Origin of the sequence: Ktedonobacter racemifer DSM 44963 (genome assembly GCF_000178855.1) — a bacterium.
GTDB lineage: Bacteria > Chloroflexota > Ktedonobacteria > Ktedonobacterales > Ktedonobacteraceae > Ktedonobacter > Ktedonobacter racemifer.
The window spans coordinates 1,036,456-1,094,126 of record NZ_ADVG01000005.1; the positions used below are offsets into that span (position 1 = coordinate 1,036,456).

At 54.8% G+C, this 57,671-nt stretch carries 42 protein-coding genes and 5 pseudogenes (2 of these 47 only partly in view); 22 read left to right on the plus strand and 25 right to left on the minus strand.

From position 1 onward, the window contains the following. From KRAC_RS64765 to KRAC_RS58580, 3 genes are all read right to left on the minus strand, one after another. Positions 1 to 175, minus strand: partial view of a HEAT repeat domain-containing protein gene (locus tag KRAC_RS64765; protein ID WP_007923176.1) — the start only. The gene continues 1,196 nt to the left of window position 1, outside the view; 175 of the gene's 1,371 nt are visible here — the first part of the coding sequence; the start codon lies at positions 173 to 175; the stop codon falls past the left edge of the window. Continuing rightward, the gene (locus tag KRAC_RS58575; RefSeq protein WP_007923177.1) at positions 172 to 756 is read right to left on the minus strand and encodes an RNA polymerase sigma factor; all 585 of its coding nucleotides are present in this window, start codon (positions 754 to 756) and stop codon (positions 172 to 174) included. The genes KRAC_RS64765 and KRAC_RS58575 overlap by 4 nt, the downstream gene beginning before the upstream one ends. Before the next feature lie 210 nt (positions 757 to 966). After that, a complete protein-coding gene (locus tag KRAC_RS58580) occupies positions 967 to 1,869 on the minus strand; it encodes an ABC transporter ATP-binding protein (protein WP_007923178.1) in 903 nt (300 codons plus the stop codon). A 703-nt stretch (positions 1,870 to 2,572) separates the two neighbouring features. On the opposite strand from KRAC_RS58580, the gene KRAC_RS58585 reads away from it, so the two are divergent. Continuing rightward, a complete protein-coding gene (locus tag KRAC_RS58585) occupies positions 2,573 to 2,884 on the plus strand; it encodes a hypothetical protein (protein WP_007904242.1) in 312 nt (103 codons plus the stop codon). Between the two features lie 20 nt (positions 2,885 to 2,904). Here KRAC_RS58585 and KRAC_RS58590 read toward each other — a convergent pair whose 3' ends face one another. Beyond that, positions 2,905 to 4,119, minus strand: a complete 1,215-nt coding sequence (locus KRAC_RS58590; protein ID WP_007923179.1) for an IS110 family RNA-guided transposase — start codon at positions 4,117 to 4,119, stop codon at positions 2,905 to 2,907. Positions 4,120 to 4,367: 248 nt separating this feature from the next. Here KRAC_RS58590 and iscB point away from each other — a divergent pair, with 248 nt between their 5' ends. Then, positions 4,368 to 5,657: an RNA-guided endonuclease IscB gene (iscB, locus tag KRAC_RS58595; RefSeq protein ID WP_007923180.1), complete on the plus strand. Its 1,290-nt coding sequence runs from the start codon at positions 4,368 to 4,370 to the stop codon at positions 5,655 to 5,657. Positions 5,658 to 5,780: 123 nt separating this feature from the next. Then, on the plus strand, positions 5,781 to 6,164 hold the full coding sequence (locus KRAC_RS58600) for a transposase family protein (protein WP_007923182.1): 384 nt from the start codon (positions 5,781 to 5,783) through the stop codon (positions 6,162 to 6,164). Between the two features lie 119 nt (positions 6,165 to 6,283). Here the strand turns inward: KRAC_RS58600 and wrbA are convergent, their stop codons facing one another. Continuing rightward, entirely contained in the window at positions 6,284 to 6,904 is a 621-nt protein-coding gene (gene wrbA / locus KRAC_RS58605; protein WP_040448610.1) for an NAD(P)H:quinone oxidoreductase, read from the minus strand. Here wrbA and KRAC_RS58610 point away from each other — a divergent pair. The 3 genes from KRAC_RS58610 (at position 6,896) to KRAC_RS58620 (ending at position 10,567) form a co-directional block, all read left to right on the plus strand. Continuing rightward, entirely contained in the window at positions 6,896 to 8,005 is a 1,110-nt protein-coding gene (locus tag KRAC_RS58610) for a site-specific integrase (protein WP_052569438.1), read from the plus strand. The genes wrbA and KRAC_RS58610 overlap by 9 nt on opposite strands. A gap of 260 nt (positions 8,006 to 8,265) precedes the next feature. Next, positions 8,266 to 9,417 carry an aminotransferase class V-fold PLP-dependent enzyme gene (locus tag KRAC_RS58615; protein ID WP_007923190.1) on the plus strand — a complete coding sequence of 384 codons (1,152 nt, stop codon included), beginning with the start codon at positions 8,266 to 8,268 and terminating at the stop codon, positions 9,415 to 9,417. A 100-nt stretch (positions 9,418 to 9,517) separates the two neighbouring features. Then, positions 9,518 to 10,567: a phosphotransferase gene (locus KRAC_RS58620; protein ID WP_007923192.1), complete on the plus strand. Its 1,050-nt coding sequence runs from the start codon at positions 9,518 to 9,520 to the stop codon at positions 10,565 to 10,567. A gap of 116 nt (positions 10,568 to 10,683) precedes the next feature. Here KRAC_RS58620 and smc read toward each other — a convergent pair whose 3' ends face one another. From smc to KRAC_RS79130, 6 genes and pseudogenes are all read right to left on the minus strand, one after another. Then, the gene (smc, locus tag KRAC_RS58625) at positions 10,684 to 14,460 is read right to left on the minus strand and encodes a chromosome segregation protein SMC (RefSeq protein ID WP_007923194.1); all 3,777 of its coding nucleotides are present in this window, start codon (positions 14,458 to 14,460) and stop codon (positions 10,684 to 10,686) included. A gap of 812 nt (positions 14,461 to 15,272) precedes the next feature. Continuing rightward, positions 15,273 to 15,401 (minus strand): hypothetical protein, encoded by a 129-nt coding sequence (locus KRAC_RS78960; RefSeq protein ID WP_007923196.1) that lies wholly within the window; start codon positions 15,399 to 15,401, stop codon positions 15,273 to 15,275. Between the two features lie 1,590 nt (positions 15,402 to 16,991). Beyond that, a pseudogene (locus KRAC_RS68720) lies at positions 16,992 to 18,379 on the minus strand (zinc ribbon domain-containing protein). Positions 18,380 to 18,578: 199 nt separating this feature from the next. Beyond that, positions 18,579 to 19,526 (minus strand): integrase core domain-containing protein, encoded by a 948-nt coding sequence (locus KRAC_RS64770; protein ID WP_007916970.1) that lies wholly within the window; start codon positions 19,524 to 19,526, stop codon positions 18,579 to 18,581. Beyond that, the gene (locus KRAC_RS70090) at positions 19,508 to 19,915 is read right to left on the minus strand and encodes a helix-turn-helix domain-containing protein (protein WP_040442046.1); all 408 of its coding nucleotides are present in this window, start codon (positions 19,913 to 19,915) and stop codon (positions 19,508 to 19,510) included. The genes KRAC_RS64770 and KRAC_RS70090 overlap by 19 nt, the downstream gene beginning before the upstream one ends. Before the next feature lie 324 nt (positions 19,916 to 20,239). After that, positions 20,240 to 20,437, minus strand: a pseudogene (locus tag KRAC_RS79130) (transposase); the annotation flags it as partial. Between the two features lie 401 nt (positions 20,438 to 20,838). Between KRAC_RS79130 and KRAC_RS58660 the strand changes: the two are divergent. Together KRAC_RS58660 and KRAC_RS58665 are read left to right on the plus strand one after the other, a co-directional pair. Beyond that, on the plus strand, positions 20,839 to 22,446 hold the full coding sequence (locus KRAC_RS58660) for an ArnT family glycosyltransferase (protein WP_007923198.1): 1,608 nt from the start codon (positions 20,839 to 20,841) through the stop codon (positions 22,444 to 22,446). 180 nt (positions 22,447 to 22,626) lie between these two features. Beyond that, the gene (locus KRAC_RS58665; RefSeq protein WP_007923199.1) at positions 22,627 to 23,355 is read left to right on the plus strand and encodes a GH25 family lysozyme; all 729 of its coding nucleotides are present in this window, start codon (positions 22,627 to 22,629) and stop codon (positions 23,353 to 23,355) included. Positions 23,356 to 23,364: 9 nt separating this feature from the next. Here KRAC_RS58665 and KRAC_RS58670 read toward each other — a convergent pair whose 3' ends face one another. Together KRAC_RS58670 and KRAC_RS64775 are read right to left on the minus strand one after the other, a co-directional pair. Then, a complete protein-coding gene (locus KRAC_RS58670; protein WP_007923200.1) occupies positions 23,365 to 24,381 on the minus strand; it encodes a tyrosine-type recombinase/integrase in 1,017 nt (338 codons plus the stop codon). A gap of 71 nt (positions 24,382 to 24,452) precedes the next feature. Next, positions 24,453 to 25,169 carry an MgtC/SapB family protein gene (locus KRAC_RS64775; protein ID WP_007923201.1) on the minus strand — a complete coding sequence of 239 codons (717 nt, stop codon included), beginning with the start codon at positions 25,167 to 25,169 and terminating at the stop codon, positions 24,453 to 24,455. A gap of 534 nt (positions 25,170 to 25,703) precedes the next feature. Here KRAC_RS64775 and KRAC_RS58680 point away from each other — a divergent pair. The 3 genes from KRAC_RS58680 to KRAC_RS58690 all read left to right on the plus strand — a co-directional run bounded on the left by KRAC_RS58680 (position 25,704) and on the right by KRAC_RS58690 (position 29,335). Further along, a complete protein-coding gene (locus KRAC_RS58680; protein ID WP_040448614.1) occupies positions 25,704 to 27,128 on the plus strand; it encodes a transposase in 1,425 nt (474 codons plus the stop codon). 297 nt (positions 27,129 to 27,425) lie between these two features. Continuing rightward, a complete protein-coding gene (locus KRAC_RS58685) occupies positions 27,426 to 28,481 on the plus strand; it encodes a Gfo/Idh/MocA family protein (RefSeq protein ID WP_007923203.1) in 1,056 nt (351 codons plus the stop codon). Further along, positions 28,478 to 29,335 (plus strand): sugar phosphate isomerase/epimerase family protein, encoded by an 858-nt coding sequence (locus KRAC_RS58690; protein ID WP_007923213.1) that lies wholly within the window; start codon positions 28,478 to 28,480, stop codon positions 29,333 to 29,335. Before KRAC_RS58685 ends, KRAC_RS58690 begins: the two co-directional genes overlap by 4 nt. A gap of 56 nt (positions 29,336 to 29,391) precedes the next feature. Here the strand turns inward: KRAC_RS58690 and KRAC_RS58695 are convergent, their stop codons facing one another. The 3 genes from KRAC_RS58695 to KRAC_RS58705 form a co-directional block, all read right to left on the minus strand. Further along, complete coding sequence (locus KRAC_RS58695; RefSeq protein WP_007923219.1) at positions 29,392 to 30,357, minus strand: TerC family protein; 966 nt, start codon at positions 30,355 to 30,357, stop codon at positions 29,392 to 29,394. A gap of 203 nt (positions 30,358 to 30,560) precedes the next feature. Then, a complete protein-coding gene (locus KRAC_RS64780) occupies positions 30,561 to 32,201 on the minus strand; it encodes a sensor histidine kinase (RefSeq protein ID WP_007923221.1) in 1,641 nt (546 codons plus the stop codon). Next, positions 32,185 to 32,859, minus strand: a complete 675-nt coding sequence (locus KRAC_RS58705; protein ID WP_007923223.1) for a response regulator transcription factor — start codon at positions 32,857 to 32,859, stop codon at positions 32,185 to 32,187. The genes KRAC_RS64780 and KRAC_RS58705 overlap by 17 nt, the downstream gene beginning before the upstream one ends. 258 nt (positions 32,860 to 33,117) lie before the next feature. Between KRAC_RS58705 and KRAC_RS58710 the strand changes: the two genes are divergently transcribed. From KRAC_RS58710 to KRAC_RS58720, 3 genes are all read left to right on the plus strand, one after another. Further along, positions 33,118 to 34,212 carry a Gfo/Idh/MocA family protein gene (locus tag KRAC_RS58710; RefSeq protein ID WP_007923225.1) on the plus strand — a complete coding sequence of 365 codons (1,095 nt, stop codon included), beginning with the start codon at positions 33,118 to 33,120 and terminating at the stop codon, positions 34,210 to 34,212. 165 nt (positions 34,213 to 34,377) lie between these two features. Next, positions 34,378 to 35,427: a sugar phosphate isomerase/epimerase family protein gene (locus KRAC_RS58715; protein ID WP_007923227.1), complete on the plus strand. Its 1,050-nt coding sequence runs from the start codon at positions 34,378 to 34,380 to the stop codon at positions 35,425 to 35,427. Between the two features lie 90 nt (positions 35,428 to 35,517). Next, entirely contained in the window at positions 35,518 to 36,663 is a 1,146-nt protein-coding gene (locus KRAC_RS58720; RefSeq protein ID WP_007923229.1) for a Gfo/Idh/MocA family protein, read from the plus strand. Positions 36,664 to 36,843: 180 nt separating this feature from the next. Here the strand turns inward: KRAC_RS58720 and KRAC_RS68725 are convergent. Further along, positions 36,844 to 37,633, minus strand: a pseudogene (locus tag KRAC_RS68725) (RNA-guided endonuclease InsQ/TnpB family protein); the annotation flags it as partial. Positions 37,634 to 38,943: 1,310 nt separating this feature from the next. Continuing rightward, positions 38,944 to 39,333 (minus strand): annotated as a pseudogene (locus KRAC_RS58730) (helix-turn-helix domain-containing protein); the annotation flags it as partial. A 511-nt stretch (positions 39,334 to 39,844) separates the two neighbouring features. On the opposite strand from KRAC_RS58730, the gene tnpB reads away from it, so the two are divergent. Further along, positions 39,845 to 41,023, plus strand: a complete 1,179-nt coding sequence (gene tnpB / locus KRAC_RS58735) for an IS200/IS605 family element RNA-guided endonuclease TnpB (protein ID WP_007923231.1) — start codon at positions 39,845 to 39,847, stop codon at positions 41,021 to 41,023. 37 nt (positions 41,024 to 41,060) lie between these two features. Here the strand turns inward: tnpB and KRAC_RS70095 are convergent, their stop codons facing one another. Next, positions 41,061 to 42,053 carry an NUDIX domain-containing protein gene (locus KRAC_RS70095; protein WP_083815288.1) on the minus strand — a complete coding sequence of 331 codons (993 nt, stop codon included), beginning with the start codon at positions 42,051 to 42,053 and terminating at the stop codon, positions 41,061 to 41,063. Between the two features lie 488 nt (positions 42,054 to 42,541). Between KRAC_RS70095 and KRAC_RS58745 the strand changes: the two genes are divergently transcribed. Further along, positions 42,542 to 44,260: an ISL3 family transposase gene (locus tag KRAC_RS58745; RefSeq protein ID WP_007923236.1), complete on the plus strand. Its 1,719-nt coding sequence runs from the start codon at positions 42,542 to 42,544 to the stop codon at positions 44,258 to 44,260. Between the two features lie 19 nt (positions 44,261 to 44,279). Here the strand turns inward: KRAC_RS58745 and kal are convergent, their stop codons facing one another. After that, positions 44,280 to 44,699: a 3-aminobutyryl-CoA ammonia lyase gene (kal, locus tag KRAC_RS58750; protein WP_007923238.1), complete on the minus strand. Its 420-nt coding sequence runs from the start codon at positions 44,697 to 44,699 to the stop codon at positions 44,280 to 44,282. Between the two features lie 270 nt (positions 44,700 to 44,969). Here kal and KRAC_RS58755 point away from each other — a divergent pair, with 270 nt between their 5' ends. After that, positions 44,970 to 45,941, plus strand: coding sequence for a threonine ammonia-lyase (locus tag KRAC_RS58755; RefSeq protein ID WP_007923240.1), 972 nt, complete (start codon positions 44,970 to 44,972; stop codon positions 45,939 to 45,941). A 457-nt stretch (positions 45,942 to 46,398) separates the two neighbouring features. Here KRAC_RS58755 and KRAC_RS64795 read toward each other — a convergent pair whose 3' ends face one another. Beyond that, a complete protein-coding gene (locus KRAC_RS64795) occupies positions 46,399 to 48,033 on the minus strand; it encodes a hypothetical protein (RefSeq protein WP_007923241.1) in 1,635 nt (544 codons plus the stop codon). A 310-nt stretch (positions 48,034 to 48,343) separates the two neighbouring features. On the opposite strand from KRAC_RS64795, the gene KRAC_RS58765 reads away from it, so the two are divergent. After that, positions 48,344 to 48,562, plus strand: a complete 219-nt coding sequence (locus KRAC_RS58765; protein WP_007923243.1) for a hypothetical protein — start codon at positions 48,344 to 48,346, stop codon at positions 48,560 to 48,562. Positions 48,563 to 48,697: 135 nt separating this feature from the next. Here KRAC_RS58765 and KRAC_RS58770 read toward each other — a convergent pair whose 3' ends face one another. Together KRAC_RS58770 and KRAC_RS58775 are read right to left on the minus strand one after the other, a co-directional pair. After that, positions 48,698 to 49,981 carry an ATP-grasp domain-containing protein gene (locus KRAC_RS58770; RefSeq protein ID WP_007923245.1) on the minus strand — a complete coding sequence of 428 codons (1,284 nt, stop codon included), beginning with the start codon at positions 49,979 to 49,981 and terminating at the stop codon, positions 48,698 to 48,700. A 5-nt stretch (positions 49,982 to 49,986) separates the two neighbouring features. Next, entirely contained in the window at positions 49,987 to 50,265 is a 279-nt protein-coding gene (locus KRAC_RS58775; protein WP_007923246.1) for a hypothetical protein, read from the minus strand. A 191-nt stretch (positions 50,266 to 50,456) separates the two neighbouring features. Here KRAC_RS58775 and KRAC_RS58780 point away from each other — a divergent pair, with 191 nt between their 5' ends. Continuing rightward, positions 50,457 to 51,125, plus strand: a complete 669-nt coding sequence (locus tag KRAC_RS58780; RefSeq protein WP_007923247.1) for an HAD family hydrolase — start codon at positions 50,457 to 50,459, stop codon at positions 51,123 to 51,125. Between the two features lie 129 nt (positions 51,126 to 51,254). Here the strand turns inward: KRAC_RS58780 and KRAC_RS58785 are convergent, their stop codons facing one another. After that, complete coding sequence (locus KRAC_RS58785) at positions 51,255 to 54,380, minus strand: alpha-mannosidase (RefSeq protein ID WP_007923248.1); 3,126 nt, start codon at positions 54,378 to 54,380, stop codon at positions 51,255 to 51,257. A gap of 292 nt (positions 54,381 to 54,672) precedes the next feature. Here KRAC_RS58785 and KRAC_RS64805 point away from each other — a divergent pair, with 292 nt between their 5' ends. Then, positions 54,673 to 55,143: a M67 family metallopeptidase gene (locus KRAC_RS64805; RefSeq protein WP_007923249.1), complete on the plus strand. Its 471-nt coding sequence runs from the start codon at positions 54,673 to 54,675 to the stop codon at positions 55,141 to 55,143. A gap of 10 nt (positions 55,144 to 55,153) precedes the next feature. On the opposite strand, the gene KRAC_RS58795 is transcribed toward KRAC_RS64805, so the two are convergent. After that, positions 55,154 to 56,128: an acetylxylan esterase gene (locus KRAC_RS58795; RefSeq protein WP_007923250.1), complete on the minus strand. Its 975-nt coding sequence runs from the start codon at positions 56,126 to 56,128 to the stop codon at positions 55,154 to 55,156. Between the two features lie 231 nt (positions 56,129 to 56,359). Between KRAC_RS58795 and KRAC_RS58800 the strand changes: the two genes are divergently transcribed. Both KRAC_RS58800 and KRAC_RS58805 read left to right on the plus strand, forming a co-directional pair. Then, complete coding sequence (locus KRAC_RS58800; protein WP_007923251.1) at positions 56,360 to 56,989, plus strand: IS607 family transposase; 630 nt, start codon at positions 56,360 to 56,362, stop codon at positions 56,987 to 56,989. Beyond that, a pseudogene (locus KRAC_RS58805) lies at positions 56,949 to 57,671 on the plus strand (RNA-guided endonuclease InsQ/TnpB family protein) (its annotated part continues 24 nt past the right edge of the window); the annotation flags it as partial. The gene KRAC_RS58800 and the pseudogene KRAC_RS58805, both read left to right, overlap by 41 nt.

The window sequence follows — 57,671 nt, forward strand, 5'->3', positions numbered from 1 at the left end:
GGCGTACACGCCAATCAGGACTCTTTAACGGCTGATCAATGTTCACGCCAGGATGCTCGAACAGCGAATCGTATTGATCTAATCCCAATTGTCGCAGAACATCACTTGCCAGCGTAGCAGGAACCACATGCTTTTCATCCCCTTGTCCAGAAGCAAATGGTGTAGACTCATTCATCTCGACCGCACCTCACCTTCCTGAGTGGTTAAAGCACGACGCAACAATTGCGTGCCACGATAAATACCAGATTTTACAGTACCCAATGGAATAGCAAGCAAATCTGCAATCTCCTGATGACTCAGCTCTTCAAAATAATAGAGATTGACGAGTGTACGAAATTGAAGTGGGAGACGAGCTATATGCCCTTCAAGGGTACGTATCCACTCCCGCTGCTCACTCATGATGTCTGGTTGGTCATACCAGGCGCTCTGCCAGGTTCGAGTGACGTCCTCAAGCAGGTCAAGAGAAATTTCCTGCACTTTTGCCTGACGCAAATGTCCATAAAAGGTGTGCAATGCCACTTTGTAGAGCCAGGCTTGAATCTTCAACGTGCGCCTCCGTTCGGCTGGGTAATTGCGCAACGTCGAGTACGCGCGTAAGAACGTCTCTTGCAGAATGTCTTCCGCGAGTTGGGCATGGCCTGTCTGGCGCAAGAGAAATACATATAATCCTTGCTGATAACTCGCGACAAGTTGAGCGAAGTGCGCGTCAAGATTCAATGCAAGTAACTCCGGCAACTCGATTTCCAGACTCTTCATGCGCCTGCTTTCTTCCCTTTCGCCAATCTTTTTTTGTTCTGTCTATACAGTAGAGTGCAAAAAGTTCTGCTTTGGTTCCCGTTTTCAAGAAATTCCAGAGGCTTTTTTGATAAACATGAATTACGCTGTGCTCTTGTAGTTCTCTTCAGCAGGTTTGAGGTCCCCCAGGCGCCACAGTGTTTTCACCATAGATACTTTCACATCCGGAGGTTATTCGTTGAGAGGGGAGCGTGGAGAGGCAAGAGCTTGACGTGTATTGCGCATAAACCATATATAACTATCTTCCAGGTTGGGTTCGATGGCGACAACATTGGGGTTGGACGGCTTTTCACCAACAACACGATAGTGCGTATTCAGACCCATATTGAGCGTTGACACAATCGTAAAATTCCCCTCCGGCTTTTGATCTGCTGTAATCTGCCAAACCTTGCCTTGCGCCTCCTTCAACATCTCAGAAACCGTTCCCTGAAAGAGCAGACGACCTTTCGCTATGCATGCAAGTTGCTGGCACGTTTGAGCGATGTCTTCAACGATATGTGTGGAGAGAAGCACAGTCCGTTTCCCCGCCAGGTCTGAAAGCAAGTTGCGGAAGAGGATACGCTCTTCGGGATCAAGGCCCGCTGTAGGTTCATCGACGATAAGCAGTTGAGGGTCGTTGAGGAGGGCCTGTGCAATGCCAATGCGGCGCTTCATGCCCCCAGAAAATGTTTTGAGCTTGCGGCGAGCAAGATGGCTCATTGCGACGATCTCTAGCGACTCATCAACACGTCGCTGCCTCTGTTTACGATCATCGAGACCCTTGAGAATACCCATGTAGTCCAGAAATTCATACGCTGAAAGGTCGGTATACACACCTAATTCTTGAGGCAGATAGCCAAGGATACGCTTGATCTGGGTTCGACCTCGCTCTGTAGTGCCATCATAGCTGCCGACACGAATTGAACCATTGGAAGGGGAAAGAACGCCCGCCAGAATGCGCATGAAGGTCGTTTTGCCTGCGCCGTTAGGACCAAGCAGGCCAAACATACCACCAGAGATAGTCAGACTCAGGTCCTCAAGAGCACGGATATCTCCTCTATAGACTTTGGTAAGGTGCCGAACTTCTATTCGCATGCGAAGAATTCTCCGATCAGATGAAATGATTGTTATCTATATAGCGTTGCTAGCAAACAGAGTGAAACCAGCTTTGGCGTTTACAGCCTATCATGAAAAAGGGGAAACGCCAAGGGAGAGCAAAGGAAGCTCTTACCGAGTGGGGTTCTTTTTTGGATTGTGCTGCAAGAAATTGCAAAGGGGAAACTGGGTGTGGTGGGGTTGCAGACCGACTCACATGATGCTGGCTCTTCCGCGAAGTTGATGAAAAACACCGGTAGTTTGCTAAAGCGCGAAGCATTTTAACAGGCCTTTTATGTAATTGGGAAGGTTCTTCTATTACACTTGCATCATCTCCCTAGTCAACGATCCCCACGCATGAATGCGGGGGCTTGTCCCTTGTGTTGATGCCGTCTTCGTTGTCCAGCCGAGGTACCAGAGCCCGCAGGCAAGGCGCTGATTGGTACCAGCGTTGCGCTCGTCACGACACCTCGTTGTGCTTCCTCAGCAGCGAGCGCTGTCGCTCAGCGTTAAAAGCACCCGTCGGGGTACGGGTCGGTGCGTTGAGCCGAACAAGCGAGAGCAACACCGGCGAGGGGAGCGTCCTGAGTCAGCCTGCTCAGGACCGTTACACAGCCCGGTAACGGGGCCCTCACACGAGGGAAACGAAAGACCCTCTATGTCAAGAGCCAAAACGAGAAAGGAAAAAGTAAGGTGAGCAGAAATGAAACTGCCTCCCGTGTGGGCTTACAAGTCTCCCACCTCGGTCAAGGCCAAGACGAGCGCGCCCACCCCCGACTCTTTCCCATCCTGCGCGGCCTTGACTCGGGGTGGTCTGCTGCGAGTAACCCACACCGGAAGTCGGGAACGCGGTGGTGGGCTGCGGCAGACGTTGGAGCGAAGGGCAGGGATGAAGGAATGGCTCACGCTCGGCAGAAAGAGCGTGGCGGGAACCGTTTGGGCGACTCCGTTGGAGCACACGGTCTCCGCACTGACAAAAGATGTTGCAGTGCTGAGTCTGCCCAACCAGCCATGACGCCAAGGGACAGCCTGGGTTTAGGCGACACGTTGACGAGGCGCGTGAGCCAGCTTCGCCGCTTCAAACGTTGCGGCCTGATAGACGTCCTTACTCACCCACATGCGATAGATGATGCGTACCCAGACATTTGCCAGGCAGCGGACGGCCATACTGTGGGTCTTGCCTTCCATCCGCTTGCGCTGATAATACTCTCGTGCCCAGCCATCTTGTCGCGTCGTCTGCCAGGCGAACTGATAGAGCACATTGCGCAGCGGCTTGAGGCAGGCAAAGCGTTTATGGGCTTTGGAAAAATTGCCGCTTTGGAACGGCACAGGAGCCGTACCCGCCAGTTCCTGCACGCTTTGGGCATCTCGGTAACGCGCTCGGTCATCCCCCCATTCGGCAAGCAGCCGCGGAGCCAGACGCTGAGCGGCCCGAGGCAGAGATTGCCACAGGTCATGGTCGGGATGCTTCAAAAAAAGGGAAGCAATCTCCTTATCGTAGCTTTTGATGTCCTCAAGCAGTAGCAGCAACTGTCTGACCAGCGAGAGCATCAGGCGCGATTTGGCACGCACGATAACCTCATTGGCCGTCAACTCTTGGTGATGCAGTTGCTCCACTATCTCAGTGGCTGCCCGCCTCGCATTGGGATACTTGCACCTTTTGAGCAGTGCCTCAATCTCTTCAAGGGAAGCGGCCGCCGCTGCGGCTGGAGTCGGATACGCCTGCAAAAACAGCAGTGTCGAGGGCTGATGCAGTTTTCCAAACAGCTTCAAGCCGACTGGGTAATACTCTTTGAGGCAGGCGGTGAGTTGGTTGACCAGTCGCGTTTGGCTTTGAATCAGGGCATCCTGATCGCGTGTGAGCGTCTTCAATTCAGCAATGATCGGGCTATCAGGAGAGAGGCGACGCAGATCGGCCAGGTCAAAACGTCCGGTTTTCGCCAGCAGATAGGCATCAATGCGGTCGGTCTTCGCGCCTGCTGTTTTACGCAGTTGATTCGCGGTCTTCGGGTTGACCGGATACACCGGAATGCCTGCTTCCAACAGGAAGGTAATGAGCAGGCCATGATTCGTTTCGACGATACAGGCCAGATCCTCCGGCCTAGAGGCTATGCTCAGCAAAAAGTCTTTCAAGTGGTGCAAACCTTGATGGCTGTGGGCAAAACGCTGCGTTCCCACCCGATGTCCGGCTTCATCGAGCACAACCACATCATGATGGGTATCGCTCCAATCCAATCCAACATACCACATCTTCGAAGTTCCTTTCGCCAAAACGTCCTGGGAGCGGTCGGGTCCTTATATAACGGGTGCTCGAAGCAACTACCCTCCAATCATCGATTGGCCCAGGAAAAACTGCTGGGAAAGAGCGATCTTTCGTTGCCGGTCAAGCCGTGTGGAGTCCTTAGCCTTTCCCCAGCAGGACGAATCGAGCAGGGAGCGACCCTGCTAGCCCTTGGTCGAGAGGGCTTGAAAACATATTAACATATAAGGAGTCACCCATGGTGTTTGTGCTCGACAGACACAAAAAGCCGCTCATGCCCTGTACCCCCAGACGTGCACGCCTCCTGCTCGCACGCAAGCGGGCGGTGGTCCACCGGCTCAGCCCCTTCACGATCCGTCTCAAGGACCGCAGCGTCCAGCAGAGCACGCTGCAACCGGTGGCGCTCAAGATCGATCCTGGCGCAAAAACCACGGGCCTGGCCCTGGCGCGGGTGGAGGAGACCAGCGAGGGAGAGGTGCACCACGCGCTGCACCTGGCCGAACTCTCCCACCGAGGAGAGGAGGTCCGCGACCAACTGCGCAAACGGGCCGGGTATCGACGCCGGAGGCGTTCGACCAACCTGCGCTATCGGCCGGCGCGCTTCCTCAACCGCCGTCGAGCGCCTGGCTGGCTCCCGCCGTCCCTGCGCTCACGCATCGACAATGTCCTGTCCTGGGGCAGGCGCTATCAGCGCTGGGTTCCGCTGGTGCGCATCGCGGTGGAGCGCGTGAAGTTCGACACGCAGCTCTTGCAGCAACCAGAGATCTCCGGGGTCGAGTACCAGCGCGGGGAACTGGCCGGTTGGGAAGTGCGCGCCTATCTCCTGGAGAAGTTCGGGCGCAGGTGCGTGTACTGCGGGCGCACGGACACGCCCTTCGAGTTGGACCATATCCAGCCGCGCAGTCGGGGTGGTTCCAACCGCGTGTCGAATCTGGCGCTCAGTTGCCACACGTGCAATGCCGCCAAGGGGGAGCGCACCGCCGCGGAGTTCGGCCATCCCGAAGTGGCCGCCCAGGCGAAGCAGCCGTTGCGGGACACGGCGGCGGTCAACGCCACCCGCTACGCGCTCTGTGACGAACTGCGCACGCTGGACCTGCCGCTCACCACCTGGAGCGGCGGACGCACGAGATGGAACCGGGCGCGCTTCTCGATCCCCAAGACGCACGCGCTGGATGCCCTGTGCGTGGGGGAGGTGGCGGGAGTCAAGGTGGGTGCGCACCAGGCCCTGGCCATCACAGCCACGGGTCGGGGTCGCTACAGCCGCACGAATGTCGACGAGTCGGGCTTTCCGGTTGGCTCCTTGATGCGCCGCAAGCAGGTCCTGGGAATCAAAACGGGGGACCGGGTGCGGGCCATGGTTCCGGAAGGGTTTGCGGCGCAGGGGACCCATACCGGGCGCATCGCCGTGCGCGCGAACAAGCACTTTCGCATGGGCAAGGTGCAGGGGATTCCTGCGCGATTTTGCCGGGTGCTCCAACTGGCCGACGGCTACGACTATGCTGTGGTGGCAACGACCTTGCAGGGATGACGGACCGAGGAGCCCCCTCCCCTGCCACCAGGAAAGGAACGCCTGCTTCCTCCCCATGGGTGAACCCAGGGGCATCCGCAGGCCGAATGAGGTGATACCGAACTTGATGGAAGGGCCTCTTCAATGGCTGATCAAGCACTTTTACCTGATCCTACGCACTTACACCTGCTTCACCTGGAGGCAGAGAGCAACATGATCACGGCCACGGTGAAAACAACAGTTGAAACGGCCCGATGTCCGCCCTGCAACTGCGGATCAGAAAAAGTCCATTCCCAGTATCGTCGAGTGCTGGCAGACCTGCCCTGGATGGGGTGTGCCGTCCAAATGGTTCTGCATATCCGGCGCTTTTTCTGTCTGAATCCAGACTGCCAACGGAAGATCTTCACGGAGCGTTTGCCTGGGGTAGTCGCCCCTTACGCTCACCGAACGCTTCGGTTACAAGACCTCTTCACACTGATCAGTTTCGCTCTTGGAAGGGAGGCACCCACGAGACGCGCAACGAGATAAGCGCAAGTAAAGAGCAAAGAAACAGTCCGCCGGTGATCCTGTATTGTCACGAAAACGGCTCTCTGGTGTCCAGGTCGGAGAGCCGTTTCTGTACGCTTGCCTTGCTGTTCTTCCTGTCCTTACGCTTGGAATTGCTTCGGACCAAGCCGAAGTGTCACTTCGGCCACTTGCTGTCCCAGGTAATGAGCCACGGCCAGATCATCCTCGGAGAGGGTACGACCCGCCGCTCCACCGGCAATCGCCATCACCCCATACGGCGAGCCTGCACGCTGGAGCAAAGGGGTGGCATAGCCACATGGCACCATGAGCATGCCCAGGTGCATCAGTTGCACCATCATCCCCAAAGCGGCCTGTTCAACGCCCCCATGCGGGGTTGAAGCCACAGCCATCACCCCGGCAGGACGACCAAGCAGGGCATTGCTCCTCCAGAGGGGACTCGCTTGTTCCAAAAAGGCTTTCATGGCTGCTGACATTCCTCCATAGCGTGTCCCTGAACCAAGAATCAGCCCATCAGCGTGTACCAAATCATCCATACGTGCCACGGGAAGCGGATGGATACGTTCTGCGTACACGCGCCCCGTCCAGGGATGGGCACGCAAGGCTTCCTCCGTCTCCAGGTCAGGAACTCGTTTCAACTGGGCAGTCATTCCTGGCACACTTTCCACGCCTCTCAGAGCCTGTTCGGCCAGCGTCAAACAGTTGCCACCCTGCGAATGGACGAGAACGAGAATATGCATCATGTCTCCTCTTTCTTGCTCTTGCTGCTAGATGCCACCAGTGCAACGGATCGCTTCCCCATTCACATGACCGTTGGCTGCCGAGCCAAGGAACACGATCAGGGCCGCAACATCCTCCGGCCTGGTCAGTCGGCCCCTGCCTGGACCGTCCAGGAGTACCTGGAATACTGGCTAAGCGCCCATGGGCCGACCATACGTGCTATTAGCCTTATGGGCTACAGACACGCCGTTAACCGCATTAATAAAATTGTGGGCAACGTTAAGTTAAAGGCCCTTAAGGCAGATAAAATACAACTAGCCTATGGTACGATGCTTAAGAACGGCTTTAAGCCCAGGACGATACAAACCACGCACACGATTTTTGCCATTGCTTTAAATGACGCGGTGGACTGGGAATACTTGCCCAGTAACCCCGCGTCAAAAGTCACGCCCCCAAAAGCAGGCAAGAGAGAATATACATTGCTGGATATGGACGAAGCTAAGCGCCTCATAGACGCGGCGGGCGATACGCCTATACGTGCTATAATTGCCCTCGCGGTCGGGACGGGTATGCGTAAGGCTGAAATAACCGCCTTAAAATGGTCCTCTATCGACCTGGACGCAAAAAAATTGTATGTCGCCGAGGGCGCGGTTTATGTGAAGTTAGATGAAACACCAGGCCAAATTGTGGAAAATGACCCTAAAACGTCCAGCGGGCGGCGGTCGCTTACCCTGCCCGACTTTGTCATTGACGAATTGCGCGCCCATAAGATACGGCAAAAAGAGCAACGGCTTAAGGCAGGGGCAGCCTGGGTGGATCACGGCCTAGTGTTTACCAATCGGCGCGGGGGCCACATATATGTGTCTATTAACGAAATGTTCAAACGTGTATTAGCTCAGGCCGGCTTACCGGATATGCGCTTGCATGACCTCAGGCACTCCCTCGCGTCTATCCTGCTAGCTATGGGCGTACATCCTAAGGTAGTGCAGGAGATACTGGGGCATAGTAGCATAACCATAACTATGAATATCTACAGCCACGTTATGCCGTCAATGCATAGTGCGGCGGTGGAGGGCCTGAACGCCAAATTTAAAGGCGGCGACCTGGGCGAAAACGCGATATAAAAGCGGGGCAAATTTGGGGCAAAAAGTACATTTTTAAGGCTATTGGGTGTCAAATTGGGTGCAAAGTGGGGCTTGTGGTCTAGTTTGACATAGACTCATCAGGCTTGCAGGGCGGATTAAAGGGGCTAGGTATTTTAAAACCCGTGACTATGCGATATACTAAAGTATCAATGCATGCAAATTAGTTGGTAGTGAGTAGCCGCAGGCGCGAGAAGTCATGCACAGTATATGTCGCATTATCTATCCAAGGAGCGAAAACGTTGGCAGACCTATCTCACATTCAGCGCATCCGCGAGCAGTTGCCCGCGACATCAAGCAATATTTATCTCAATACTGGCACCTTTGGTCCCCTGCCTACTCTGTGTATCCAGGCCGTTCAGGACCACTTTGAGCGCGAGTTGCGGGAGGGACGTATCGGGACCAAAAGCTTTGAAAATACGGGCAACACCTATAAGCAGGCGCGCCAGAATATCGCGCGCCTGCTCAAAGCCGATGAAGAAGAGATCGCTCTGACCGATAACACTGGTGAGGGCCTCAACATCGTCGCCAATGGCATCAACTGGAAGGCGGGCGACGAGGTCATCACTACCGATCACGAGCATATCAGCGCCCTGGCCCCGCTCTATCAGCTCCGCGACCGCTACGGCATTACCATTCGCTTCGCGGAATTGGGCCTGCGCGCCGACCGCCCGGTCGACGAGGCCATCGCGCCGCTTATCAACGAGCACACGCGCCTGATCCTCATCTCGCATGTGACCTGGACCACGGGTGCGGTGCTCGATGTACGCGCCGTCAATCGCCTGGGACACGAGCACAATATTCCTGTACTCATCGATGGTGCTCAGTCTGCCGGGGCCATTCCCCTGGATATGAAAGAACTTGAGGTCGATTTCTACGCCATCCCCATGCAGAAGTGGCTCTGCGGTCCCGAGGGCACGGGTGGCCTCTTCGCCAGCCGCGAGGCACTCAAGCATATCACCTCAACCTACGTCGGCTACTGGTCAGCCAAGAACTTCCACGGCGATTGGGCCTTGATCGAGAGTGCGCAGCGCTTCGAGTTGGGCGGCAGGCAGACGGCGGCCATCGCAGGCCAGAACGCCTCCCTGGAATGGTTTGAGCACGAAGTTGGGCACCAGTGGATGTTCGAGCGCATCAGTCAGCTCAACAGCTACGCCAGCCAGGCCCTACAAAGCGTCACCGGCCTAACTCTCCTCACTCCCACGCCCGGCGCCAGCGGACTCCTCTCCTTCACTATCGAAGGCAAGGCCGACGAGGAGATCGTCACCGCCCTGCGCGAGCGCAACATCCTGATCCGCAACATCCCCGAAACTCGGTCCCTGCGCATCTCCACCGGCTTCTACAACACCGAAGAAGAGATCGACACACTGGTTAAAGCATTGCAGGAGCTGTAGAAAAAAGGGCACTACTGACGTACGCACCCTATGCTGGGCGCTTGTACGCTGCCTGGGTGGCGTAGGCGTGTACGTCAGTAGCGCTGCATGAGGCATTTCAATGGAAGAAACTTCTTTTTTCCTGACAGCCATCACCGAGGCATATGGGCAATCGCCCCTTGCCCTCACTGCATTACGCAAGCATAATCCAGAGGGAAAGCAGCTATATCGCGTCGATTTTACGGTGGGACCTTCCTGGGTGATGCGCGCCTATCATGAGAGCCATAACCTGACCGACGCCTTTCGCTTTATAAGTGGCTCTCAATCCCTCCTTGAATGGCTACAAGGAACTGCTCATACGTTATCTTCTATGACGAACCAGGGCTATCCTGCCCCAACGATCATTCCCTCTCTTACAGGAGAGCTTGTTGGAACACATCAAAAGTGGCATATGCTCGTGACAACCTTTGTAGATGGTAACGCAAAAGATACAAGTCCAGAAAAGATGGCTGCACTGGGAGCTGCACTTAGCCAGTTGCACACACTTTACCTTCCTGAACAGTCTTCAACGGATAGTGAGTTTGCACTTTCCTGGTGGTCGCGTACTCGCCTACAAGAAGGGTCACACCGCCTGAGATCTGCCGCACCCTATGTTCCCCAGGAGATACAAGCCCTTTATGATGCATGCCAGCACACCTTTGATTATTTCCAGCATGACTCACTCCTTCCACAAACGCTTATCCATGGAGATTGCTGGGCCGAAAATGGTGTCCAGGCGCAAGAGGGACAGACAACTCTGATTGATTGGGAATGCGCAGGCCTGGGGCTACCGATTCTTGATTTCGGCTCACTGCTCCTGCACTGCCACTTTGATCAACGGGATAAACGCGAACACCAGGCTTACCCCCAGTACCAACCTGACCCCCAGCGCATCGCAGCCGTTGTGCAAGGCTATTCTCGTTGGCGACGGCTCTCAACTTATGAGAGCGAAGCCCTGTTAGAGGCTGTTCGTTTCAGCGTGACTTGGCGGCTTGCCTGGTTCTTTTCGCTCCTGGCAAAAGACACGACAAACGAATGGGTTCAGGGTGCCTTGAGACGCTGGCAGCGTTGGTATGCCATTAGCGAGGACATTGCACACCTGGCCCATGAAACCATTGGACAAGCTAACTAACTCGTATCTTTCGTAGTTGCCCACGCCCAGCAGGTGGGCCAGGTAGTGCTTCTAAAGGGCGCACCTACCTGGCCCACCTGCATGGGCAGTGGAACCATCACATATCATCCCATTATTTACCGTTCGTGGACGGCGACGGCCTCTTCGAGGCGGATGGAGAGCATGCGCGAGACGCTGTCACGCATGGAGACGCCGTAGATGACCTGGGCTGCGGTCATAGTGACGCGATTGTGCGTGATGACGATAAACTGGGTCTTCTGCGCCAGCTGTCTGAGGATGTCGCAGAAGCGGGCGACGTTGGATTCGTCGAGCGCGGCGTCGACCTCGTCGAGAAGGCAGAAGGGCGGAGGGTTGATCTCCAGGAGGGAGAAGAGCAGGGCGGCCGAGACCAGCGCGCGCTCACCACCCGAGAGTAGCGAGAGGTCCTGCACCTTCTTGCCTGGCGGTTGGACAATCACCTCGACACCAGCGGGCATACTCGTGGGCGAGGCCGCGCCCTCATCCTCGCCACCCTTGGCGCTGATCAACTCCAAGCGGGCGTTACCACCGTTGAAGAGGGTGGTAAAGTGCTCGCGGAAGCGGGCGTTGACGGCCTGGAAGGTGGCCTCAAACTGCCGGGCCATGGTGGCGTCTAGCTGATCAATGATGGTGCGGAGCTGGAGCGCGGCCTGGTCAAGGTCCGTGATCTGCGAGGTCAGGAATTCGTAGCGCGTCTTCGTCTCCTCGTAGAGCTGGGGAGCGTTCTCGTCACAGCCGCCCATGGCTTTGAGACGGCTGCGCAGGGCGTCTACGCGCCGCCGTAGCTTGCGCAGGTGCGCCTCCTCCTCTTCGGAGAGGCTCCCATCTGCCTGTAGTGCGGCGGGATGGCTTCCGTTGGTGCCTGGCGTGGACTCGCTATCGATGCTTTCGATACGCTCGGCCTGGCGCGCCAGTTCCTGGGGATCTTCGATGCCCATCTCGTCACGCAACTGTTCGAGCAGGGTCTCGATGGCGTCATGCGCCTTCTGGCTGTCGAGCAGGGCCTTACGATAGACGCCCTCTTGCTCACTCATCTCGTGCTGCATGCGGTTGCGCTGCTGCTCGATACTGGCGATCTGTTGCTCAACCTGGGCCAGTTGTCCCTCGACCTCGTGTAGCTGCGTCTGCTGCGCCTTGGCCTGGATACGTGCCTGCTCCAACTGCTGGCGCTGGCCCTCAATGCTCTCACGTAACTGCTGCTGGCGCTGCTCAAGCTCTTTGGCACGCGCCACCTGCTGACCAATCTGCGCCTTGAGATCCTGGGCCTGCGTGTTCTGCTGTGCGAGCTGCTGGCGCAGGGCCTTGGCCTCCTGGCGCTTGACTGCGAGGGCTGTACGCGCCCGACCTAGCTCATCCTGCTGACGACGATAGGAGGTAGCACGCTCCTCCATCTCGTACTGTAGCTCCTCCACCAGGCCGGACATCTCCCGCTGCTTCTTCTCATGCGCCTGGACACGTTCCTGGCCCGCCACGACCTCTTGCTCCAGGCCCGCGACCTCGGCGGCGAGCTGCTGCTCAATGGAGGCTGAGAGTCTGATTTCGGTCTGCGAGCGCTCCTGATCGCGCTGGATATTCGTCACAATCTTATTCTGCTCATTAGCGCGAGCGGAGAGCTTCTGGAGCTGCTTATCGAGGGCGTTCTGCTCGACGCGTCGCCCCTCCTGGGCACGCTGTACCTCGCTCAGTGAGGCATTAAGGCCATCGAGTTGCTCCTTCTGCTCATCGAGTTGCTGGGGAAGCTCACGCAATTCGCGCTCATAGGCCAGCAGGCCCTGCTGCGCTCCCCCCTTGCTCGCACCACCAGAAAGCCAGCCATCCACGTGCAGGACATCGCCCTTCAGCGTGACAATGGAGGTAAAAGGAAGGTCGCTGACGGAAGAGAGGCTCAAGGGCAGCGCCCAGTCCAGAAGTTCGCGCGCGGCATCGAGGTCCTGCGCGATGACGACGCCACGCAGCAAACGCGCGAAGAGGGGCTGGTAGCGTGCCTCACACTGGACGAGTTTCGCCGCGAAACCTTTAACGCGTGCTTGCAACTCGGGCTTCTGTTCAAGGAAGCGCTGCAAAACAGCCTCTTCGACCTGGTCCTGGATGCCGCTGACCTCCCTGCCTCCTTCATCTTCGTCCTCGCGCTCCAGCCAGACGATCATGGCCTTGCCACTATTCGAGCTTTGCAAGTACTGCTGGCAGCCCAGGGCATTATCTAATGTCTCGACCACAACGGCCTGCATGTAGGGTCCCAAAGCAGCCTCCAGGGCCTGCTCCATCCCCTCGGGGACAACGCCCAGTTGCGGCACTGGACCAAGCATGCCATTGAGCTTGCCAGCGGGGGCGCGCAGAAGAGCACGTACGCCGTCGCTATAGCCGCTCAGGCTCTGGCGCCAGTTCTTGAGCATGTTCAGGCGGTCGGAGATTGTGCGGCGCTTGCGTTCGGCGTCCGCGATCAGACCTTTGATCCGCTCCATCTCCTGCTGCCCTTCGGCGATGGATTTGGCGATGCCCTGCTTCTGCTGCTGGACCTGTTGCTCTTCGTCACGCACGGCCTGAAGGCGCGCCCGCTCCTCGACGAGCTTTCCTTCAAGAGTACGCAGCGTCTGCTGGGCCTCAGCGATGGTGTTGCGCCGGGCGGCCAGGGTCCGGTTGCGCTCACCTACTTGCTTCTGCAAGCGTCCTAGCTCGGTCTGACTGGAGCCCAGGCGTGCCTGGACCTGGACAAGATCGTTCTGTGCGGCCCGCAGGCGGCGCTCATCCAGCTCATACTCTTTCTGCGCACGCGAGACCTTCATCTCCAGGTCGGCCAGTTTCGCCGAACCCTCGTCAACCGCCTCGTCGGCCAGGTCGCACTGCTCCTCCAGGTCGATAAGCTGCTTTTGCAGGGCGATCAGGCGCTCACGCAGGCGGCGCTCTTCCTGCTGCATATCGCCGCGCTGGCGCTCCAGGCCTCCAATACGCTCCTCATTGACCGCCAGGTCTCGCTCACCACGCTGAACGACCTCGTTGGCCTCGTTCCAGGCCCGGCGCAGTTCCGCGATGCGGGCCTGGGTCTGCTGGCGCGTGGCACGATAGCCCATGCCCTGGTCAACAACGAACTGCAAGGCCTGCTCCAGCTCGCGTACCTTGCTCGCCTGCTCCTGTTCTAAGCGCTCGGTGCGCTCGCTATTGACGCGCAGGCGCCGCCACTGCAAGGTATACCAGGCCAGCAGCACCTCTTGCAGCTCGGCGCTAACCTGCTTATACTCGACGGCGCGCTTGGCCTGGATCTCCAGCGGACCCAGGCGCGGCTCAATCTCGCTAACGATGTCGCGCACCCGATCCAGGTTCATCTCCGTCTGCTTGAGACGGTTATCGGCCTCGGTGCGCTGCACCTGAAAGGGACGAATGCCTGCCGCGTTCTCAAAGAGTCCACGCCGCTCCTCGGCGCGCAGGCTCAGCGCGGCATCGATCAGACCCTGGCCGATAACGGTATAGGAGTCGTGTCCGATGCGGGCCTGGGCCAGCAGTAAGAGGACATCCTTGAGACGTACCTTCTGCTTATTAATTAAATACTCGTTCTCGCCCGAACGAAACGAACGGCGCGTGACCGTAATCTCGCTATAATCTGAGGGCACCCAGCCCGTGCTGTTATCAATGGTTAGTGATACCTCGGCCATACCTAGCGCCGCCTTCCCCTGTCCACCCACAAAAATAATGTCGTCGCTCTTCTTTCCACGCAGCTGGCGCATATTCTGCTCGCCAAGCACCCAGCGCATCGCGTCGGCGACGTTCGACTTGCCCGACCCATTGGGTCCCACCACCGCCGTAATCCCTGGACTAAACTCCAGAACCGTACGCGAGGCAAAACTCTTGAAGCCAAGCATTTCCAGGCGTTTTAAATACACAACGCGATCCCTTCCTCCAAGAAAAGACTCTGAGAATTCCCACCGATCATACCATAGCCATCCATTACAGCCAAGTGCTCAAAAAAATACCAGAAAGAGAGAAGAGGCGGGAGATCTTCTCTCTTTCTGGCATTCGCGGAAAGTGAGGCAAACAGTCACAATACATGAGTGATGGGCAGGTCATCTATTGCATACCCTTACATAGCAAGCATACCCCTCCAACTAAATCATTCATCTACCTCTATACATACTGCCTGTATACTCAGTAGCGACTCTATCAAACACAACATATTCCTGATCAGTGACACTCTGCATGGGCTAAAGCCCAGCAGCTTCTGACACGGCTCCGTAAGCGCCTCCGTGAGACATGTCCCGTAGGGACTACTCAAAATGGAGGCGTAGTGTGGTAGCCATATCTGAGAGGCGCGCACCCATCCGGCGCAATCCCCCCTGGGGTCGAGTAGGGAGCGGTTGTCCCTTGCGGGATCACCCGTCACCCTCTCGCCGAACCGGACGTACGAGTTTCCAGGTATCCGGCTCTCCCTTTACGTTTCGCTGAAGATGTTCTCTATCAGGGAGCGTACCAGCGTTCAGTCGTTTTCCCTGTTTTGAGATGGCCGTCAGTGCTTCCAATCTCCTAATGACTGTATCGGGTAGCATCAGCACACCCTCGCTTTCGGTTGATTGTAGGCTACGTAAGCTACTTCCCTTCCCCTCGATAGTGGAGGTTTCAGACGTATTACTACGCTTTATCCTTCTATCAGTATCGCATGAGCTTCTTTGCTCTGCGATCTGCGAGACCCATTACAGGCTCACATTGAGATGAAGTAGACCGCCAGCGAGGTACTGATGCTGTCCCGACCTGCCTGATGTTTCAGGTGGTTTCCTGGACTCAGCCCTTTTCCAACGGTCTCTTCCCGAACCCAGCGGGCCACTTTCATGGCACTGTAGCTCTCCAGAACCCTTTGCCTCGTTGCGCAAAGATCGTGTGGCCCATCCAGGCCAACCTCTGCCGCTGAGACGAGTTCCTGGGACCCTTCGCCCTGTCTGTGTCTTTCTCACAGGCCCCGGCGGGGCGTGACTTCCGCGACTACTTCGGTCCCTCTGTACCCATACACCTCGCGGTGGTTAGGGCAACCCCAAGTTGCCTCCAAGAATCTCAGTTCGTGCTCCAGGTGTCCTTTACGTCTTTTCCCGTTCCTTACGGGTAGGCTCCGACGGAAGCTTTGTCGGGAAGTAGTACCGTTCCCGGCAACGTCGAACACAGGCGCTAGTACCGTTTCCTGTGGGCTGCCCCGGTTCCGCCTTGACTGGGCTTCAGACAATCAGTCTTCACCATACACGACTTACCTGACGAGCCTCTGGCCCCTGGTACTGGGACTTCACTCGCCTTTGATACAACATGCTACGGTCCCCTCGACTCTTTCGAGCGAAAGTAAGTTGCTGGTTTATCCACACTGCTTCAGTGGACCCACCCCGACGGGTGAGAGAGATTCTTGTGCCACATGGGCGCACGTAGGGTAGGGTAAGAGGCCAAGTCCCGATTGCTCGGGAGCATCAACCCCTCCCCTCCGAACTCCACGTGCACCCTTTCGATGCATGAAGCTCTCCAGAGGCCAGTGTCTTTTCAACACCACTCCCACAGTGGTCTTCTGACACATCCGTGTCAACCACCATTTTTGAGTGTGGCCTCCTGCAACCCTTTGCTGGGTACATACCCAACTCGTATGGTCGCTCCGTCACCATGCCCCTTACGGGGTTTAGGCGATCCCTTAGTTCCATCAAATGTCTCAGTCTGTACGTAGGTGCCCATTTCGTCATTTCCCTCTCCGTGAGGGCTGGCTCCAACGAGAGCTTGTAGGGAAAGTAGTACCGTTCCCCTACACGTTGGACACAGGCGATAGTCCCTTCTCCTGTGGGCTGCTCCATTTCCGCCGTGACTTGAATTCAGCCAATCAAGACTTCACCCTATACAGCTTCACTGATGAGCCTCTGGCTCCTGGGACTGGAGCTTCACTCACCTTTGACACGACATGCTATTTTCCCCCCACGCCTTTCGGGTGAAGGTGTCCCCGCTCTCTATGAGAACGGGTAAGTCGCTGTGTTACTCACCTTGCTCTAGTGAGCTTACCCCGACGGGTAAGGGAGACATTTGTGGCACAAAGGCGCACTACTACGGAAGCTCCGTCACCATGCAGGTGTGACCCTGTTTAGGTGATCCCGTATTTACAGCAGAATGAGTTTTAGCATGCTCCAGGGCACCCGTTCGTCCAATGTGTACCTCTCGTAGTAAGAGAATGCCAGATTGGTTGGATAGAACGATAGCACCGCCTTATCGCGCTACAATCTGGTCTAGCGTTTCAGCCATCTTTCGCTAGCGTCGGCCTGGAGACCATTTGGACTAGGTTTCAAGAAATCCATCCTTACCCATACACGCTTTGCGCTGGCAGCTCAAGGCGTTGATGACTTGTCTTTACGCTGTCTTTTCCTCACATGCTCTACTCCCCTCCCCCTTTCGAGGTTCAAGCCTTTCAGCAAGGATAAGTGAGGTGCGCAGAAGGTCTTCCAACAACCTTCACAACTTCTGTTGCGCTCATATTCTGCCGCCGATACGGCGCACCGGTGCCAGGCCCGTTGGCGTGATCCCCTTGCCTTGCTTGAGCAAGAGATGGTTGCCCTTCGCGTTCGGCATCCTGAGAGATCCCAACACCTGGGTCTTTCGACCCCCTCATCGCACGTCGCGAACGAGCATGAGGCTTTTCCTTCAACGGTTCTTGGTCGCGCTTGATCAAGCGCTGCCCGATTCTCAGACTGGCATTGCGGTCGGCATGGTCGCGCATCTGGCATTGTGAGCACAGGCAAAGCGCCGCGCCGGGCGTGTATCCCTCAACCGGCTCGCCCTCGTTGTAGCGAATGACGGGCGCGTGACAGCGATGGCATTGCCGGCTCGTATTGCGCGGATTGACGCGGCACGTGATGAGACCACCTGCCTTCCACGCCTTGTACTTCGAATACTTGAAGATGCGCCCTGCGCATCCAGTAGGCGCGTTTCATGTTGCTGCGGCGCGCATACGTGCCTTTTTGCGGGCGCAGGTTGCCTAGATGCTCGAAGACCAGTATGCTTGCTTGCTGCTCGATGGCAAACTGGACAATGCGGGCGCTCACCTGGTGCGCGATGTGCTCATCGACGTGCTTGATCTTGCGCCACAGATCAGCATTGTCCTGTTCCCCTTGGGCAATGATGCCAGTCTGAGATCGCTTGTGTGCAATGCGTCCGAGCAGTCTCTTCCAAAAAGCCAGATACCGCTGTGCCATTTCCAATGAAGGACGTCGCCAGGATGGTGCCTTCGACTGCCTGGACGGTACACACAGCTATATGCTGGTCGAGGTTCAAATCGACCGCGCAGAGACGTGTCTCTCTGGATGCTATCTGTTCAACAACGTTGGCGGGGGCCTCCAACGTTTTCTCGATGGGAGTATGCAACCACCAGTGGTTGCCCTTGCGAACCAGTTGCGGGCTCCCTAGTGCGTACCCCTCGGGAATATCGCGAGAAAGCGCACCAATTTTGAGCCAGGACCGGTACGTGCCGGTCCGCACTCTGAGCATGATGGAGTGCTGAGAGCGTTCTTTCCACAAGCCCGCGTAGAAGGAGGCCGACTTGTTCCAGGTGCGCGGCGGGACCGGTGGTCGCTCCCTGAACGGCTGCTTCTTCTTGCCCTTTTTGCATGGTTGGGCCTCGTGCTTCTCTTTGCGTGCTCGCCACGTTTTGAGCGAGGAGAAAAATGCGCGAGCAGAGCCAAGGGCCGCATTGATGGCGGCGCGCCGGAACATCGCGGGGATATCCGGGGCGATGTCGGAGAGTGGCAGAATGGGATGGGGGCTCTTCTCTGTATTGTTTTCCGACTTCAGCTCTTGCAAGAGTACTTGAGATTACAAAAAACAAGCGCTCAAGCAAAAAGCAAACGAGTAAGCATGAGAACATGAGCGAGAAAAATGAGGAAAGAGTCGTCCAGGAAGGGAGAAAAGTAGGCGCGCAAGTGATGAAGAGCAAACGAGCAAGCAGAAAAGTGGACAGCAGTCTCCTCGACGAATCTACTCCCGCAAGCAAGCACAAAGATTATCGCGCCTGGAGGTGTCGCCGTCGCAGGTTCATCATGCGCTGTCGTTCCTCTGAACGAGCGCGCTCTTGCATCAAGGCAATGTAGTCATCGAGCGGCATCCGTTGGCCTTGCAGCCCTTTGATGGGAAGCTGCTTGATGATGCTCTCATGCTGCAGAACCTCGAAGCAGCGCTCAACTGCATTGACACACAAGGTGATGAGCTGTCCAGCCAGTGCTTGCTTGATGTAATAGTCAGCCCCATCAACGCTCACGCGACCGTCTGACTTGACGCGTCGTGCATAGGTCCGCCCGTGAACCGCTTGTAACCAGGCATCCGGGTCGACCACAGCTGGAAGCGCGGGTAAGGTGGGCAGAACAGGATGCGCCTGGCTGGGAGGACGATTGCGACAACTGCGCCCCTGATGAGGACGTTGTGTGTTGTAGAAGTGCTCAAAGGCCTCGGTAACGTTGCGCACCTCTTCGAGGGTCCCAGGACGATGTACGAACAGACATTCTTCTTTGTAGGTCCGATGATAGCGCTCCACATAGCAGTTAAGTTCCGGGTGGCGTGGTGGCAAGATATTGGGTTGCACGCCGACACACAAGAGAAATTGGCACAGGGCCGAGGGAAAATCGCGTGCTGTTGCACTTCCCACCCAGCGGGGATCGCGATCAAAAGTCAAGATGCTAGGACAGCCAGAGCGACGCAAGAAGGCGACCACCGCCTGGAAGGCCGTTTCCGCGTGAAAATCTTCATGAACCTGGGCATCGAGCAAGAGGGAGGTGCCCGCGTCGACAAAGTTGCACGCTTCGATCACATGCTGCCGCGCGGGCATCAGGATCATGCAGATCAGCAGGAACGGTGGAAATGTCTTTGAAGTCGAGTTGGACTTCTTCCAAAGGGGCTCTTGGCAGGCGCGGAGAGCGTTGACGAGGGGGATCGCGCTCAATGGCTCCTGCAGCATCCAGGATGCGCCAGATGGTGCGTGTCGAACGAGGCAAGCGGGCCTTTTTTGCCTGCAAGGCGCGCATCTCGCTGCAGATAATACAGGATCGCCAGTGGTCCAGGCGTGCGCTGCAACGGCTCTGGGGGAGCCTGACGGATCGAGAGCACCCGCTCTTTGACCTCAGTGTCAATGCGAGGAGGGTGATGGTGAGGGGCGCGAGAGCGAGAAAAGAAGATGGAAGCATCGAGCGCTCCCTGGGCTTGGGCTTCTCGAAACCGCTGACGCCAGGTACAAACCATGCTCACAGAGCAGCCGACCGCATCAGCATACTGCTGAAGTGTCCACTCAGGATGCTGCTGAAGCAGGTGGAAGAGGTGAGCACGCTTTCCAACATATTCAACTTCCATAACACTCCCTTTCTGAGAAGCGGAGAGCAGAGAAAACGATCACCTGTCATGGAGTTTACCTGATGAAAGGGAAGGGAGTCGAGCAAGCGGACAAGGGCTATTTCACAGTGAGAAGCAAGGAGTAAAAAGAGAGCCTGCTCGCTTCTCAAAATCAAGCGAGCAGGCTCTCTTTTTACTACTTGCTTGCTTATTTCAAGCAATCAAGGAAGCGCAAATTTACTGTTTGCTTGCTAAAACAAGCGAGCAAGTGCGATATTCATAGCTTGTTTGCTTTTTCGATCTCAAGTACTTTTGCGAGAGCCAAAGTCGGAAAACAATACACTTCTCCGTCGCATGGGTGAGTTTCTCCAGAGCGGTGAGGGCCTCCTTGTTCTTGAGAGAGAGGATGCCCTCATGGGCCTGGATGACCTCAAAGTAGAAGGCCACGACACGATTGTAGAGCGCCTGATGCTCCGCGAAGGAGTGGGCTGACTGTGGCAGATGCTGCAACGCTTGTCTGATTGTTTTCGTGGCTTTTGCCATTTTTAGTACTTTTCTCTCAAAATATATTGTACCTCTTTTAGAGAGTACTACAATACGTTGTAATTGTCAAATATATGTTCTCTATTGTGCTATGCAAGGGCTAAAGCCGGAACACGCCTCACTGCCGCCGTTGAAACGGCGCAGCTTGCGGCGGGCTAAAGCCCGTTGTGTCATCTTAGATTCTAAGCCTGTCGTCATAATCTGTTTCATATTACTCTGATGTTACGTGAGTTTGGCATATGTGGGGAAGGCTCTTTTCCAGCAGAAGCACATTGGTAAGGAAGGTGAAGAGAATGGTACAATTATGGGGAAAGACAGGCTGGGACGTGGTTGGAGGGGAGAGCTTGTGAGGTGGATTTACACAGTTGCTTGATGTCTTTTTCGCGAAAGGATCTTTTCTCATGGGACTCATCCGGAGAGACGTTTCTCAATCGGCACAAGTGGTTGCCATACGCGCCGCCTCATCACTGCATGCCAGCATCACCACCCTCCTTCGCCGCGCTGACCTCGCTCCCGCCGTGCTAATCATCGCTGGCATCTCGTTCCTGGCCCATGTCCTGGTCGGAGACAATTACGGGTATTTCCGGGATGAACTCTATGTTCTGGCAATGAGCCAGCATCCCTCCTTTGGCTATGTGGATGTCCCGCCGCTGGTTCCCTGGATCACGCTGATTCCCCGCTTGCTTACCGGCAATGCCCTCTGGGCCATCCATGTGATCGCGGCCCTGGTCTGTGCCGGGACAATCATCCTGACCGGACTGATGGCCCGGCTCCTCGGCGGCACGAGGTGGGTCCAGGGACTCGCTACCCTGGGATCGGCGACGGCCCCCGTCCTGATGGCAAACGGCTCAATCTACACTTATGATGTCTTCGATGCATTCTGGTGGGCGGCTTCTGCCACCATCCTCATTGTCCTGCTGCGCGATGAACGCCCCCGCGGCTTCCTCGCGTTCGGCCTGGTGGCTGGCCTGGGATTATTGACGAAGGAGACCATCCTCTTCTGGGGGTTCGCACTGATCCTTGGATTGCTGCTGACCCGACAACGCCGCCTGCTGTTTACTCGCTGGACGGCGTTTGGGGGCCTGATCGCCTTGGCTCTCGTCTTGCCATTCCTGATCTGGAATGCCACGAATGGTTGGGCGTCGGTGCAGTATTGGGCAGGCTATTCCAAAAATCATAGTGCAGGTGGGTCGCCCCTCGATTTCCTGGCCAACCAGATCCTCGGCATGAATCCTCTCTCGGTGCTCTTGTGGGGGGCAGGACTGTGGTACTTCTTCTCCGCACGCGGTGCGCGCTTTCGGGTCTTCGGGTGGGCGTATCTCATCCTCTTCGTTCTCTTCAGTGCGATTCAGGGGAAAACCTATTTTCTGGCACCGGCCTACCCGCCATTATATGCTGGTGGGGCGGTGCTGCTCGGTCAATGGCGGGTGCGCTGGCCAAGATGGGTCGCGGTCTATCCCGTGCTGCTGGTCGTGAGTGCCGTGCTGCTGGCCCCTGCGGTGATGCCGGTGTTGCCACCTGCCGTGTATGGACATATTTATGGCAAGGGTGGCAACGCAGGGTCGCAGCAGGATGCAGGCGATATCGACGGCTTGCCACAAGCCCTGGCGGATCGCTTTGGCTGGGAGGAACAGATCGCGTTGATTGCTCAGGTATATCACAGCCTGCCAATGGATGAGCAGCGGGTTGCCTGTATCTTTACCTCCAATTATGGCGAGGCTGGTGCGCTCGTGCAATTCGGTGGGCGCTATCATCTGCCCCCGCCGATCAGCGGACACAACGCCTTCTATCTCTGGGGGCCGCAAGGGTGTACCGGCCAGGTCGTCATCACGATCAATATTTCTCCCCAGGACGCTGCACAGGGGTTCAACTCGGTGACGCTGGCCGCCAGAACTGCCTGCGATGATTGTGTGGACTTTGAGAATCATGCTCCTATCCTGATCTTGCGGCAGCCGAAGGCGAAGGTACCATTCGCGGTGCTCTGGGCACAGGCTAAGCATTACGATTGAGGTCAGGCAGGGTTGGGAGCATGACAGTTTTTCCCCGCGCGCATCCAGGCTTCAGCGTGGTTGCTTTCCTGGTAATAAGCCGTGCGCGAGCACTATGGCTACCTGGCCCAGAAGATACTGTAGAGTATAGTGGTCGTATGGTATGATGCATATATAGGCAATTATTGGAGGTCGCGGTTAGTGAAGAACATCTTGAAGTACCGCCAACGCATCATCCTTCTTCTCTTCCTCCCATTTCTCTGCCTACTTTCGCTGGGCCTCTTGCTTTATACAGGTCTGCTCTGGCCAAACGCTCTCTTCGCGTCCAGTTACCAGGTGCGGGGCTTAGATGTCTCAAGCTATCAGCAAAAGATTGACTGGAAACTCGTGTCACAGACCGGCACCTATACGTTTGTGTTTATGAAGGCGACCGAGGGCAAATATTATAAAGACCCATTCTTTCAAGCTAACTGGCAAGGCGCCAGAACATACGGCATCCTTCGAGGTGCCTATCACTACTACACCGAGTATCGAACTGGTGCTGAGCAGGCTGACAACTATATCAGCGTGGTGCCTAAAGAGGCAGATATGCTTCCACCTGTACTGGACCTGGAGGTATCTGGTCCGGACCACGCGATTATGCTTCAGGAAATCAAGGTCTTCCTGGACCGTATAGAGGCCTACTACGGGGTCAAGCCCATTATCTATACCGATCACACTCGCTACGACGAGTATATCAAAGGCAACTTTACGAATTATGCCATCTGGATACACGATATCCTTATACCAGCCCAGTGGAGCCAGAGGAATGGCTGGACCTTCTGGCAGTATAGTAATCGCGGGCATATTCCCGGCGTCCCCGGCTTTGTTGATCTCAACGTCTTCTTTGGCGATAAGGCCAAACTGCAAGAACTCACCAGCAAAAAATGACAAAAGCTGCTAGGAGAGGCCAAAGAGCGAGGCAAGCGTGTCGGCATGCCTGTTGTCTGCCTGTTTGAGGGAGGCGAGATAGCGGCCCGTGGTGGCCAGCGATTCATGTCCCAGGCGGGCCTGGATCTCGCTGACCTTGGCGCCAGCATCCTCCATGGTGCGTGCCCAGGTGTGGCGTGTCACGTGGACCTTGGATGTTCCCAGGTGCTTCTCGCAGATATTGGCGACTGAGCGAATGGTGAGCGGGGTTGGGAGGGTGCCATCGCGTTCGGCCTGGCGCGTAAAGCTGATCCAGATGGGGGCCTCGGGATGCAGGCGGCGCAGATTTGCTCCATATGCGAGGACAAGCCATTCCAGCAGCGCGTTGGCGATCCCTGGCGTCAGGGTATCGCGCATGGCCTTGCCACCTTTACAGTTTTCAAAGACCAGGATAATCTTTGATCCCTGCACCTGCACATGGCGCCAGCGCAAGGCAATGACTTCGGATAGACGGCGCCCCGTCTGGAGAAAGATCGCCAGCATAGCATAGTCACGCGCACCCTGCTTGGTAGTGCGATCAATGGTCTGCATGCGTTGGGCAATCTCCTGGGCGTCGATGGGCTGCGCGTTCTTATACGCCTGCACTTTTGAGCGCTCGACCTTAGCAATGGGGTTCTCACATTGGAAGAAGCCACGCTTATTGGCGAAGGTATAAAAGCTGCTCAAATTGGCCAGGCGCTGGTTATAGGTCGCCTCTGAGATCAGGCGCTCGTGTACGGATTGCCCCGCGAAGCCCTGGGCGGTCAAGGCCAGCTCTGTCAGAGCCTGTTGTTTTTCCTGCTCGTTGGCGTCGGGAAGAAGATGGATGAAGGGGTCCAGGTCTCGGGCATGCTGACGCAAGAGGCTACGAAAGGCCCAGAGCGTCTCTTCATACGCCTTATGTGTTTTCGCGCTGCCTGAGCGTCGCCGTTTTGAGTCTAGCCAGGCCATGATAGCTAGGTCAATATGATTGCTGGTAACGAGTGTTGAAAGCGCCTGTTCTTCCATACTGCGTCCGTCTTCCTCCCTCTTCGTGATGCTCCTACCCAAAAAGTATAGCAGAGAACAGAGGTTCTTGTCTACGTGGGCGCATACTTCTCAGCTCGATCCAGAATCATGGTTACCTCCTGGACATGAGGAATAGCCCGCAATTGATCCAGCGCCATTGTCATATGCAGCGTCCCTGGTGCAGTGCATTCCAGGTGCACCTGTTGGCCTGCTTGCCGCTGCTGGAGATGGAACATCTTCAGCTCTATCTTCTGTTGAGCACAGATAGCATGAATAGCATTTGCCAGATTGGAGGTATCGGCCTGGGCGGAGAACGTCATATCGATGGTGTAGGTTAAAGGTGCCAGTCCCAGAAGATGTGTTCGCTCCAGGTAGCGCATCGCGATCAAGACAAGCAAGGCAATAACGGTTGCCGCAAAGGCTTCCCAGAGCATACCCACACCACAGGCCATTCCAATCGCGGCGACTACCCAGATTGCGGCGGCGGATGTCAGCCCTTTGACATGTTGATGATCCTTACTGATATAGATCGCGCCGCCACCCAGAAAACCGATGCCCGCGACCACGTAGGAAGCAATACGCGTCGGATCTAGCCGGATATGTTGCCTGTTGAGCAGATCATAAAAGCCATAGCCAGAAATAATGGTAAAGAAGGCACAACCCAGCCCAACCAGGGCATTCGTGCGCATCCCGGCAGCCTGACCTCGATTTTCGCGCTCCCAGCCGATAGTGGCTCCCAGGAGCAAGGCCATGCAGAGGCGTAAGATGATGAGAGGAAATGGAAGCATAGATTGTTTCCCTCCTTTTCTAGCAACCAACTACCATGCTATTCCATATGGATAGGTGCATTGCGCTCTTTACAGAGAACGGCCCAGAAAGCCCCGTTCTTTCTAAGACGGGGATGAATGGGCGTTCCTTATCTGGGGCAGGGGTGGAGGCAGGAACCTCTTCGTGTTCGCTTTGTTGTTGAATAGATCGTGCGATGATTCCACTGCTGACATTGCCTGCGGTCGAGAGGAAAGAAGGACGTCACAGCCACGTCGTCGAGTTACCGGAAGAAGACGGCACAGAAAGAAGAGCTTCGTAGCGTGTGAAAGTTGAGCCAGAACAAGGGACGGGACTGCTGCCCGTCCTTTTCTGAGGAGATGTAACGCATCGGAAGGGAGAGCACATCATGAAGCGAGCCCGCGACACCGACCTTTCTTCTCGAATTACCTCTCCAGGTCGATTGGAGCCAGGAACGCCAGGTACGCGCACACCTGGAAGCGGCCCGGTGTCTGTATAATGCTCTCCTTGATGAGGCCATGAAGCGGCTGAGAGGTATGCGCAATGACCCAGCGTGGGCACAAGCTTGCGCTATCCCTCGCTCCAAGAAACAGGAACGGGCACAGGCGTTTTCTACTCTGCGCAAAAAATACCGCTTCTCAGAATACGAGATGCATGAGTATACCAAACAAGCCCGTGTCTCGTGGATCGCTGATCATATCGATAGTACGATGGCCCAAACGCTTGCCACCCGCGCCTATCAAGCCGCCAATCGCGTCTGTGTCGGAAAAGCCAAACGGGTGCGTTTCCGCAGCAAAGGACGAGGCATCGATAGCGTAGAGGGCAAGCGCAATGATACCGGCATGCACTTTGTGCTGGACCCCAATGCAGGCGATGGTGGCTTTCTCATCTGGAATGCAGAGGTCATCCCAGCCATCATCGATTGGCTTGACCCGGTGGTGCAGCATGGCATGCGCCACCGCATGAAATATGTGCGTCTGGTCCGCCGCAAAGCATCGTCACCGCAAGCGCAGGGAACCGACAAAGACGGCAACCGCTATTACGTGCAACTGGTGTTAGAAGGCCGCGCGTTCGTCAAGCCCAGGCATGAGGAAGTGGGCAAAGACATCATCGGCCTGGATATTGGCCCATCCACACTGGCAATGGTGCCACGAGAAGGCAAAGCCGATCTGGTCACGTTCTGCGAGGAAGTAGCACCTGATACCAGAAAAAAGCGCCGATTGCAGCGCAAGATGGATCGACAGCGCCGTGCCAATAATCCTGAAAATTATGACGAAAAGGGACGTGTGAAAAAAGGTCGCTTGCGCTGGAAAGAGAGTAAGCGGTATAAGGCGACCAGGCGACAGCATGCCAACACCGAGCGCAAATTAGCCGCGCACCGCAAGAGTCTGCATGGCAATCTCGCTCATCGCATTGCACAGATAGGCACCACGATCACTCTAGAAAAGACTTCATTCAAAGCCTGGCAAAAACAGTATGGTCGGAGCATCGGACTTCGGGCACCGGGGGTGTTTATAGCGCATTTGACTCGCATAGTTGCAAAAACTGGCGGCACCCTGTACGAAGTTCCTACATCATCGACCAAACTGTCTCAATATTGCCATCAGTGTCGGCAGTATCACAAGAAGCCGCTTTCACAGCGCTGGCACAAATGCCCCTGCAGCTTCGGGCCAGTGCAGCGTGATCTCTATTCGGCCTTCTTGCTAGCCTACCTGGAACCGGAGCAAACCATTCCCTCCGTCAACCAGCACGTCTGGGAAGGTGCGGAGCCGCGCCTGAGAGCCGTGATGGAGGATCTACAACAACGTGCGAATGAGGGGCAGCACTTGCCCCGAAGCATGGGCGTAGTGGCTCGGCGCAAGAGCGGAGCTGCCCGTGCCAGAGCGCGTCGGCTCGAAAGTCCTGCCTATCCCCGCCAAGAGCTGGTTTCTCCTTCGGGGGAGATCGGAAACGGTGGGTGAGGAACAGGAACCTCCGTGCCTTTAGGCCGGAGAGGTCTCAGTATAGAGCAATTCTCAGATAATGCAAACTGCACAATTTCCGTTTCACCCCGAGCGCATTGCCACACCCTTTCTTGTATATATACACGATTGAGTGCGAGCGAACGATGAAGTCCGGACGACAATTGTGATATGCTACCCGTAACGGACAGGTGGCGACGCGGAATGAGAAGAAGGTCGCCAGTTATCAAGCCTGAAAGTTCCCTCATTGGGGAATGAGGGTCGTTATTGTGTTTTTGGAAGAGGAGATGAGAACTCATGGAACGTTTGCGGTTCGGCATTATTGGCTGCGGTGTGATTGGACAGATGCATGCAGAAGCCATTGCTTCCTTGCCCGACGCGCAGTTAGTAGCGGTCGCGGACACCATTGTCGCGAGTGCGGAGAAGCTCGGAGCAAAATATGGGGCGACCCCCTATGCCGAGTACCAGCAGATGCTGGCAGAGGCACCCATCGACGCGGTGTGTATTTGTACACCTAGTGGGCAACATGGACAGCCAGCCTGCGAGGCCATGCGGGCTGGAAAACATGTGGTAGTAGAGAAGCCCATGGAGATACGGCTTGAGCGTATTCAGGAGATGCTAGCGGTCCAGCGCGAGACCGAGCGCAAGCTGACGGTTATTAGCCAGCATCGCTTTGATGCCGCGTCTCAGCAGGTGCATCAACTGGTCGAGGAGGGCGCGTTTGGACGTCTAGTGCTTGGCAATGCGGCGATTCCCTGGTGGCGCTCGCAAGCCTATTATGATAGTGGCGCCTGGCGCGGCACCTGGGAGTTAGATGGGGGTGGGGTCTTAATGAATCAGTCTATTCACTCTATTGATCTCCTTCAATGGTTTATGGGACCGGTCAAGAGTTTGCAGGCCTATACCGATACGCTGGCCCATACGATGGAGACCGAGGATGTAGCCGTGGCTATTTTGCGCTTCGCCAATGGCGCGCTAGGTACTATTAACGCGACCACAGGGGCCTATCCCGGTGTGACCACGCGTATCGAAGTGTTTGGCGACCGGGGTTCGGCCGTCATTGAGAATGATAAGCTGCGCTTCCTGCGCCTGGCTCGCGACGAAAAGGAAGAGGTTGGTGCCTATGGGAGCGCTGGCTCAAGTGATCCAGAGCCAGAGGATGATGGCGCCGGGGCCTCCGATCCCACCAATATCCAGACCTCAACCCATGCTGCGCAGATCGCGGACTTTATCAACGCCATCCGCGAAGATCGGACCCCCGCTATTGATGGGTATGCCGCGCGCCATCCCGTGGAAATTATTCTGGGTATCTATGAATCGGCACGTACCAAAAAGGAGGTCTCCTTCTCATGATTCATCTCTCAGCCTTTGCCGATGAAATCTCGCCCGACCTGGGAGAGCAGATCGCGGTTCTCCAGGAAGAGCAGATCCACTTCATTGATTTGCGCGGAGCCTGGAATAGCAATGTGCTCGATCTGAGTGATCAGCAGCTTCAGGAGGTCAAGCAGGCGCTTGAAACAGCTGGTATTGGGGTCGCGGCGATTGGCTCGCCGATTGGGAAAGTTTCGATTACCAGCGATTTTGCGGAGCACATGCAGCGCTTTGAGCGCGCGCTATATGTAGCAGAGTACCTGGGCTCGCCCTATGTACGTATCTTTTCCTTTTATCCGCCTACTCTGGGCGAGGCCCTCCACCAGGATCAACAAGACGAGCCTGGGATCGATGCCTATAGAGCAGATGTGCTCCAACGGCTGGCAGCGCTCACCGAGAAAGCAGCCAAAGCCGGTATCACACTGGTGCATGAGAATGAGAAGATGATCTATGGAGATACGATTGCGCGCAATGTTGATCTCCTGCAAAGCGTCAATCATTCACGCCTGCGCGCGGTCTTTGATCCCGCGAACTACCTTGAGTGTCAGCAGGAGCCATATCCCCAGGCCTATGAAGCGGTGAAGCCCTGGCTGGAGTATGTGCATGTGAAGGATGTGAACGCGCAGGGAACGCTCGTGGTCGCTGGTGAGGGAGAGGCCCGCTGGCCAGACATCCTGCAGCGGTTGCGTAGCGATGGGTACGATGGCTTTCTCTCGCTTGAGCCACACCTGGCGGCCGCTGGCCAGTTCCAGGGGTTCAGCGGGGCAGATCGTTTTCGCCAGGCCTCCCAGGCGCTTCAGCGCCTGCTGCGCGAGATCAACTGGGAATACGCATAAGTAGAAACAAACAAAAAGGTGCTCAGAGGGAAGACCCGAGCACCTTTTTGTTTTGCTTACCGAGAAGCAGCGTGTTCTTTTTGCTTGTTTCCAGTCTCTCCTCCTCTCTTGCGCGCACGAAGCACCGAGGCCACAATGGCCAGGGCCAGAACGATGGCGATAACTAAAAGCGAGAGTGCGGTTGGAATATGGAAGATGTCCGCCAGCAGCATCTTCACGCCGACATAGGTCAAAATGACGGCCAGCCCTGCTTTCAGGTAATAAAACTTATGAATCACATTGGCAAAAACGAAGTAGAGCGAACGCAGGCCCAGAATAGCAAAGACGTTTGAGGTATAGACAATAAATGGGTCATTGGTGACTGCGAAAATGGCGGGGATGGAATCAACCGCGAAAACGAGGTCAGTTGTCTCTACCACAATAAGCACAAGCAGCAATGGCGTCGCGAGAAGCCGTCCATTGTGGCGGGTAAAGAAGCGGCCTTCATCATAGTCCTGTGAGACGGGGAGAATGCGTCGCAGAAGCTTAAGCACGGGATTACGCTCCGGATGCACCGCCTCATCTTTCTGTAAGCCCATACGAATACCCGTAAAGATCAGGAAGGCACCAAAGAGGTAGATGATCCAGTGGAATGTCTCTAACAACACTGTGCCAACGCCGATCAGCAGGCCGCGCATTATGAGTGCGCCTAACACACCCCAGAAGAGAATACGATGTTGATGCCTGGGAGCAACGGCAAAGTAGGTAAACAGTAGGACGAAGACGAATATGTTATCGACGCTCAACGACTTCTCGATGAGATAGCCAGTCAAAAATTGCAAGGCGAGGTCTGGCCCCTGAAAGATGTAGAGACCCAGGTTGAAGGCCAGAGCCAGGCCAATCCAGACCGCGCTCCAGATCAATGCCTCTCTGGTTGAGACCGTGTGTGAGCGACGATGAAAGACGCCTAGATCTAATGCCAAAAGCACCAGAACAAAGGCGTTAAACAACACCCATGGCCAGATTCCCTGTGTAAAGAACATACTTCTCTCTCCCTATAATTAACCCATATGCAGCTTTGTGCGTGACTTCTCGCGCCTGCGGCGCTCGCCTGGGTAGTGAGTGTGGTGGATGCTGGCTGCCTGTGGCGGCCAGCATCCACCACACTCACTACCCAAAAACAACGTAACATATGGGCCTAAGGCAGGGCTGTGAGGAGGCTGAATCGCAGGTAAGAAGCCTGGATCTACACAGCGAGTGGGAGCCAGACATAGAATGTGCTGCCTTCTCCGGGCTGGCTCTCAGCGGTAATGCGCCCATTCAGCTGCTCTACCAGGGTGTATGCTATCGCCAGGCCTAAGCCAGTGCCCTCCCGAGAGCGGGCGCGATCCGCGCGATAGAAGCGCTCGAAGATATGGGGAAGATCGCCAGGTTCAATACCGATTCCGTTATCTCTCACCTGGAGGAGGGCTTCCTGGCCTTTTCGCTCTAACGAGACGGTAATGATACCGCCATGCCCATTTTCCTTGGCAGGTGCATATTTGAGCGCGTTATCAAGCAGGATCAGCATGATCCGGCGGAGATTTTCTTCATTGCCATAGACGCGCACAGGCTCGATGTGGCTCACTTTGAGCTGGAAACTCGACTGATCCATAGCCAGTCGTCCACGCAGTTGACGAACCAGCTGCAAGAGGGAGTGATCTAGCTCGACTGGTTGCTCACGGAGGCTTCCACGTGGCGCTGCCACTGTAGATTTCTGTTCGTGCTCGACAGGGGGAGACGTGGTTATGGTATCGGCGCTTACGTCCGCGCGCGCCAGTAGGAGCAGTTCGTCGACAAGGCGCGCGAGGCGCAGGGTTTCGCTATGGGCATCCAGGAGCATTGTTTTGCGCTCCTCGGCGGGCAGCTCATCGCTATGCCGCTGGAGAAAGGCCAGGTTTCCCTGGATGGTCGTTAGTGGGGCACGCAACTCGTGTGAAGCGTCTGCAATAAAGCGATATTGGGCCGTGGCAGCCTTCTCCAGGGCGGCCAGCATCTCATTAAAGGTATCTACGACCTCGACCATTTCATCATGCCCCTTCGGACGTTGGACCCGCTGGTGCAAATTGCCCACATGCACGCCACGGGACTCATTCGCGATATCACGCGCGGTCTTGACCATATCGGAGAGCGGGTGCAAGACATTGGTCGTAATCCCCCAGCCGATGCCCAGCGCTGTGATAAGCACCAGCGCTCCCGTGGTACAGAGGAGAAAGAGCAATTGGGTTTTGGTAGCCTCCTCTGGACTGAGCGATCTGGCCACCAGAAGCATGCCAATCACGGGACCCGGCTGGCCCCCTGGGGCGACCTGGGGTTTATGAATTGGTTCAACCAGAATGCGCAGAGATTCCTTATTCTGGCCAGATACCGTATATGGTTGGGGATCGCCTGCATTTTGCAGGGCGTGTTGATACATCACTGCTGTAGGCGTGATACTGAGAGGCTCGTTCTTCGAGGCATATTGTAAGTGATGCGCCTGGTCGAAGACCTTGACGGTAATCCCTAGCGTATCTTTAGAGAGGCTATGAGTATCGATCACACTCAACGAGAGGGGAGTGGGCCAATCGCTCTCTGCATGCAAACGTTGATGGCGCAGGAGTTCTGCACGAATGTTGGCCTGAGCAGCTCCTGCCTCGGCACGCAGTGATGCATCAACGCTATTGGAGAGCGACTGTGAGGTTAACAGGAAAACGAGCACACCAAAAAAGAGGAGTGAAACCGCGACCAGTCCTCCATACCAGGTAATCAAGCGCAGCCGTAACAATCGGGGGCGCCTGGTAGGCAAGGACGAAGCGAGGTGTTCAGCCTGCTGCTGGCGTAGCGATGTGTTATTATTCTCTAAAGACATAGCCAATACCACGAATGGTGTGAATCAGGCGCGCCTCGCCATCTGCTTCGAGCATGTTTCGCAGGTAGCCGATGTATACCTCAAGCACATTGGATGACCCCTCGAAGTCCAGTCCCCAGACACGATCCATGATGACATCCCTTGTCAATACCTGGCGTGGACGACGCAAGAAAAGTGCCAGAAGCTCATATTCCGTAGGTGAGAGCTCTATTTCACGGGGTCCACGGTGAGCGACACGTGTTCCTGTATCAAGTTGCACATCGGCATAGTGCAAGATCTCGTGTCGCTCAACCTGATTTCTTCTCAGCAAGGCCTTGATACGCGCCACCAGTTCCTCGGGGGCAAACGGTTTGACGACATAATCATCAGCGCCAATCTCAAACCCCTTCACACGGTCCGCGACGGTATCGCGTGCCGTAAGCAGTAAGATAGGTACATTATCTCCTGCTACGCGTAAACGCTGTACGACCTCCAGACCATTGAGTCCTGGAAGCATGACATCTAAGACGATAAGATCCGGCGCGCGCTCTAATGTTCTCTTGAGCGCATCATCACCACTGGTAGCGACGGCAACACTGTATCCTTCATAGGCCAGAATTCGTCGCAATAAGTCGGTAATGCGTGGATCATCATCAACAACCAGTAAATGTGCTTTCATCGTTGTCTTCTCTTCTCCAGTTTGCAAAGGGGTATCGCCACAGTAGTATATCACTGCACACTGATACCTGACTAAGAGAAGTCTGAGACCAGACTGAGAAGTTTTCCCCCTTCCATCAAGCAAGGCTATGTTGTAGACTTAAAAGGCAAAGGGGGTAAGAGTTCTCATATGCCATGAGGCATCAAGAGCCCACCTTGTTGACTCGTATCAAGCCGAAGATACGCGTATGACTGTAACATACATGACGGAGGTCCGTTCTTGGGAAAAGTAAACATAGGCATTATTGGTTGTGGCGCGATTAGTTCTATCTATCTTGAGGCGCCAGAGAAATTTGATATTTTAAACATCACTGCATGCGCAGATATCGATCTTGAACGTGCTCAGGCCCAGGCCGCGAAATATCATGTGCCCAAGGTCTATACGGTCGAGGAATTACTGGCAGATCCAGAGATCGATATTGTACTCAACCTGACGATTCCCAAAGTCCATGCGGAGATTGCACGGGCGGCCATCGCGGCAGGGAAATCGACCTATAGCGAAAAGCCGTTGGGCATCAACCGCACAGAGGCGTCGGCGCTGTTAGAAGAGGCGCGCGAGAAGAAGTTGCTTGTGGGGTGCGCTCCAGATACCTTCCTGGGTGGGGGGCTTCAAACATGTATTAAACTGATTGATGATGGAGCTATCGGTGCGCCTATCGCATCCACTGCCTTTATGCTGGGCCATGGTCCGGAGAACTGGCATCCCAATCCAGATTTTTATTATCAATTGGGTGGTGGTCCCATGTTTGATATGGGTCCATACTATCTGACCGCGCTCATTGCCATGATGGGACCCGTGCGCCGCGTCACTGGCTCCACTCGCATCACCTTCCCAGAGCGCAAGATTACCAGCCAGCCATTCTATGGACAGACGATCACTGTTAATACGCCTACCCATGTGACGGGAACGCTGGACTTTGCCAGCGGCGCGATTGGCACGATTATTACCAGCTTTGATGTCTGGTCACATCGCCTGCCCCTTATTGAAATCTATGGGACAGAGGGAACACTGAGCGTTCCTGATCCAAATACATTCGGTGGCCCCGTTCGCGTACGTCGCTTTGACGATAAGGAGTGGAGAGACGTCGAGCTAACGCATGGCAATACCGTCAACTCTCGAGGAATCGGTATCGCGGATATGGCGCATGCGCTCCAGTCTGGCAGCTTCCCGCATCGCGCAAGTGGCGAACTGGCCTATCATGTGCTTGACATCATGCAAGCCATTCACGATTCCTCTAATGAGGGGAAACACATTGAGCTTAGCAGCCAGTGTGAGCGTCCTCTGCCCTTGCCAGTTGGACCCAAGCTCTGGTAAAAAAAGGCCATCCACGCTATCCATCACTATATAGTTCTTATTCCGAAACCCAACGTCACTCTCGTGACGAGCGCTCCCCCCATTTGGGGACCACCTGAAGGTGGCACGGCAAGCGCGCTCAGGATTTCGGATAAGAAGATAGTAACCAAAGGAGGGAAACGATCAATGTCACAGATCAAAGGACCTGCGATATTTCTTGCCCAGTTTGCCCAGGATACGGCGCCTTATAATACCCTGGCAAACATCAGCCAGTGGGCAAAGGGCCTGGGCTACGCAGGCGTCCAGATTCCAGCCTGGGATGCGCATTTTATTGACCTGGACAAAGCCGCCGAGTCAAAGCAATATTGTGAGGATCTCAAGGGTCAGACCAATGGCCTGGCGATTACCGAGCTTGCGACGCACTTAATTGGGCAACTGGTCGCAGTTCACCCTGCTTTCGATATCATGTTTGATGCCTTTGCCCCTGCCGAGCTGCATAACAATCCAAAGGAGCGTCAGAAGTGGGCAACTGGGCAGATGATCAAAGCCATCAAGGCCTCGCGCAACCTGGGCCTGGATGTTCTGCCAACCTTCTCCGGCGCGCTGCTCTGGCATACTATGTATCCCTGGCCACAGCGTCCCCAGGGCCTGGTGGAGCTGGGCTTTAAAGAGCTGGCGAAGCTTTGGGAGCCTATTCTCAATGTCGCCGATGAGTATGGCATCGATCTCGCTTATGAAATCCATCCCGGCGAAGATCTCCATGACGGCGTTACCTTCGAGCGCTTCCTGGCCGCGACGGGGAATCATTCCCGCGTGCATATCCTGTATGATCCCTCGCACTTCGTGCTCCAGCAGCTCGATTACGTCGGCTACATTGACTACTACAAGGATCATATCAAGGCCTTCCATGTCAAAGACGCCGAGTTTAATTCCTCGCCCCGCTCGGGTGTCTATGGTGGTTACCAGGACTGGCAGGATCGCCCTGGTCGCTTCCGCAGCCTGGGAGATGGCCAGGTTGACTTCAAGCGCGTCTTCTCCCAGCTCACGCAGATCGGCTACTCCAGTTGGGCTGTGCTTGAATGGGAGTGCTGCATTAAGGACTCTGAGCAGGGCGCACGCGAGGGCGCAGAGTTCATCAAGAGCATGCTGATCGATACTCCCACCAGAGCCTTCGACGACTTCGCTGGTGGCGCGGCCGATGACGCGACCAATCGTCGCATCCTGGGTCTTGACTAGGTTCTTATTCCGAAATCCAACGTCACTCTCATGACGAGCGTTCCGCGCTCAGGATTTCGGATAAGTAGTAGGTAGAAGGAGAGAGAAACGATGGCTAGAGAGGTTGCCAATCGCAGGCTACGAGCCGGTATCGTTGGCGGGGGCCAGGGGTCCTTCATCGGCGCGGTCCATCGTATCGCCGCCGAGCTTGACGGACAGGCCGAGGTCATCGCGGGCGCGATGTCGACTAATCCTGAGCGTGCACGTGCCTCTGCGGCAAGTTGGTACCTGCAACGCTCATACGATAGTTATGAAGAGATGGCACGCACAGAGGCGCAGCGCACCGACGGCATTGATTTCGCGATTGTTGCCACGCCGAACCATATGCACTTTCCCGTAGTGAAAGCCTTCCTTGAGCAAGGCATTCACGTCGTCTGTGATAAGCCTATGACCTTCAGCCTGGAGGAGGCGCAGCAGCTCGTATCCCTGGTGGAGGAGAAGCAGCTGGTCTTCGCCCTCACCCATAACTATACCGGGTATCCCACCGTACGTCACGCGCGTGACCTGGTACGCCAGGGGGCGCTAGGTGAAGTGCGCAAGGTACTCGTGGAGTATGTCCAGGACTGGCTCCTTGACGCACTCGAAAAAGAGGGGAACAAGCAGGCTTCCTGGCGCACGGATCCAACGAAATCGGGTATTGCGGGTAGCGTTGGTGATATTGGAACGCATGCCGAGAACCTGCTGGAGTTCATCACCGGGTTAAAGATCACCTCGCTCTGTGCCGACCTGACCACCTTTGTGGAGGGACGTGCCCTCGACGATGATGCCAACATGCTCCTGCGCCTGGAGAATGGTGGCAAGGGCTTCCTGACCTGCTCGCAGATCGCGGCTGGCGAGGAAAACAACCTGACGCTTCGTGTTTATGGCACAAAAGCGGGCCTGGAATGGCACCAGCAGGAGCCAAATACGCTCATCTTCAAACCCCATGGTCAACCGCAGCAGATCCTGCGTACGAACCAGGGGTATATGAGTGATGAATCCAAAGCACTCTCGCGCCTTCCTGGCGGGCATCCCGAGGGCTTCTACGAGGCCTTTGCCAACATCTATCGCCTGGCGATCGCCGATATCCGCAGGGTCGAGTCAGGTGAGCAGACGCAGGGTGGCTATCCCACCGTCTATGATGGCCTGCGTGGCCTGAACTTCATCGTGAAAGCGGTGGAGAGCTCACAGAAGGGTGCTGTCTGGGTTGAACTGTAGAGTAAATACTCGACAGACACTATAGCCTTAGATATTCGAAGGGTCTGGATGAAATGTTTTATCCAGGCCCTTTCTGCTCCGATTAATGTAGGAAAACGTATGCGAGCATAGCTCTCTCACATCGTTCGCTGTTGCTGCTTCATCCGTAGGTGCCTCAATGTGATCAGCACATTTTTGGTCTTACCCCGCGTCCACAGCCAAGTTTGCGTCTTCGTCCGAGCCAGTACCGGAGACGGCTTGATCAATGAGCCCGATCAAGCGGAGGGCTTCCGCCAGGATATTCAGAGAGGCGTTATAATCTCTATCCTGCTCGAATTGAGCATACGCGCAGTGCGGGTTCTGACAGAGAAACACCCGATCTGAGAGCTGCATGTCTTCCCACTTCCAGCCGCAACCGTGACAGGTTTTACTGGAAGCAAAGAAACGGTTTACCTTGATGACTTGCCCACCCCGTTGCTCCACCTTCGCCTTCAGCATGTTCAAGAGTTTGCCTAATGCCGCATCCGAGAACGAACGAGCGAGCTTACGATTCTTCAGCAACCCGCTTCCGGTTGAGGTCTTCAATGCCAATGATCCCATAGCAGTTCGCGAGCCGGGTGGTCAGCTTGTGGAGCACATCATCTCTCATGCAGGTGATTCGGTAGTGCAGGCGTGCAACCTGCCTGCGTGCTTTCTCCCGGTTTTTCGAGCCGAGTGTGCGGCGATGGAGCTGCTTGTTCGTCTGACGTAGCTTTTTGAGCGCTGTTTTGAGGAAGGCTTGGTTTTCGACTCCCTCTCCCGTACTCAAGGTTGCCAGTCGGTTCAGTCCGACATCGATGCCACAAGCAGCCTGTTTCTTCACCGGGATCACATCTGGGAGCTCGACCTGAATCGACACAAACCACCAGTCTGCCGTTTTGGTAATGCGTGCACCTGTCACCTTGCCCACAAAGCGCAACTTCTCTGCCATATTCACCCAGCCAAGTTTGGGGTTGGGTAGGCCGCGGGCGAGGTATTGCCTTGTGGCAGCCCTTTTCCCTCGGCCCCCCACCGAACCGGACATGCCCGTTTCCGTAGCATCCGGCTCTCCAGCTTCTGGGAGTTTTCAGGTTTGGCTCTTCGCATTTCGCGTCCCTTGCCTTTCCGCTCCCATATAACCTGTTGCCCTTCCCCATGTCTCGGACATTACTCCAAGCCTTTGAGGTAGGGTAAGAGGCCAAGTCCCGATTACTCGGGAGCATCAACCCCTCCCCTCCGAACTCCACGTGCACCCTTTCGATGCATTAAGCTCTCCAGAGGCCCGTGTCTTTTCAACACCACTCCCACAGTGGTCTTCTGACACATCCGTGTCAACCACCATTTTTGAGTGTGGCCTCCTGCACCCCTTTGCTGGGTACATACCCAACTCGTATGGTCGCTCCGTCACCATGCCCCTTACGGGGTTTAGGCGATCCCTTAGTTCCATCAAATGTCTCAGTCTGTACGTAGGTGCCCATTTCGTCATTTCCCTCTCCGTGAGGGCTGGCTCCAACGAGAGCTTGTAGGGAAAGTAGTACCGTTCCCCTACACGTTGGACACAGGCGATAGTCCCTTCTCCTGTGGGCTGCTCCATTTCCGCCGTGACTTGAATTCAGCCAATCAAGACTTCACCCTATACAGCTTCACTGATGAGCCTCTGGCTCCTGGGACTGGAGCTTCACTCACCTTTGACACGACATGCTATTTCCCCCCCACGCCTTTCGGGTGAAGGTGTCCCCGCTCTCTATGAGAACGGGTAAGTCGCTGTGTTACTCACCTTGCTCTAGTGAGCTTACCCCGACGGGTAAGGGAGACATTTGTGGCACAAAGGCGCACTACTATGGCAACTCCGTCGCCATGAGACTCGCGTCTTTTAGGCGATCCCGCTTTTGCGCAAAGAGAACGTTGAGTGTGTTTAGGTGCCCGTTTGTTTCCTATCGGGTTCATTACCCGCTACTCACTGGAGAGAGTGTTTCCATCATCTGGATCCCCTATGATGTATTCTCAGTGTCATCCCTTTGGGCATGGTGGGATGGATGCGCATTTCATCGCACGGAAACGTAGGTTCAACAATTGGCCAGTTTCACCTCTCCCCCTAGCGGGGCTTCATGCACACAGGACTTGCGAGACTCTATTATACATGCCTTCTGATATTTCTCGCTTTATGAGCATGCTACAGTCGCCTTTGGGTTTCCCCTCCGGGTTAGCTCTTTTCCTAGAGGTTTTCACTCTCGACCTCTCCTGTCTGTGACAGGTATTACTCTCTGCACCGACACGGCGCACGATCCACATGCGATGGTCCCCAAGCTCGAATTGATCATTGGCCAGATAAAAACTCAGTTTGCTTTTCTTCTTGCTCTTGAATGTGGGCTGACCTGTCTTTTTTCCCTTTTTCAAACCTTCAAAATAAGCGGTCCAGGCGTTTGCCAGGTCGAGGAATGGCTGATCAGAGGCATTCTTGGTGACCTCCCATGTCCAGGGGTACTCTTGCCGTCGGATCTGGTTGAATTGTTTCTTCAGTTGTAAGGCCGTTGGTTTCTCGCCCGCTTGATACTGCCGGTTCCATTCTGCAAGTGCCCAGTTCCAGGTAAAGCGAGAAACACCTGCAGCTCTGACAAAATAGCGTTTCTGCTCTTCATTTGGATGGAGGCGTATCTTATGCGCGCGAATCATTGCCCACCGCTCCTGATAGACGTCAAAACCCCTTATTTCTTCTAGTATAGAACGTTTTTTCGCATCTGTCTATGAGAATGTCCTTTCTGGGCATATTGCCACGCTTTGCCTCCATTCTCCTCTCTTTTTGAGAACCGTTGAAAACTCTTTTTAGGAAGCGAGGTTAGCCACTATCTGTTCGATGAATGACTCTTTACTTAAATGCTGGAAGGGTAGGAGTGCTGAAGCGAGTATATAATCCCCGCTCTGATGTATAATTTATGTGTTCAGGCTTGATGCTTGTGCGTACCTAATAGGCGCTTGAGGCAAAGATAATGGCGTGGCATACATTCCACAACTGGGTAATCAATCCCTTCCCTCTCATGTACGTTCGAAGCCGGTCCTTAAGTGAGGCTTCTCCAGATTCTATCTCTAATTAGGCGTCAGAGGACCCCTTGCTTCTAGCTATGGGGATGAATGACGCCGTTCCTTTCTTTTGACTTTCTACATGCTATATGCTAAAATGTAGAATGTGAAACAGAAACGCGCCTACAAGTACAGGTTTTATCCCTCTGACGAGCAGAAACAGATTTTTGCTCGTACTTTTGGTTGTGTTCGTTTCGTCTATAATTGGGCGTTGCGTAAGAAGACGGATGCCTTCTACAATGACAACCAACGCCTCTACTACAAAGATCTTTCTGCTCTGCTCCCTGACTTGAAAAAGCAGAAAGAGTATTCATGGCTTTCTGCAGTTGCATCCGTTCCTTTGCAGCAATCCTTGCGTAACCTCGATAGAGCCTTCATCAATTTCTTTGAAGGTCGCGCAGAGTATCCTACCTTCAAGAAGAAAAGCAACCGTCAATCTGCTACCTATGCTGGCACGGCCTTCACCTGGCGCAATGGGGCTCTTACACTCGCTAAGATGAGTGAGCCACTTGATATTCGCTGGTCGCGTCCTCTTCCTGATGATATAACTCCTTCGAGTGTGACCATCACCAAAGACTGTGCTGATCGCTACTTTATCAGCATTCTAGCTGAAGATGAGATTGAACATTTACCCTCTAATGAGAATGCTCTTGGTGCTGATCTTGGCTTGAAGTCCTTTGTGGTTCTCTCGACTGGTGAGATCGTGGGCAATCCCAAATTCTTTCACAAAGATGAGAAGAAGCTTGCCAAAGCACAACGTCGTCATGCCAGGAAGAAAAAGGGCTCAAAGAATCGAGACGAGGCACGTCTCAAGGTAGCGCGTCTTCATGCCCGTATCGCTGATCGGCGCCGTGACTTCCTGCACAAGCTCTCGACACGATTGATCCGTGAAAACCAAACGATCTGTGTTGAGTCGCTGGTAGTCAAAAACATGGTCAAGAACGAGAAGCTCTCCAAAGCGATAAGCGATGTCGGATGGTCTGAGTTTGTGTCCCAATTGGAATACAAAGCCGACTGGTATGGTCGAACCCTGGTCAAGATTGATCGGTGGTACCCTTCCAGTAAGCGCTGTTTCAAGTGCGGTCATCTTCTCGACGCTCTCACGCTTGATGTGCGTGAATGGACCTGCCCTGAATGTGGTGTCCATCACGACCGTGACATCAATGCAGCAAACAATATCCTTGCCGTGGGACTCACGGTCCATGCCTGTGGAGAGAGCATAAGACCTGGTGCGGTGAAAACCAAACCAGGCAGTTCTCGACGAAGCAGGAAAGCCTCGAAGTGATTCGAGGAATCCCCCGGCTTTAGCCGTGGGGAGGATGTCAATCTCTTACGAGGAACGCCAGAGAGAGCAAGTAGAGAGCACTTGGTGCCAAATCAAGCCGAAATACTTGACTGAGTGGGAAGAAGATCATGGCGTCTCCTTCACCAACAGACACATCACTTTGACGAGCTTGTGTCTGCGCAAGAAAAACAAACCACTCATTGTAGGCTGCTAGTTGGGAAACAGAAGGCAATAAGCCATGCCAAAGCTGGGCGAGGGGCTCTTGCAGATGTAATCCTGTTTCTTCTCTCACTTCACGCAAAGCGGCCTCCTCTGCCGTTTCTCCTGGCTCAATTCCTCCTCCAATGAGGCTCCATTGATGTGGAGACGTAGGTGCATCAGGCCCTCGATACTGCAATAAGAGTTGCTTGGTTTCATTGACAAGCACCACTGCCGCCAGTTGCCTTTTGAGAAGGAAACTACACATCTGCATTCTCATCTGAGCGCCTTCACTGTTGACTTGTTCCTCTTCCTGGTACAGGTAAGCATATGCCGAGGCCAAGCAGTCTTCCAATGGAAAACTCGTATCTAAGACCAGAGTCTCTGTTGGAAGGTGAGTAAACATCTCTCGTTCCTCTTCATCACTGAGTCCTGCGTCTTCTCTCCATTGAGAAGGTCGAGTCTCACGCGATATGAGACGCAGATTGCGTAACTTCCGAGGAGCCTCACATCGGATGATTTTCAAACGCGCCTCAGCCCGCTCTGTCATTTCTTTTACCTGTTCAAGCACAAAGGGAAAGCGCCCTGGACTATCGAGAATAACCGAAAGATGTTGCTTTACCAGCAGATCTCGAGCTATCTCTAGCATCAGCGTGTAGGAAGCTGGCCCAGCGAGTTCTGCACCTACGCCACCAGTTAAAAGAGGTGATTTGAGGCTATCCTTGTCAATGACCGGCCAGCCCCAGCTTTGGCCGAGTGCTAGTGCCAGGGTCGTTTTGCCTGTACCAGGCATACCTGCCATGAGAACCAGTGTCAAATCTTGTTTCATCATGCTTCCTCCTCATTTCCCTCAAAAGAGCCATGTGACGCACAAATGCTCTATGTGGGTAGGATCGGCCACAAATATCAGAGATAAATATTGCTTAGCGCTAAGGGGGCAGGTGTTTTTATGCGCAGCGCTATAGTGAATAGTAGAATTTTATTGGCTTTAAGAATCATCGCTTCTCCTGGTGTAAATCGCGGTTTTGGTTTCGGCATAATTGCAGTTTATCGGGCTGCATGGATTTGGCACAACGACGCCATTGTCCATGCTGGCTAGGCGCGCTCTGCTGGCTCATTGAGCATGGGCTAGCAGAGCGCGCCTAGCCAGAACCGGAATTCGTGCTGAATCGGCGGGCTCATACGCATTTTTGCTGAGACAAACGTTCCACTTTTCCTCGTGCTGATTTGTTTATGCACTTTTAATAGCCTTTTACAGGAGGGAGCGATATACTGGCTTGCTGATTGAATTGTGGAATGGATAAAAGGAGTCCCACCTCAATGGCAAGCGTTTTGTTGCTCCCTGATCCTACCGTCCTCGCTCTGCTCGACGTTGAAGTGAATGAAGAGGCGAAGATAATCACTGCTACCGCAAAAACGACTTCAAAAGAGGCTCATTGCCCAGTGTGTGGGCATGCTGCGGATCGGGTTCACTCGCGCTATGTGCGTACTCTCGCCGATCTCCCATGCTCTGGGCAGCGGGTCCGCTGGCTCGTTCAGGTCCGCCGCTTCTGGTGTGAGAATACAGCGTGCTCTCGCACGATTTTTACCGAACGACTCCCCGTCTGTGCGCCTGCCCATGCTCGTCGAACGGTTCAGCAGGCTGCAGTGCTGTGTGAGGTGGCCTTTGCGCTGGGAGGCAAGGCTGGATCCCGGATCGCGAGACTGCTCAACATGGAAACCAGTCATGATACGTTGCTCCGACTCATGCAACGCAGCGAACCGCCTGTGGTGACCGCTCCTCGCATTTTAGGGTTGGACGATTTTGCGTGGAAGAAGGGCCACCGATGGGGGACGCTACTCATTGACCAAGAAACGCATAAGGTCGTTGATGTTTTGCCTGACAGGGAGGCGGAGACAGTGACCAGGTGGTTGGTGGATCACCCTGGTGTAGAAGTTATTAGCCGCGATCGAGCGGGAGCATATGCTGATGGGGCAAGAAAAGGAGCCCCACAGGCTCAACAAATCGCCGATCGCTTCCATCTCCTGGTGAACCTGCACAGTGCGATGGTTCGCTTGTTTGAGCGCAAACATGAGATCCTCAAACAGGTAGTGACCAAAGAACAGGCTCAGAACAAGGGGACAGCTTCCCATTGCAGCGAGCCTGACGCGCAGGGAAAAGACGAACCAAAACCCTTGACGCCCACCGAAGCGCAACGACAAGCACGGCATGCCAGACGCAAGAATCGCTATGAGGAGGTGATCAAGCTGCATGAACAAGGCATGAGTCAGGCTGCGATTGCCACCTTGGTTGGGCTCAATCGGAACACAGTTCATAGCTACATCCAGGCTCCGGAGTTTCTTGAACAAGCTCGATCCAGCAGGCATAAGAGCAAGCTTGATCCCTACAAAGACTATCTTCATCAGCGGTTTGCAGAAGGGCAACAGAATGTGACCCATCTGATTGCAGAAATTCGAGAACAAGGATTTCGAGGGAGCAATACGATCGTGTTTGACTATCTCAGATCGCGTCGTGGAGAGCCTGCCTGGAGAGATGTCTATCAGCAGCGCAAACAGCAGATTGCCTGCGGGGTTTCCAAAAAGCCGCTTTCTGCCCACCAAGCGGCTTGGCTCTTTGTCTGTAATCCGCGCAAACTCAAATGGCGGCAAATCTGGTGGCAACTAGAGCCACTCCGAGTCGAAGATGAAGAGCTGGGAAGAGCGTATCATCTAGCACAGGATTTTCGTGCCATGATCACACAGCGACAAGTTGCTGTCCTACCACGCTGGCTCAAAGAGGCTGAGACATGTGGCATTCCCGAATTGCGCAGCCTGGCCGTAGGCGTCTATCGCGATTACCATGCGGTGTATGGTGCGCTTGAAACCTCGTACAGCAATGGACAAACCGAAGCTCAGGTCCATCGCCTGAAACTGATCAAAAGGCAGGCGTATGGCAGGGCGAGCTTTGAGCAGCTTCGTCTGCGGGTACTGCATGGATCGGGAGTGACGCATCAAGAGAATTTGAGAATGGAACGTTTGTCTCAGCAAAAATGCGTATGAGCCAATCGGCGACCGCAATTTACACCTGGGCAATATGATGAGATATCCTCTGCTTCTCTGTTTTGACGACGGTTGTGCCTACCGCCCGCCCTACCAGGAGTGGTTCTATGAGCACATCTGCCGCTGAGGCGCCGATGTCGGGGCGAGCCACGATTACTTTATACGCCTCAAATTCCAGGCGCCGAGATGTCTTGCCGATATGCGATACACGTCCTTTCACCTCCACAAAATCTCCTGCATAGAGCGGCGCGAGAAATTCCACATGCTCATAACTTACCAGCAGCCCCTCGTCCCCATCGCAGAGGATGGCCAGTTCCGTCGCGGCATCGCCAAACAAAGATAGCATGTGCGCCCCATTTACCAGTTGTCCCCCGTAATGGGCATCATGGGCGCTTAAACGCACACGCAACAGCGACGTATACTCAGACGTGACAACCATGGATGGCTCCCTTCACAATATCCCTAACAAACGTTTGTTAGTATCTAGGTCTAATATACCTCAGCAAGAAAAAGTATTTTTGCGTGGCTAATGTCCATTATGTACAAAATTTGCTTAAAAAGCAAGGGTTTGTAAGATACTCCTTTTGTTTCTTTGCACCTGCGGTGCTTAGCATACCCTACTTATTATTGATACTGCAACCTTTCAAGACTATAAGAAATGCGGATGTGATATAATACAGAGGAATACTTTTATTTGGGAGTTATGCTTATGCTAACCTATACTCATGCGCCACAGCTTACGGGCGCCTATCTTGGCGAGGTCTGGGAACGCCTCCCTCCTGCTCTACGCCCCACCTTCTTTGTAGCCGATCCTACGCTCTCGCAACAGGTTCGCTGCGAAGTGACAATTGTGAGCGAAACCTTCCAGTACACGGGCAGCTTTAAGTTTCGTGCAGCCTATAACCTGCTCGCCAGCATCCCTCATCAGCATGTGATTACGGCCTCTTCAGGCAATTTTGGCCAGGCGGTCGCCTATGCAAGCAAGTTACTTGGAAAAACCTGTACCGTTGTTATGCCGACAACTTCAGCTCAGGTGAAGATTGAGGCTGTACGCGCCTATGGCGGAACCGTTGATCTTGTGGACGTGCGCCAGGTCAGCCGGGCCAAGCGTGTGGCTCAGTTAATGCAACAACATCCAGAGGCCTTCCAGGCCCCCGCCTACGATGACTTCCGCGTTGTCGCGGGCAACTCGACGCTCGGGATGGAGATCTTTGCGGCACTTGATCCCGATGTTATCCTGGTACCCGTTGGCGGCGGCGGACTGAGTTCTGGCCTGGTGATTGCCCGGGACTATTTGCAGAAAGAAACGGAGATTCTGGGGGCTGAACCCTTATTAGGCAATGATGCCGCGCGCTCACTACATCAGGGTACGCTTATAAGCAATACAGATGAACCCACGACGGTGGCCGATGGAGCACGCACGCTTAGCCTGGGCCAACTTAACTGGGAAATCTTGCGCCAGGGCATGAGTGACATCCTTGAGGTGCCAGATACAGCGATCCTGGCAGGACTCCGCCATAGCTTCCGTTACCTAAATCTGAAGGTGGAACCCACGGGCGCACTCTCCCTGGGGGCACTCTTAAACGAGTCAGGACGCTTTGAGGGGAAACGCGTCTGCTGCGTCGTGAGTGGTGGCAATGTTGATCCGCGACTCTATGCTCAGTATCTCAATGCGGAATAAAGAAGAGGGGCGCGAAAGAATCGCGCCCCTCTTCTTTATATAGGCGTGGCGAGAAAACCACGAGGTCTTCAGCCTCGTGGATGAATCGCCGGACCGCCTCTTGTTCTTTTGAGCAAGAGACGATCCATTGACTCAAAAAACTCTGCCCGAAGGCAGGTGGTGCGTATCCCTTCGCTATGACCACGAAGGGAATCCGGCTTCATCTCGACAAGGTTCAAAAGGCTTTTTACACCGAGAGCACCAGCCCTTTCCTCAAGCCTACTTAACTCTCAGCGACAGAGCAGCGGTCTGATGCGTCAACCGCAGGTGTCATGACCTATCGAACGTAGCGCCCATTTCTGGGGCTGAGTCTGGTGAACTCAGACTTCCGAGGAAGCTACTGAACCAAATCTTCAGTGACTTCCGAAGAAGCCGCTGCGTCTTTAGCTCAGCGGTAGTTCACTCCGCGTCTCGCCTCCTATTGAGGAGGAAAGATTGCTAGATTCGTAAATTGTGCCTCAGCCCCTGGTTTTGTTTTGGGCAGGTTCGAGACAAAGAACGCAACAGAACCACTTAAGTAGCTGTTATCAGAGATCGTTTTAATGGTCTGTCCATTCACAATGAAAGTCATCGTGGACCCTTTGGCCTTCACCACAATTTGATTAGTCTTACCCATTGGTTGAATAGCCGGGCTCGCGGCATTAGGCACGAGCGTTTGAGCCTCAAGCACTGTCGTCTTAGCTGGATCAGACATGCCCTTGAAAATGGTATAGGTGCCATCGCCATACAATTCAAGGCGATAGAAGGTCGCCAATGAGCCATTTTGCGCCGCAGCGGCGCGAATAACCACACCATAGCCACCACCACCTGACTGTGGATTCGGGTCGCCTTTGCTAAGCGTCGCATTCACAAACAACTGGAAGTCACCATATGACTTACTATCGGGTAGTGTCTCGGTGAAGAGCTTATTATCGTTGTCTTTCAGGGTAAGCGCGCCGTTGCTCAGAGACGCCGCGAACGCGCCTTTCGCATCCTTTTCCAGGTGCCAGCCATTGTTGTTATTTGCGAACGTATCGGCAAACAATGGCTTACCGGTCGGGGTGGATAATGGCTTGAGCGTATTGACTGTCGCGGTACTCTTGTTCGCATCAGTATTGTTTCCATGAGAGAAAATGAGCGAGCCACCAACACCTGCGATAATCACTACCAATACCAGCACAACTGCGCCAATAATCATGCCCCAGCGAGGACGTTTCTGCTGCTCCGAGAGGGCAAAGGGATCAGGGGCAGGCGAGAATGGGATCGAATTCCCGGTAGTCCGCTCATTGCCTTGATTGCCAGCGAAAGGAGAACCGCTCTCCATGCCATTCTGTCCCCACTGCATACCCGAACCGTTAGGCGCCTGGGGCTGGTTCCACTGCCCAGAACCCATTGGTGTCTGGGGCTGGTTCCACTGCCCTGAGCCCATTGACGTTTGAGGCTGATTCCACTGTGTCGCTGAATCAGTGGCCCCCTGGGGCTGCCCCCACTGCCCAGAACCCATTGGTGTCTGGGGCTGGTTCCATTGTCCAGAACCTGTTTGGGGCTGCGCCTGGTTCCATTGTCCAGAACCTGTTTGGGGCTGCGCCTGGTTCCATTGTCCAGAACCTGTTTGGGGCTGCGCCTGGTTCCATTGTCCAGAACCTGTTTGGGGCTGCGCCTGGTTCCATTGTCCAGAACCTGTTTGGGGCTGCGCCTGGTTCCATTGTGTGCCTGAACCGGGCGCAGCGTTAGCAGGTGCTCCCCATGGCGCATTTGCATTCGCTGGTTCCTGCGCCGGGGCTGATTGTCCCCATTGAGGAGCCGCAAATTGCCCCCACTGAGAACGATTATCTGGCGCTGAATCGGGTGCATTTGTCGGTTGATTCCAACCCGGGCCACCTCCCTGGTTGAGTCCAGGCATTGAAGGAGGAAAATTACTGCCAAATGGCGACCCACTGTTCCCTTGATTTCCCATCGCAGGTCCCGATTCAAAGAGCAATCCGCAATTTCGACAACGCCCCTCATTCATAGGCGATGCCGCGCCGCAGCGTGGACATTGACGTCCTTGTATATTAAATACCGACGAGGACATGGAAACCTCCAATAACAACCGACATGCTTAACGCTGAGTATCGCATAGATCCACAAGAAAGTCCAACACACTCCTGAAAGATGGTATCTTTAGGTCGATTGGCGAATTCTACACATCTTTTTTTGCATTGATCTGCTGTATCTACTCCGGACTTCTCGCCACTCCGTGGCTCGCACCGCACCCTCTAACCCCTGCTCAGCGTCTCAGACGCTGAGAACACCTCGCAAAGAGAGGAACTGAGTAGTTACAACCTGCTTTATAAAGGACTTCTATACATAGAGAAACACGCGAGAAAGTCAAAGAAGTGTGTATGCTTACCAGAGATAAGCGCGCAACAAGCGTAGGTTATACTTATAGCAATGCGGTCGATACTACAAAAATCGTACAAAAATATCCCTTTAACGCAGGAAATACAACAATCTTCCGTAAAACATTCTTCCCACTAGAAATATATCGCAAAGGCAGCCAGATATATCACAAATCTAGGAAAAAAGGCACGGTGGCTGGACACACAATAACCAATCAGTAAAAATTTTGCTTGGGCTTATAGTATCATAAAGTCAGCAATAAGTGGTATCTTTTCGCAAAAAAAGTGGGGTGAGGTAGGCAGGAGCGATGCTGGCGTTAGCAGCATCGCTCCTGCCTACCTCACCCCACTTGTGTCCTAGCGCATACTGAGCACTGGTATCTCTCGGCGGATCTCAAAGTGGAGACAGCGATGCGCCTGCCGCAGCGCCTCCTCCACCTGGACTGGAGTTTCACCACGCGCGAAGATAAAACCCAAGTAACTGGCCCCCTCTGGCAATGGCACCAGGGGATGATGCACCTTCGCCGTGATCTCGACGCCTGTAATCAAGGGAACAGCCGCCGCCTCTTCCACGCCTGTCACCCCTTTGAGTATGCCTGCGGAGGGAATAGGAATCATCATCACGCCAGTCGCGTGCGTGTCACGTTCAAGCGTTTGAATTTCTTCGCCGATGGCATGCCGCAAAATCAGCTCTTCAAGGCACATGCCTGAACCAAACTCAAGGATGGTAGAACAGAGGCCCCCTATCGAGCGGCCAGCAATTTCGAGCATCCAGGGTCCGGACTCATTGACGCGAAGCTCGGCATGCACCGGCCCATGGCGCAACCCCAACGCAGACGCAGCCGTCGAGACGCACGCCGCGATGGCTTGCTGTACCTCTTGAGAGAGACGCGAAGGCGTGGTATAGATCGTCTCCTCGAAGAAAGGGCCGTCCAGGGGATCTGGCTTATCAAAGAGTGTCAGGACTTTGAGTGCCCCATGAGTCAGGATACCTTCAAGCGCGACCTCGACCCCTGGAATAAAGTCCTCCACCAGGAAAGTCGTCTCTTCCTCTGCATATCCCTCGCTCAGGACGATTCGCTTCAGGCGATAGAAGGCCTGGAGGAACTCCGCTGGATTATTGGCGCGTATCACCCCACGGCTACCGGAGAGGCGACGTGGCTTCAACACGCAGGGATAACTCACGCGTTGCGCGATCTCTTCTGGTGCTTCCTGCAAACTAAAATCGCGGAACACCGGGCAGGGCGCGCCCCCCTCCGACATCAGGCGTCGCATCAAGAGCTTATCGCGCGCGGCTTCTGCCGCACCGGGCGAGTTATGAGGAAGCCCCAGGGCGGCACAGGCTTGAGCGGCCAGCTCGCTGGCGCTATCATCCACTGAGAGTATGGCGGTGATAGGATGCTCCCGCGCATAGTCCGTAATGGTACGCACCGATGTTGGAGTATCGGAGAAATCAATCCCCAGCGGCACATGCCAGTAGTCCGCCAGCGATTCAGGAAGATCGATCCCTACAACCACCTCCAGTTGTAACTGTTGCGCAGCGCTCAAAAACGCACCGGCGCGATAGGTTGAGGGCGACATAAGCAAGAGAACGCGCTTTGAGGCCTCTTCTCTTGCATACATACTACGTACATTGCTCATAGACGTTACTCATCCTGCTCTACATCTACAACAAGACCCTTTGATTTCAAGGCAGCCGCCAGCCCGAAGAGGCGTGCATCGCCGCGCACCGTCCAGAGAAGCTCTTGAGAGGACAACGCCGGTTTCTGGCTCTCCTCCCAATGACATTCATAGGCCCCCTGCCAGTTCCTATGCTGCACCCGCCCCTGGTAGTGCCAGGGCGCGGTCATTGGACGGCGATGGTTAAAACCCAGGCCAGCACCATCAATGCTAGCAAAATCTTTACTGCGAAAGATGACCTTCATGCTTCCAAACCTCGTGCGGATTCCTATGCTTAGCTTATCATAGCAGCAACCAGCTCTTATGAAAACCATTTCGCGCGCCAAAAGCTGTCATCTACACACCACATTATTACATTTTCGTAGTAGAATACATCAGAGAAAGGCGAATGACTAGCTTAATACCATAACAACTATAAGAAACGAAAGAGATTCCCATGTCTACACTTACATTCTGGATAGATGTCGATAATACCCTCATTGATAATGACAGGGTCAAACAAGATCTTTTTGATCAGCTACAAAATCTTCTCGGCGAGAAGCTCAACACACGTTTCTGGGAAGTCTATGAAGAGGTGCGCGAGGAGAAAAGCGTCGTTGATATCCCGCTTACACTGGAGCGCCTGCGTGAAGAGACACCTCTTACAGAGATGAACGACGAAACCTACAAACGCGCCCACGCCATATTTGACGACTATCCCTTTGACGAGCAGCTCTATCCTCATACGTTGGAGACGCTGGCCCATCTGGGCTCCCTGGGAACAACGGTCATCGTCTCCGATGGCGACCAGGTGTTTCAAGATAATAAGATCCACCAGAGCGGGCTGGCCCAGGCCGTCGAGGGGCGCGTCCTCATCTATGGGCATAAACAGAGGCACCTCGACGAAATCATTGCGCGCTACCCGGCGGACCACTTTGTGATGATCGATGACAAGCCTCAGATCCTGCATGAAACGAAGGCCATTCTAGGCCAGCGCCTGACAACCGTCTTCGTCCAGCAAGGCAAGTATGCACACGCCAACCCACCCAAGGGCTTTACACCAACCATCACAGTCTCTACAATCGCGGACCTGCACACATACGCCGCAGAACAATTCCTGAAATAGAGGTTCATGCCAGCATGGACCCATTCATCGCCCAATACACCCTTGAGAGTGATGTGATGGACCGGAGCGGCCACTGGCCGCTCCGGTCCATCACATCACTCTCAAGGCGAGCGCCGCAGGCGCGAGAAATCAGGCCAGGTGGACGCGGAAGGTTTTAATCTCGAAGGGGCGCACGGCGAAGGAGAGCGTCTTGCCTTCATACTGTGCCTCGCCCTGTGGCTTCTCCAGCAGGTTACACTCCTGCGCGGAGACGATGGAAGAGGCAAAGCGCAAAGTGGCCTTTCCGCGCCGGTTGTGCGCTTCATAAAGACGCACAATGAGACCATCGCCATCCTCGGCAGGTTTGACCGTCTCCACAATAATATGTGGGCAGTCGGTCTGCAAGAATGAAGCGGACGAAGGTGCATTGGCAGCAGTGGGCTGGGCCGTCCCCTGCGCCAGCAGCACCGGAACATTTAGCTCATACGCACGACGCTCCACACCTGCTTCGCGCCAATCTCCCTGGTGCGGTAAGAGGCTATAGGTGAAGCGATGCAACCCCTGGTCAGCCTCTGGATCTGGACTGACACCAGATTTCAAGAGCGTCAGGCGCATGACATTATCATGCACATCATGGCCATACTTGCTATCGTTCAGCAGGCTCACGCCATAGCCACTCTCGCTGAGATCAATCCAGCGATGGGCGCAGACCTCAAAACGCGCCATATCCCACGAGGTATTGCGATGCGTCGGTCGCTGAATATGCCCAAACTGGATCTCATACGTTGCCTGGGCACTGTTAATCGCCACGGGGAAGGCGGCTTTCAGGACTGTCTGATGCTCATGCCAATCAATCTCTGTCACGAAATCGATACGCGCCGAGTGACGCCAGAGAGAGATCCGCTGGGTGACACGCGAGGCCATGAAGGGACGCACCACCTCAACCGTCGCCCGGATGGGACCCTCCTCGATCACACGTACGCTCGCCGCCTCCGACAGAGGATAAGGCTTCTCTTCATAGAAGATATCGATATCCCAGGCATCAAAGTTTAAGGGACGATCTTCAAAAGCAATCAACTGATTGCCCGTTTGCCCTGGCGCCAGCACATCGCGCTCAGCCAGTTTATCATAGAGGCGTTCAATCTCGCCGTTTGCCGTCAAGTTCAGCTCATAGTAGGCGTTCTGGAGGGTAATCTGTCCATTGGCATCCACGGAAGCCCGACAGGCGCTCTCCGATGCACCAGTTTCAGCGGCTTCAAGCGTGGCAAAGCCCATTGAAGGGACCTTAACCGTATCGAGTAAGAGATGCTTCTGGCCATCCCAGTCCTCCACCTGCTGTCCCTCTGGCAGCGTCTCCGCGTCGACAGCAGCCAGCGCAACCTGGACGGGATCAGTGCGCTCCCAGGGAAGTGTATTCAGTAAACCTGGTTGGGCTAAACTCCAGCCCAGGGAACTGGCCAGGTGGGCAATAGCCTCGTCGCGTACCTCAGAGGCAATCGCGTGCGCCTGCTGATAGAGGCGCAGGGCGTCCTCATAGACCTCGGCAATCGACGAGCCGGGCAGGACATCATGGAACTGATTCAGTAGCACCAACTTCCAGGCCTCATTCACGCGCTCCTGGCGCGTTTGCATGCCATAGAGGCTGGCCCAGGCATTGAGCAGTTCGACCTCGCGCAGATAGAACTCGGCCCGGCGATTGCCCTGTTTGGTGCGTGCCTGCGAGGTATAGGTTCCCCGATGATACTCCAGGTAGAGCTCGCCCACCCAGTTTGGCAATTCGGGATGCTCCCAGACGCGCTCATAGAGATCATCGAAGTAGCGATCCACGCGTCCCATCTCCACCGTGGGGAAGCCTGGCAAGTCACGAAGTACAAGCGAGCGCTCAAGCTGATGCTCTTCGGGGCCACCACCACCATCACCCCAACCACAGAGGTAGAGCAGTTCGTCATTGATCTGCTGCTGGCGATAATTCTTCCAGGTCCCCCAGATATCCGAGGCGCGGAAGGGACCATTATAGGTATAGTAGGTGCTGACCGTTGAGACATCGGGCGCGGTCACAAAGTGCGTGAGCACCTCTGTCCCATCGATGCCACGCCAGCGGAAGGTATCGCATGGCATACGGTTAAACTGGTTCCAGCTGATCTTCGTGGTCATAAAGACCGGGATATCACAGCCGCGCATGATCTGTGGCATGGCCGCACTATAGCCAAAGACATCCGGTAGCCAGATATAGCGTGGCGCATAGCCATATTCTTCTTCCATAAAGCGCGTGCCGTGCAGCACCTGGCGTACCAGCGATTCACCCGAGGTCAGGTTACAGTCAGCCTCAACCCACATGGCGCCAACCAGTTCGATCCGCCCCTCAGCAATACGCTGCTTCACCCGCTCATAGAGCTCAGGCAGGTCTTCTTTGACCCATTGCAGCGCCTGGGGCTGGCTATGGGCATAATAGTAATCGGGATAGCGCTCCATCAAGCTCAGCACGTTGGCGAGCGTATGGGAAATCTTCTGGTGCGAGCGCCAATACGGCCACTGCCAGGCCAGGTCCAGGTGCGCGTGCCCCGTGACAATCATATGGGGGCGTGTCCCCGCATTCAAACCGTCCGCAAGCTGATCCTGGAGAAGCGCCAGGGCCTCTCTGGCCGATTGAATGAAGCGCGCACTCGCGTATCCTTCGCGTAGATCGAGCAGAGTATGGGCCTTATTTAAACGCTCAATCAAGGTGTGGTGTACAAGGTCATTTTCGTCAAGCGACAGCGCTGCTTCAAAGACTGTGTGCATCGTATGATAGAGTTGCCATACTGTTTCGTTGCGCGCATGCAACGTCAAGCCCTCAAAAAGCAGTGGAATATAGGTATAGACCTGGATCGTGAGCTGGTGCTCTTGCCCATCACCCACCAGCTCAGGTAGCAGCAATTGCCGGTGGCGCCAGTCAAAGGCGCCAATGGCCTGACCATCAAGAAAGACAGTCGCTTCGAGACGCAATAACAGAGAATCATCCTCAGACTGGGGCCAATGCAACTGCAGCACGAGGGCCTGGCCCTGCCATGAGTCAGGAGCCTGCATGGAGGTCTGTAGCCAGGTTGTCGCATGTTTGCGTCCCCACACCTGGCCAAGTTCTAAAGGTTGCCACGCCACATCATCTGGAAGGGGAGGCGGCGTCATTGGGCCAGTAGCCGGGGCATGTAGAATGGGTTGGAGTTGACGGCGCGGTCCCTCCATCGCTTGAGCCATACGCTTAATCGCAGCCCTAAGCTTTTTCTCAGTAAGCGGCATAAATATTTTCTATCCTCTCTTTCCCATTACGTCCTTTCGAAAACCTGAGCGCGGAGCGCTAGCCACGACAGTGGCGCCGTGCCCCCGAATGGGAGTTGGTTTTCGCATAAGAAGGATTTGGGGGTCGTGTGCGAACATTGTAGCATCGAGTCCCGCAAGGCGGCAATCAACGCTTGGTCGATATGGTATAGTATCTGTGCTATTGCCTTTTAAAGGACAAAGCTTTCATCAAACGGATATACGCTCGCTGTGTGGCATTTGCTATTAGAAAAGTAGTAGAATCAACACCGTTATGAAAAAGCAGCAACGTTCTTCCCATACGCATATCATCCTCAGCCAGGAGGCTCGGGAGGAGATACAGAAAGATGTGCATCAGCGCGCGCATATTGAAGCCTGTGGTGCCCTCCTGGGGATCATGGATGAGGAGGGCAACTGGTGTATAGAACACGCGCATCCACTGGCCAATACCGCGAATTCGCCTGTCTACTTCGAGTTTGACCCTCAGGAACTCTTAACAGTAGAGATGAGCCACCCGGGACAACTCATTGGAGTCTACCACAGTCACCCAACAGGCTATGCCCAGGCCAGCAGTACGGATAGCGACAACATGCGCCGCGTCAACGCTGAACAGGGCATTCCCTGGGCCTGGCTGATTGTCTGCGGACCCTTCAACCAGGCTCAGGAGTTGGCAAACGAGAAGCTGCTAGGCTATTTTCACTATGAGCGCGAGGGCCTGCAACGCCTGGAGATCGTTTTCCAATAACAAAATATGCTTATGCGAGCTGGAACATCTTGCGCGCAAAGCGATATTTCTCTTCATCGTGAATGACGCTCCCACCCTCATGGCCATTAAACGGATAAACCTTGAGTTCTTTCTCGCCGCCAAGATGGTTATAGACCGCGAACCCGCTTGAGGGGGGGCAGATCGTATCCAGCAGGGCGATGGAGAGTAAGACTGGGCAGGTAATACGCGGCGCAAAGTTCATTCCATCGAAATAACTCAATGTTTGATAACTTGCTTCGACCGTGTGGGGGCGCCGCTTCCAGAGGTCCACAAGTTCGTGATAGGGACCCGCACCAAACACCTCGATAGAGCGCTGGAAGTGGCAGAGGAAAGGCACATCGGGCATAGCTGCGACAATCCCCTTGTTCTGTGCCAGCGCCGCCACCGCCAGGGTCAGGCCGCCCCCCTGGCTTCCACCAGTTATGATAATGTCACCAGTCTCGGGGAGCGAACGCACAACATCAATAGCACGCACACAATCGACATATGCATGCCGGTAGTAGTACTCACGCGGATCATTGAGGCCCCTGGTCATAAAACCAACGAAGCCGCCGCCGCTGTAAGGATAGTTATCGGGCGTCTGGCCGTCCTGGCCACGCGTATCGACCGTCAATACCGCGTAGCCCTGTAAGGCCCAGTGCAGATATGACGCGATATGTCCCCGGCCGCCAGAATACCCATGATACTGCACAATCGTCGGGATTTTGCCATCTTTCTCCAGGCGATAGCCTTCGTTCGGCACAATGTACCATCCCGCGACACGCGTCCGCTCATCATACGCGTTGTAACGCACATCATAGACCGTTACCCGGTCGACGACGTAGGGCTGAACTTCAAACTGGGCATCCAGGGGCCGGGCATCACTTTCGGCCAGCGTCGCCTGCCAGAAGGCGTCAAAATCGGCTGAGGCGGTGAGTGCGGGACGGTACTGCTCAAGTTCCGCGAGAGGCATATCAACGATCATGTAAAGATCTCCCTCTAACAAAATACTATGTGGGCATGACACAGATGCCTGCATCGATGACAGGCAAACGTTTTTCCAGTATACAATACCTGGGAGGCCTTATGGCGTGCGGCGTTGCCTTTGAAGTATTCATTCTTAAGCTGTCTCCCGTACCATATATAAAATGAAAAGCAAAAAGGAGATCTGTACTAGGTATTGACAAAGTGAACGAAAGTGAATTAAAATCATTACATGTACTCAGTCGCACAGTTTGCCAAGCAGGTGGGTGTCAGCGTGAAAACCTTGCAGCGCTGGGATCGGGAAGGCCGTCTCAAAGCGAAACGAACCCTTTCTGGGCGTCGCTACTATGATGAGGCCGATCTGGCTACGGCGCTCAACCTTCCTCAACGGCCAGCCATACGCCGAACGGTGGCCTATTGCCGGGTGTCGAGCCCTGCTCAAAGACCGGACTTACAGAAACAACGGGCCACCTTAGAGAGCTACGCAGTCTCCAAGCACCTGGTGGTGGATGAGTGGATCATGGAAATCGGGGGCGGCCTCAATTTTGAGCGCAAACGGTTTCTCAGGCTCATAGACGCCATTGTCGTGGGAGAGGTTTCGTGCCTGCTCATCGCCCATCAGGATCGGCTGGCTCGCTTTGGCTTTGCTCTGATCAAGCATCTGTGCGAGACCCACCACACGGAATTGGTCGTGATGAACACCGAAACGCTCTCTCCCGAACAAGAGGTAGTGCAGGACTTGATGAGTATTGTCCACGGTTTTAGTTCACGATTGTACGGCCTCAGGAATTACCGCAAAGCCTTAGAGAAAACGCTCAAGGATGAAAACCGCGCACAAGATCCGGATGAATCCCACCCCTGAACAGGTGGAGTATCTCAAACGAGCCTGTGGAACAAGGCGCTTTATCTACAACTGGGGGCGGCAACAGTGGGAAAAGCAGTATCAGGCGTACAAGCTGGAACAAGAAACAGCCCCCGAAGAGCAGCGTGTGCTCACGCCTCCCAATGCGTTCGCGCTCAAAAAACAGTTCCACCAGATTCGGGAACAAGACTATCCCTGGACCTACCAGGTGACCAAATGTGTCGTAGAAGGAGCCTTCGCTGACCTCAAAAGCGCCTACGACAACTTCTTTGCGGGGCGAGCCAATTACCCCAAGTACAAGAAGAAAGGGAAGTCCCACGAAGCGTTTTATCTCTCCAATGATAAATTCACCTTGGGAAGCCATTGGATTGCCATTCCTGGCTTAGGGCGGTTCATCCTCGACCAGCGGCAGACCACAAAGGATCGAGGCAAGCTCAAACGCACACTCGGGACAGTCAACCTGGCAGAAAAGCTGCGCTTTGTCGAGGAGGGGAAAGCGACCGTTCCCACGAACAAGCGGAACAAGCGCAAGCAAGTGCTCTGTGAGTCCGTCAAGCTTCTGGGAGCCACTGTCTCCTGTGAAGCGGGCCACTGGTACGTTTCCATCCAGGTTGAGATCAAGCAACAGCGCTCTCCCACTCCTTCCCTTGTGGTCGGGGTGGACGTGGGCTTGAAGCAGGCT

What these genes read in the sequence shown, in the direction of transcription:
- KRAC_RS58755 (WP_007923240.1), top strand. Translation starts at nt 44,970, where the DNA reads ATGCTAACCTATACTCATGCGCCACAGCTTACGGGCGCCTATCTTGGC.
- KRAC_RS58745 (WP_007923236.1), top strand. Translation starts at nt 42,542, where the DNA reads ATGGCAAGCGTTTTGTTGCTCCCTGATCCTACCGTCCTCGCTCTGCTC.
- KRAC_RS58770 (WP_007923245.1), bottom strand. Translation starts at nt 49,981, where the DNA reads ATGAGCAATGTACGTAGTATGTATGCAAGAGAAGAGGCCTCAAAGCGC.
- KRAC_RS58775 (WP_007923246.1), bottom strand. Translation starts at nt 50,265, where the DNA reads ATGAAGGTCATCTTTCGCAGTAAAGATTTTGCTAGCATTGATGGTGCT.
- KRAC_RS58685 (WP_007923203.1), top strand. Translation starts at nt 27,426, where the DNA reads ATGGAACGTTTGCGGTTCGGCATTATTGGCTGCGGTGTGATTGGACAG.
- KRAC_RS64780 (WP_007923221.1), bottom strand. Translation starts at nt 32,201, where the DNA reads ATGTCTTTAGAGAATAATAACACATCGCTACGCCAGCAGCAGGCTGAA.
- kal (WP_007923238.1), bottom strand. Translation starts at nt 44,699, where the DNA reads ATGGTTGTCACGTCTGAGTATACGTCGCTGTTGCGTGTGCGTTTAAGC.
- KRAC_RS58780 (WP_007923247.1), top strand. Translation starts at nt 50,457, where the DNA reads ATGTCTACACTTACATTCTGGATAGATGTCGATAATACCCTCATTGAT.
- KRAC_RS58695 (WP_007923219.1), bottom strand. Translation starts at nt 30,357, where the DNA reads ATGTTCTTTACACAGGGAATCTGGCCATGGGTGTTGTTTAACGCCTTT.
- KRAC_RS78960 (WP_007923196.1), bottom strand. Translation starts at nt 15,401, where the DNA reads ATGAAAGTGGCCCGCTGGGTTCGGGAAGAGACCGTTGGAAAAGGGCTG.
- KRAC_RS58600 (WP_007923182.1), top strand. Translation starts at nt 5,781, where the DNA reads ATGGCTGATCAAGCACTTTTACCTGATCCTACGCACTTACACCTGCTT.
- KRAC_RS58585 (WP_007904242.1), top strand. Translation starts at nt 2,573, where the DNA reads ATGAAACTGCCTCCCGTGTGGGCTTACAAGTCTCCCACCTCGGTCAAG.
- KRAC_RS58715 (WP_007923227.1), top strand. Translation starts at nt 34,378, where the DNA reads ATGTCACAGATCAAAGGACCTGCGATATTTCTTGCCCAGTTTGCCCAG.
- KRAC_RS58575 (WP_007923177.1), bottom strand. Translation starts at nt 756, where the DNA reads ATGAAGAGTCTGGAAATCGAGTTGCCGGAGTTACTTGCATTGAATCTT.
- KRAC_RS58785 (WP_007923248.1), bottom strand. Translation starts at nt 54,380, where the DNA reads ATGCCGCTTACTGAGAAAAAGCTTAGGGCTGCGATTAAGCGTATGGCT.
- KRAC_RS58660 (WP_007923198.1), top strand. Translation starts at nt 20,839, where the DNA reads ATGGGACTCATCCGGAGAGACGTTTCTCAATCGGCACAAGTGGTTGCC.
- KRAC_RS64770 (WP_007916970.1), bottom strand. Translation starts at nt 19,526, where the DNA reads ATGCTGCAGGAGCCATTGAGCGCGATCCCCCTCGTCAACGCTCTCCGC.
- KRAC_RS70090 (WP_040442046.1), bottom strand. Translation starts at nt 19,915, where the DNA reads ATGGAAGTTGAATATGTTGGAAAGCGTGCTCACCTCTTCCACCTGCTT.
- KRAC_RS58720 (WP_007923229.1), top strand. Translation starts at nt 35,518, where the DNA reads ATGGCTAGAGAGGTTGCCAATCGCAGGCTACGAGCCGGTATCGTTGGC.
- wrbA (WP_040448610.1), bottom strand. Translation starts at nt 6,904, where the DNA reads ATGATGCATATTCTCGTTCTCGTCCATTCGCAGGGTGGCAACTGTTTG.
- KRAC_RS58680 (WP_040448614.1), top strand. Translation starts at nt 25,704, where the DNA reads ATGCGCAATGACCCAGCGTGGGCACAAGCTTGCGCTATCCCTCGCTCC.
- KRAC_RS58795 (WP_007923250.1), bottom strand. Translation starts at nt 56,128, where the DNA reads ATGATCGTTGATATGCCTCTCGCGGAACTTGAGCAGTACCGTCCCGCA.
- KRAC_RS64775 (WP_007923201.1), bottom strand. Translation starts at nt 25,169, where the DNA reads ATGCTTCCATTTCCTCTCATCATCTTACGCCTCTGCATGGCCTTGCTC.
- KRAC_RS58610 (WP_052569438.1), top strand. Translation starts at nt 6,896, where the DNA reads ATGCATCATGTCTCCTCTTTCTTGCTCTTGCTGCTAGATGCCACCAGT.
- KRAC_RS58690 (WP_007923213.1), top strand. Translation starts at nt 28,478, where the DNA reads ATGATTCATCTCTCAGCCTTTGCCGATGAAATCTCGCCCGACCTGGGA.
- KRAC_RS58590 (WP_007923179.1), bottom strand. Translation starts at nt 4,119, where the DNA reads ATGTGGTATGTTGGATTGGATTGGAGCGATACCCATCATGATGTGGTT.
- KRAC_RS58580 (WP_007923178.1), bottom strand. Translation starts at nt 1,869, where the DNA reads ATGCGAATAGAAGTTCGGCACCTTACCAAAGTCTATAGAGGAGATATC.
- KRAC_RS70095 (WP_083815288.1), bottom strand. Translation starts at nt 42,053, where the DNA reads ATGATGAAACAAGATTTGACACTGGTTCTCATGGCAGGTATGCCTGGT.
- KRAC_RS58705 (WP_007923223.1), bottom strand. Translation starts at nt 32,859, where the DNA reads ATGAAAGCACATTTACTGGTTGTTGATGATGATCCACGCATTACCGAC.
- KRAC_RS64795 (WP_007923241.1), bottom strand. Translation starts at nt 48,033, where the DNA reads ATGTCCTCGTCGGTATTTAATATACAAGGACGTCAATGTCCACGCTGC.
- KRAC_RS58800 (WP_007923251.1), top strand. Translation starts at nt 56,360, where the DNA reads ATGTACTCAGTCGCACAGTTTGCCAAGCAGGTGGGTGTCAGCGTGAAA.
- KRAC_RS64805 (WP_007923249.1), top strand. Translation starts at nt 54,673, where the DNA reads ATGAAAAAGCAGCAACGTTCTTCCCATACGCATATCATCCTCAGCCAG.
- KRAC_RS58620 (WP_007923192.1), top strand. Translation starts at nt 9,518, where the DNA reads ATGGAAGAAACTTCTTTTTTCCTGACAGCCATCACCGAGGCATATGGG.
- KRAC_RS58765 (WP_007923243.1), top strand. Translation starts at nt 48,344, where the DNA reads ATGCTTACCAGAGATAAGCGCGCAACAAGCGTAGGTTATACTTATAGC.
- KRAC_RS58670 (WP_007923200.1), bottom strand. Translation starts at nt 24,381, where the DNA reads ATGGAAGAACAGGCGCTTTCAACACTCGTTACCAGCAATCATATTGAC.
- iscB (WP_007923180.1), top strand. Translation starts at nt 4,368, where the DNA reads ATGGTGTTTGTGCTCGACAGACACAAAAAGCCGCTCATGCCCTGTACC.